Genomic DNA, 52,111 nt, shown 5'->3' with positions numbered 1-52,111 from the left:
GTAGATCTCCTCGTCCGGGGCGAAACGCGCATCACGCCGCTTCTCCTTCCCCTGTTGGCCGCCGCCGTGGCCCATACCGCCCATGCCGCCACCCATACCGCCCATCCCGGCACCCATCGCCGATGCCGGGATGGCACCGGACCCGCCGCCGCGGGCGCCGCCGCCGGGACCAGGTGCGACGGTCTCGGCGCCGACGTTGGGCTGCAACGGCATCGACGGGGCGCCACTGCCCCCACCGGATCCGCCACCGGAGCCACCGCCGCCGGCGCCGGCCGGGGAGATGCCGGGATCGTCGAGCCCCAGGTCGGGCAGGCCCGTCTCGGGCATTCCGGCACCGCCGGGCAGGCCGCCGCCCGGCAGGCCGCCGCCACCGCCGGGTTTGCCTGCGCCTGAGGGAGATCCGCCGCCGGACGGAGAGCCACCCCCGGAGGGCGAACCGCCTCCCGACGGGGAGCCGGCACCGGCCGGATTGCCCTGCGGTTGCCCGGCCGAGGGGTCCATGGACTGCGGTGATACCTGCGGCTGCGCACCGGCAGGCTGGCCGCCGCCGGCGGGTGAGCCGCCTCCGGTGCCGCTGCCCGAGCCTCCTTGCTGCGTCGCACCTCCGGTACCTCGACCGGCCTTCTTCTTGGCGTAGCCGGGGTCGGGCACCGTGGCCGGTGGGAAGTTCGAATGGCCGGCGTACTCCTCCCGCAGGTCGTCGGAACGCTCCTGCAGCTCGACCAGCGCACGCTGAACCTCGGCCATCGCGACACCCTGACCCGCGGGGTGGGCGGCGAGCTCGGCGAGTTGGGCCTTGAGCACCATGTACTGCGCGTAGACGACGGCGTGGTTGGCGAGCGCGACACTGTGCGCGGTCAACACCTGTTCGCCGGCCGCGGCCAGCTGGTCCCAGGCGTTCGCGAGTTCGCCGAGCCAAACCGCGTACTCGTTGAGCTGGGCCATGGCGGCGTCCGCGGCCTCGCCCTCCCAGTTCGTCGGAAACCCGCCGGTGTCGTTGCGTCTTGTCGCCGCGGCGGCGGCCGTCCACTGCGCGATGGCACCCTGCAGGGAGGCGCCGTGGTCGCCGTCGAGCAGATCCTGCTGAGTCTTTTCGACATCGGCGTAGCCGCCTGCGCTGACGGGCACGAACGGCGCCAGCTCCGGCACCGGCGTCACCTGCGTGTCGGGCTCGGGCACGGCGATGGCATCGACCGCTCCTGCCCGCTCGTCGCTGTCGAGCTTGGCCGCGTATTTTTCGTCGACCTTGCGGTACTCGCCTGCCGTGATCCGCAGCATCTCGTTGAGCTTCTGGTTCTGCTGGTCGGCCATCGTCTGGTACCGCGCCAGCGTTTCGGCGTTCGCATTGAGGTTGTCGACGGCGGCCTGCGTGTTCGGCAGGTTGTCGAGCTTCTGGACCTGGGTGTCCACCGGCGGCCATTCGGCTTGGCTGCGCAGCTCGGCCAGCGTGTCGAGCGAATCCGGTAGGACGCGAACTCCCGCGCTCATTACGCACTCTCCAATGCCATCTGGTACCGGCTCTCCTCACGCGGGTTGATCAGCCGGATGGGCAGCTGACTGTGCCGCGGAGTCTCGATGAAGTTGCTGCGCAGCACGACTCGGCCGACACCGGGGTGGGGTCCGAGATAGGTCGTGGAATTCGGCCAGGACACCTTGGCGACCTGCCCTATTCGCCCGTTGACGAAGCCGGCGAACTCGCGGAACTGCGGGCCCAGCGTCACCACCCCGCCGGCGGCCGCCGAACGGATCACGAACTGGGTGAACAGCCGGGCATCGCCCAGGTTGATGCTGACGTCGACATCGTCGAACGGCATGTACACCGGGTAACGGTCCGCGGTCTCACCGATGAGCACACCCGCCGAACCGATGGGCAGCTCGTAATGCCGGTCCGAAACCGGGCTCTCGCCGAGCAGTGCGGCCCGCTGACCACCGAACAGACACGAGAAGCCGCGTGGTGTCGAAGGATTGGCGAGTGTGGTCAGCAGTACCGTCGTCGTCGGCGCTTCCCCGGGCCGGATTCGCACCCGGGTGATGGTGTGATCCGCACGCGCCGACCACCACATGTCGGGACCGCCCGGCGCGACGTAGGCGGCGGTGAACGTGCTGCGGCCCTTGATCGATGACCAGGATTCCCGTTCGAAGCTGATCTCGGTGGCGCGGTCGAAGTCGTCGAAGCTGCGGCCGCAGCGCGCGTCGATTCCGTTGCTGGCCAACTGGTCCGCGATGCGGGTGGCCGAGGCCACAAGATAACGGGCCAGACCGGATACCCCGGTGTCCCGGCGCTGTGCGGGCCGCCGCGTCACTTCGGGATCGGCGCGCAGCACAATCCAGGTACGCCGGTTCGCCGGCGCCGGGTAGGGGCCCACGACCTGTTCGTAGAGTGCCACGAGGCCGGCCGGTGCCGACTTGCCGACCCGGTAACCCGCTGACACCACATCGGCTTCCAGTTCCGGGCAGTGCGCCCTGATCAACTGCTCGACGACGCGGGTGTCGATCACGTCGTCGGTGAAGGCCTCACCGTCGACCAGGACGGTCGGGGTGAACGGTCGGGGGATGAGTTCGATGATCGCGACCAGGAATTCGTCCTGCCAGCGAACCGCGACATGGTCGCCCGGTAACACGGTGGCTCCGACCGCCGGCGCTGAAGGCGGGGCAGGCGGTGTGGCAAGCCGGCGGCGCCAGGAGAACAGTGCCGCGATCCAGCCGGTGAACCGGCGGCCGCGCACGGTCAGCGTGGTGGCGATCGCGAGCAGCACGGCCAGCGTGATGCCGACCCACATGAGGTCGAGCGCGATGAACACCGCGATGGCGGCCGGGATGAGGACCGCCGCCCACAGCAGGTGTCCGGTGGTGAACCGGAACCCGAACTGGCCGAGGAACTCCTTCATCGGCGCCTCATGGCCCGTCGGGTGAGCGCACCGATCCCGAGGACCAGCGCCAGCCCGGCGCCGGTGAGCACCACGATGGTGATCGGGCCGCGGTCGGGCGGTTCGATGATCACCGGCGGCGGTAGCTGCTTGACGCGGTAGGGCGCTGCCTTCGGACCGGCCGGCACATCCCAGGTCAGGGCGGCCACCGGGTCGATGACGCCGGCGCCGACGTAGTTGTCCACACCGCCCCCGGGATGGCGGGCGGTGGCGGTGATCCGATTCATGACCTGGGCCGCCGTCAGGTCGGGGAACCGCTGCTTGAGTAGCGCGGCCAGACCCGAAACATACGCGGCGGCAAAGGAAGTGCCGGCGATCGGGATGGGCCCCTCGGCGCCGTTGAGGGCGTTCACAGGCTCGCCGCCGTAACCGAGCGCGGTGATGTTCTCCGCCGGTGCGGCGGCGTCCACCCAGGGCCCCGACATCGAGAAGGTGCTGGGCTGGCCGGTCTGCCCGATGCCGCCGACGGTGAGCACCAGCGGCGAGTACCAGGCCGGGGACACGATCGTCTGCACCTGTTTCCAGCCGCGGGGATCGTTGGGCGCGTCGGCTTCCGGCGGCGGATTCTGGGAACAGTCCTGGCCGGTGTTACCCGCGGCCACCACCACGATCGCCCCCTTGATGTTCACGGCGAAGTTGATCGCCGCGCCGACGGTGGCCTCATCGATCGGCCGCGTCGACTTGTAGCAGGCGGCCTCGCTGATATTGATGACCTGCGCACCAAGGTTGGCGGCGTGCACGATCGAGCGGGCCAGGCTGCGCAGCGATCCCGCGGTCTGGGTGGTGTTGGGATCATTGGGGTCGCTGCGGGAGCCGACGGGCTGGAAATTATCCGAGGTCTGGCGTAGCGACAGGATCCGCGCCTCCGGGGCCACGCCGACGAACCCGTCGGTGGGCGCCGGCCGGCCGGCGATGATTGCCGCGGTCAGTGTTCCGTGCGCGTCGCAGTCCGACATACCGTTGCCGGCCTTGTCCACGAAGTCGCCGCCCGGTTCGGCCGGCACCCGGGCGGAGCCATTGACGCCGGTGTCGATGACCGCGACGGTGACGCCGGCGCCGGTGGCGAACTTCTGCGCATCGGCGATCCGCAGGTAGTCGTTCGCCCACGGTTTGTCGATGAAGTTCGAGTCCGGGAAGGTGATCGGCGCCGAACACTGGCGACGCTGCTCAGTGGGCTGGTCAGGCCCCGTTTCGTCGGGCGGAACGGCGGCCGCGTCGATGACGGGCGGTTCGATCGCGACGGCCGGCGGCGCCGTCAGCAGGACGAGTGCCGAAGCGGCCAGCAGCGCACCGATGCGTCGCACGGTTGTTCACTCCCCCTTGCAGTCCCCGGATGCGGTCTGTGCTGGCACAACCCGCAGCAAAGTGGAGGCCGCCTACCGGCGGCGCATCCTGTCACGACAGCCTAAATGTGGACTTCCCATCCAGCTTTGCCAGAGTCATTTTACGGGGGTGCAGCTGGGGTTCGTTCCGCTTTCTCGTGGAGGCGAGCGACTACGGGCTTTCCAGGATTCGGTGGGCGACACCTGGGGTGAAGCTGATGTCAGGCGGTGAGAACATCGCCACCAGACGAGCAGAGGAGCCGGCGATGACCAGCTGGAAGGAGTACACCGAAAGCGCTGTGGCGATGAAGGTGACCAAGCACCTGATCGCGGCCAACCGGGTTGTCGACGATTCGGCGCTGCCGCCCGAGATCAACGAGCTTGTCAAGATCCGCGCCAGCCAGATCAACGGCTGCGCCTTCTGCGTCGACATGCACACCAAAGATGCCGCGGCGGCCGGCGAAACCGCGCAACGGCTGAATCTGGTGGCCGCGTGGCGGGAGGCGACCGTCTACTCGGATGCAGAGCGCGCCGCGCTGGAACTCGCCGAGGAGGGCACCCGTATCGCCAACGGCAAGGGCATCTCCGATGACGTGTGGGCGAACGCGCTGCTGAATTTCTCCGAGGACGAGATCGTCGCGCTGGTCTCGCAAATCGTCCTCATCAACGCGTTCAACCGGCTGAACGTCATCTTCGGACGACCGGGCGGTGACTACGTGGTCGGCCAGTTCGGCTGACCCGCATGGGATCAGGCGTCGAGATCCTGGGTCACCAGATCGGCGATGGTAGCCAGTGCCGCGGCGTCCTCCGAGGCGACCGTCACCTGCGCTCCGTTGCCGGCGCCCAGCGTCATGATCATCAGTGCGGAGCCGGCATCCACGGGTTCGCCACCGTCGACGGCGAGGGTCACCTCGACACCGGCGTTGACGACGGCCTCGGCGATGATCGCGGCGGGCCGGGCGTGCAGGCCGATGGACGATCCGACGGTGACGGTCTTCTCGGGCATGTGTTTCTCCTTGGTTGTTGTGGTTGTGGTTGAGGTGGTCAGACGGAGACAGCTTGGCGGGGCTTGATGAACTGCTTGGCGGCGACGACCGCCAGGGCGGAGACAACGGTTCCCGCGGCGAGGGCGACCAGGAACCACAGCAGGTTCCCGATCGCGAAGAACACAAAGATGCCGCCGTGCGGGGCCCGAAGCGTCACGCCGAACGCCATGCACAGCGCGCCGGTGATGGCGCCACCGGCCATCATCGAAGGGATGACGCGCAGCGGGTCGGCCGCAGCGAACGGGATGGCGCCCTCGGAGATGAACGAGGCGCCGAGAAGCCAAGCGGCGCGGCCATTTTCCTTCTCGGGCTCACTGAACAGCGCTGGGCGGATAGTCGTCGCGAGCGCCATGGCCAGCGGCGGGACCATACCGGCCGCCATCACCGTCGCCATCACCTGATAAGACCCGGTGGTCGCGGCCGCGAGGCCGGCGGTGGCGAAGGCGTAGGCCGCCTTGTTGACCGGTCCGCCCAGGTCGAAGCACATCATCAGGCCGAGGATGACGCCGAGCAACACCGCCGAGGTTCCGGTCAGCCCGTTGAGCCAGTCGGTGAGGCTGGTGTTGACCCAGGCCAGCGGCCGGCCGATCAGGAAGAACATGATCAGACCCACGGACAGTGACGCGATCAGCGGGATGATGACGACCGGCATGAGGCCGCGCAACCAACGGGGTACCTCTATGTTGCTGATCCACAGCGCGGTGAAGCCGGCGATCACGCCGCCGACGATGCCGCCGATGAAGCCGCCGCCGACGAACACGGCGAGTGCGCCCGCGGTGAATCCCGGTGCGATACCGGGCCGGTCGGCGATCGCGAAGGATATGTAGCCGGCCAGCGCGGGCACCAGGAAGCTGAAGGCAAGCCCGCCCAGGGTGAACAGGATGGCGCCGAGGTACTGCATCATCCCGCCGTCGGGCAGGTTGGTCAGCGAGTTGTTGAGTGCGATGTCCTGGCCGTTGTCCGCGATCTCGTACCCGCCGAACAGGAATCCCAGCGCGATCAGCAGACCACCGGCCGCGACGAACGGGATCATGTAGCTCACGCCGGTGAGCAGGATCTGTCGGGTACGGGTGCCCCAGCCGACGTTGGAGGAGCCCTCGGTGCCGCTGTCGGCAGTGGCGGAGCCCTCCACCTTGGCTGCCCGCGGATTGTCCGAGGCGGCAACGGCTTCGGCGATCATCGTGTCGGGTTCGTTGATGGCGCGTTTCACGCCGGAGGCGATCACCGGCTTGCCCGCGAACCGGCCGCGGTCCTTGACGCCCACGTCGGTGGCGAAGATGACGGCGTCGGCCGCGGCGATGGTCGAACCGGGCAACGGTGTGCTGCCCGAGGAGCCCTGGGTCTCCACCACGAAGTCGACCCCGGCCCGTTCGGCGGCCAGTTTCAGCGCGTCGGCCGCCATGTAGGTGTGCGCGATCCCGGTGGGACACGCGGTGATCGCCACGATGCGCTTTTTGGCGGCCGGCGCTTCGGGGGCGGCCGGCGCGGCAGCGGGTGCCGCGGCGGGGGCCGGGTTCACCACACCCTCCACCAGGGCGACCAGTTCACCGGCCGTGCTCGCCGAGCGCAGCGATTCCACGAACTCCTTGCGCACCAGCGCGCGGGCCAGGCTGGACAGCAGCTTCATATGCTCGGCGCCGCCGGAATCCGGTGCCGCGATGAGGAACACCAGATCGGCGGGCCCATCCGGAGCCCCGAAGTCCACCTTGGGGGACAGCCGGGCGAATCCGATGGTCGGTGTGTCGACATACGGTGACCGGCAGTGCGGGATGGCGATCCCGCCGGGCAGGCCGGTCGCGGACTGGGCCTCGCGCGCCATGGCGGCGGCGATCAGCCCGTCGGCGTCGGTGGTGCGGCCCGCGCCGGCCAGTAACCCGGCGATGCGGGCGATGACGGCCTGCTTGTCGGAGCCGGCGTCGGCGTCGAGCAGGACCAGGTCGGTGGTGATCACCGGGGGTGAACTGGACATGAAATGGCCTTCTGTTGTCAGGAGTCGGAACGGGACAGCGAAATGGCTTTCACTGGAACGGCTTTGAGATCGATGAGATCGGGTCCCGGCAATGCGGACCCGGGCAGCGATGCCGCGGCGCTGCCGTAGGCGACGGCCATCCGCAGCCGGTCGGGGGCATCCGCCCCGGACAGCGCCGCCCGGACATACCCGGCGAGCGCGGAATCACCGGCGCCGACGGTGCTGCGGGGGGTGATCGGGGGCGAGCCGGCCAGCCAGCTGCCGGACGGGTCGACGAGCACCGCCCCGGCCGCGCCGAGGGTGACCAGGATGGTGCGCGCACCGCGGTCGACCAGCTGGCGGGCCGCGGCAATCACCGGCATCGGATCACCGGCGGCGGCAGCGTCTTCCAGCGCTTGCGCGGAGGTACCGGTCAGTCCGGCGAGTTCCTCGGCGTTGGGTTTGATCAGATCGGGGGCGGCCGTGCCGAAGGAGGCGGCCAGCGCGGCCAGTGGCGCATCCGAGGTGTCCACCGCCACGAGGCAGTTCTTGTCGGCAAGCTGGGCGACCACATCGGCGTACCAGCTGACCGGCACGCCCGGTGGCAGCGATCCGGACATCACGATCCATTCGGCCCGATGTGCCGCTTCCACCACGGTGCGGGTCAGCGCGTCCAGGGCGTCGGCGTCGATTGTCGCTCCCGGCTCGTTGAGTTTGGTTGTGGTGCCGTCATTCTCGGTGATGGCGACGTTGGTGCGAACTGCTCCGCGGATGGGCACGGTGGCGTAGGGGACCCCGCAGGCCCGCAGCGCGGACAGCATGGGGTCGGCGTCGGCCGCGGGCAGCACGGCCAGCGCGTCCAGTCCGGCCAGCCCCAGCGCACGGGCGACGTTGACGCCCTTGCCACCGGGTTCGTCGGTCACCGAACTGATCCGGTGCACCGCACCCCGGGTCAGGGTGCCGGGCAGCGTGACGGTGCGGTCGATGCTGGGATTGGGTGTGACCGTGACGATCATGCGGATGCTCCTGCGCAGGTGACTTCGATGCCGAGGCCGATGAGCTCCTCGCGGGCGGTATGGGCGATCTCGGTATCGGTGATGAGTGCGTCGACACTGGAGATCGGCGCGAAGCTGTGCAGTTCTTCCCGGCCGATCTTGGACGAATCCGCGACGACGACAACGTAATTCGCACACTTGACCATGGCGCGTTTGATCGCGGCCTCCTCGCTGTCGGGGGTGGACAGGCCGTGCCGGACGGTGATGCCGTTGGTGCCGATGAAGGCGATGTCCACCCGGATCTGCTCGAGGGTCTGCAGGGCCTGTTCGCCGACGGTGGCCTGGGTGAGGCCGCGGACCCGGCCGCCGAGCAGTTGCAAGGACACCGACTGCACCGCGGACAGCCGGGCGGCCACCGGTACCGAGTTGGTCACCACCACGAGTTCGCGGTCGGTCGGGATGAGCGCGGCGACCCGGCTGGTGGTGGTGCCGGCGTCCAGCAGCACGCTGGCGCCGCCGACCGGGAAAACATCGGTGGCGGCCGCCGCGATGGCGTCCTTGTGGGCGGACCGGGTGGCGTCGCGTTCCCCGACGTCCTGCTCGACGAGGTGCAGCGCGCGCGCCGGGACGGCACCGCCGTGCACCCGACGCAGGAGACCGGCCTTGTGCAGCACGGCGAGGTCGCGGCGCACCGTCTCGGTGGTGACGTCGTAGGTCTGAGCCAATTCGGTGACCGACGCACGCCCCTGCTGCATCACCAGGGTGGCGATCGCGTTCTGGCGTTCCTCGGCGTACATGGTCTCCGTTCGGGGCTGGCTCACCGGCTCAAATGTTGATATATGTGGTTTTACGCTTGAATCTGTTGACTTGTCAATGCTTTCTTGTAATCTGAATCACATGAGCACTTCATCCGTGAATGAGACACAGGTTCTGACCGGCGTTCCGGTGGTGGCCGGGGTCGCCTATGCCCCGGTGATCCGGCCGGGCGCGCGGCCGACCGCCCCGGTGTCCGCCGCCGATGTGCCCGAGGCGGACCGGCCGGGCGAGGTGGACCGGCTCAAAGCCGCGGCGGCCGCAGTCGCCGAGCGGCTGCGCGACCGGGCGGCCCACGCGACCGGCGTGGCGTCGGAGGTGCTGGCCACCACGGCCGCGCTGGCCCAGGACCGGGCGTGGCTCCTGGACGCCGAGAAGCGGATCAAGGCAGGCAGTCCGGCCCACCATGCCGTGGGTGCGGCCATCGCCAAGATCTCTGATGCGCTGTCCAAGGCCGGTGACCTGATGGCCGAACGCGTGACCGACCTGCGGGATGTCCGTGACCGGGTGCTCGCTCAGCTGGCCGGGCTGCCCGAACCCGGGGTCCCGGTGCCGGATGTCCCCTCGGTGCTGTGCGCCGAGGATCTGGCGCCCGCTGACACCGCGGGCCTGGACCCGACCCTGGTGGTGGCGCTGGCCACCACGCTGGGAGGCCCGACGAGCCACACCGCGATCATCGCCCGACAGCTCGGCATTCCGTGCGTGGTGGCGGTGGACGGGCTGGACGCGGTGCCGGCCGGAGCGCAGGTGATGGTGGACGGTGCCCGCGGCACGGTGACGGTGTCCCCCGACGCCGAGCAGGCGCAGCGCGCCGTCGGCAAGGCACGCGAGGACGCCGCGCGCATCGCGCAGTGGACCGGACCCGGTGCCACCGCCGACGGGCATGCGGTCGCGGTACTGGCCAATGTCCAGGACGGTGCGGCGGCCCGGTCGGCGAGTCAGACGCCGGCCGAAGGCGTGGGGCTCTTCCGTACCGAGCTGTGCTTCCTGAACCGTGACACCGAGCCGACGGTCGAGGAGCAGGCGCGCATCTACGGTGAGGTGCTCACCGCGTTCGAGGGCCGCAAGGTCGTCATCCGCACGCTGGATGCGGGCTCGGACAAACCGTTGAAATTCGCCGGCCATACGGATGAGGCCAACCCGGCGCTGGGGGTGCGCGGCGTGCGCATCTCGTTCGGAAACCCGGGACTGCTGACCCGCCAGCTCGAATCGATCGCCGCGGCAGCGCAGGCCACCGGCAGCGACCCCTGGGTGATGGCGCCGATGATCGCCACCCCGGATGAAGCGAAAAACTTTGCTGCAGAGGCACGTTCCTTCGGGCTGACGCCCGGTGTGATGATCGAGATTCCGGCCGCGGCGCTGCTGGCCAACCATATCCTCGAGCATGTCGACTTCTTGTCGATCGGCACCAACGATCTGGCCCAGTACACGATGGCCGCCGACCGGATGTCGGCCGAACTGGCGACCCTGACCGACCCGTGGCAGCCCGGAGTGCTGGCGCTGGTGGAGCTGACCGCCCGCGCGGGGGCGGCCGTCGGCAAGCCGGTCGGTGTGTGCGGTGAGGCGGCCGCGGACCCGTTGCTGGCCTGCGTGCTGGTGGGGATGGGCGTGACGTCTCTGTCGGCGGCCGCGACCGCGGTGCCCGGCGTGGGCGCCGCGCTGGCCGGAGTCACGCTGGAGCGTTGCCGCGCCGCGGCCCAGGCGGTGGTACACACGGCAAGTGCCGCGGACGCCAGGTCCGCGGCACTCGCAGTGTTGGGGTAGAGCGGGCTAGAACCAGACTTTTCGCCCACCGACCGGACGGCCGACCGCGCCGAGGATCCACAGCACGACGCCGACCACAACGAGAATGGCGCCGATCGTGTAGAGGATCGACAGGCTGGTGAAGTATCCGATCAGCAGGAGGACGATGCCGAGCACAATCATGGTGATTTCCCATCCTTAAGGTGATGCTGTCGCGTTGTCGCTCAGGAAGAATTACCAAAACCGTCAAAATCCAAACCTGCCAGTCTTGATCAGGTCCCCTTCACGTTCAGAATCTGACGCAACGTGTGCTCCACCGCCACCAGATCGGCGGCATCGAGCATCACCTGATCGATGTCCTTGTACGCATCCGGGATCTCATCGACCCACTCCGCGCCGTGCCGGTACTCGATTCCTGCCATCCGATCCGCGAGATCGTCGGCGGTGAACCGCCGCCGCGCCTCGGTCCGGGAGAACCGTCGGCCCGCTCCGTGCGGGGCCGAGCACAGGCTCGCGGCATTTCCCTTGCCGCGCACGATGTACGAGCGGGTGCCCATGCTCCCGGGAATAATCCCGCGCACACCGACGCTCGCGTCGATGGCGCCCTTGCGCGTCAACCACACCGAACGGCCACCGTGTTCCTCGAGTTGGGTGTAGTTGTGATGGGTGTTCACCCGTTCGGCCTCGATCGCGGCTGTGTCGTCGGCGGGGACACCCATCCAATGGGCCAGCGTCTGGCGGAACCGGTCCATCATCTCGGCGCGGTTGTACAGCGCAAAACGCTGGGCCCACTGGAGGTCTCGCAGGTAGGCATCGAACTCGGGGGTGCCCTGCAGGAGGTAGGCGAGGTCGCGGTTGGGAAGGTCGATCTCACGCTGTGCGCACTGTCGCTTCGCCTCGTTGATGTGATGCTGGGCGATTTTGTTGCCGACGCCGCGCGACCCCGAATGCAGGAACATCCACAGCCGGGACGCCTCGTCGACGCACAGTTCGATGAAGTGATTGCCGCCGCCGAGCGAGCCCAGCTGCTCCGGCCACTTCGGTGAGTGCGTCAGGTCGACGCCGTCGGCCTCGGCGCGGGAGCGCAGATCGGTGATCCGCTCCCGGGTGAACGGGTAGCGGTCGGTGCCGCGGTTGTAGTTGCCGGGCGAGAGCGGGATCGCGGATTCAATGGATTCGCGCAGCGCGGCGAGATCGCGGCCCTCGGTGTCGGAGAGCGTGAACACGGTGCGCGCGGCGATCATCCCGCACCCGATGTCGACCCCGACTGCGGCGGGTATCACCGCGTCGATGGTGGGGATCACGGTGCCCACGGCGGACCCCTTGCCGAAGTGCGCATCCGGCATCAACGCCACGTGTGGGTGCACGAACGGCATCGACGCCGTCTGCTTCGCCTGCTCGATCGTGTTGTCGTCGACCAGCGAGGCGAAGTTCAGCAGCTTGTGGCCGCTGATCTGCTGAATGGTCATAGGAGTGATTGTCACTGCGTTGTCCAGCGGTTATCCCGCCCGGAATGAATCGGACCGCGGTCCGGTTAAACATTGCATGCCTGCCATCACAGCCGATACGCTGACCCTGCCCCGCATCGCGGCGGCGTCACCCACCGAGACCGAGCGCCCCGTGCGCTCCATCACCACCGGCCCCCGCGGCTACGAGGGCGAAGGGTTCCCCGTCGTGCGCGCCTTCGCCGGCGTCAGCGCCGCCGACCTGGATCCCTTCGTGCACATGGACCAGATGGGCGAGATCGAATACCAGCCCGGCGAACCGCGCGGCACCGACTGGCACCCGCACCGCGGCTTCGAGACCGTCACCTACATGATCGACGGACGTTTCGCGCACCAGGATTCTCATGGCGGCGGCGGTCTGATCACCGACGGTGCCACCCAGTGGATGACGGCCGGGTCCGGCATCCTGCACATCGAAACCCCGCCGGCCGAACTCGTCGAGAGCGGCGGGCTGTTCCACGGGGTCCAGCTCTGGGTGAACCTGCCGCGCAAGGACAAGTTCGCCTCTCCGCGTTACCAATCCATCGAGGGCGGCGCCGTCGAACTGCTGTCCTCGGAGGACGGCGGCGCACTGGTGCGCGTCATCGCCGGTTCCATCGGCGAGCACGCCGGGCCCGGCCAGACGCACACCCCGATCGCCTTGGCCCATGCCACCATCGAGCCCGGCGCGCGCCTGAACCTGCCCTGGAACCGCCAGTTCAACGCGCTGGTCTACGTGCTGTCGGGGCGGGGCACCGTGGGGCCGGAAGGCCGGCCGATCCAGCAGGGTCAGCTCGCGGTGCTGGGATCCGGTGACCGCATCGACATCGCCGCCGAGCCCACTCAGGACGGCAACCGCCCGGCGCTCGAAGTGCTGCTGCTGGGTGGTCGGCCGATCCGCGAGCCGGTCGTCCAGTACGGGCCGTTCGTCATGAACTCCAAATCGGAGGTGCTGCAGGCGCTGGAGGACTTCAACGCCGGCCGGTTCGGGTCGCTCCCGCCGAACGCGCTCACGCCGCACCGGGCGCGCTGACCGGCTCCTGGGAGTTTGCTGAAAGGTCGATTCAGTGTGACTTCGCAATCATCCCTCGGTAGTGGAGCAGGTGATCTGTGGCACAATTTGACTGTGCCACATATAGCCAGCAGAGGTCCGGGTCGTCCGCCTGCCGCTAAGGCAGCGGAGACCCGGGAGCGCATCCTGCAGGCGGCGCGCGAGGTATTCAGCGAACTCGGTTACGACGCAGCAACATTCCAGGCCATCGCGGTTCGTTCGGATCTGACCCGCCCGGCGATCAATCACTACTTTCAGAGCAAGCATCTGCTGTACCGGGAAGTGGTGGAACACACCAACGCCGTGGTGGTGCGGGCCGGGATCGAAAAAGCCCGCTCCGAGCCCACCCTGCTGAGGCGGCTGTCGGCCTTCTATTCGGTCGCCATGCAGGCCGACAGCAAGGACCGCTCGGTCGCGGCCTTTCTGGTGACCTCGGTGCTGGAGGCGCAGCGCCATCCCGAACTCAGCCAGGACGAACACGATCCGCTGGCGAACTCCCGGGCGTTCGTGCAGTGGGCCGTCACCGATGCCATCCAACGCGGTGAACTGACCACCGACACCGATGTGTCGACCTTGGTCGAGATGCTGGTCGCGGTGATGTGGGGGATGGGTTTCTATGCCGGGTACGTCGGGAGCCATGACGAGACCGCGGCTGTCGTCGCGCAGCTGGAATTGCTGATGGCTAACAAGTTGTGGACGCTGTCGGAGTAACTGCGCGGCGGCGGCAGCGGATAGGCCACCTAACTATTCGGTAGCATCGGGACATGAGCTCACTGCGTACCCACGATGACAGCTGGGACATCGCGTCCAGCGTAGGAACCACCGCCGTGATGGTCGCCGCAGCGCGAGCCGCCGAGACGGCGAGCCCCGATCCGCTGATCAGCGACCCCTACGCGCGCATCCTCGTCGAAKGCGCGGGCGGCGGGGTGTGGGGCCTGATGATGGACGAGGAATGGGTGGCCCGCGCGGTCGACATCGATCCCGAGGGCGCCGCGATCTTCGCGCACATGGGCAGCTACCAGGCCGTGCGGACCCGATTCTTCGACGACTTCTTCACCGCGGCCGGCGGCGCCGGGATCCGCCAGGTGGTGATCCTCGCGTCCGGCCTGGACTCGCGCGCCTACCGGTTGGACTGGCCGGCGGGCACCACCGTCTTCGAGATCGACCAGCCCAAGGTGCTGGAGTACAAGGAATCCGTGCTGACCGAGCACGGCGTGCAGCCGACGTCGACCCGTCGCGAGGTGGCCGTGGACCTGCGCCACGACTGGCCGAAGGCGTTGCGCGAAGCCGGATTTGACGCGGCCGAGCCAACGGCCTGGTTGGCCGAGGGCCTGTTGATGTACCTGCCCGCCGACGCGCAGGACCGGCTGTTCGCTCAGATCACCGAACTGAGCGCCGCGGGCAGCCGGATCGCGGCCGAGACCGCTCCGACGCAAGCCGAGGAACGTCGCCAGCAGATGAAGGAACGGTTCGAGGTCATCAAGGAGAAGTTCGGCATCACCGACAGCCTCGACGTCGGCGAGCTCATGTACAACGACCCGGACCGCGCCGATGTCGCCGAATGGCTTGGCGCCAGCGGGTGGGACAGCACCGCCGTGCAATCGGCCGCCGAGATGCGTCGGCTCGACCGCTGGGCGCTGCCCGACGGCCCCGATGCGCCCGCAGACGACGCGTTCTCCCAGTTTGTGACCGCCACACGACGCTGACTGCGTAATTCGGGTCTTATGGACCGACCGACCGGATGGTTAGGATCAGATTTCCCGGTCTGGAAGGACGCTCCGATGACCACGCACGCAGACGCACCCACCTCACCTGCGGTGGCGGACATCCCGGCGGTCGTCGCCGGGCTCCGCGCGGCATACGCCACCGGTCGCACCCGCGACATCGAGTGGCGTAAACAGCAGCTCCGCGCCCTGGAACGGCTGGTGGTCGACAACGAGTCCGCCATTGCCGAGGCGCTGGCAGCAGACCTGGGGCGCAAACCGTTCGAGGCGTGGCTGGCCGACATCGCCAGCACCGCCGCCGAGGCCCGCGACGCCGCCAAGCATCTCGGTAAGTGGGCCAAGCGCCGGTACCGGCGCCTGGAGCTGTCCCAGCTGCCCGCCCGCGGCTGGGTCGAATACGAGCCCTACGGCACCGTGCTCGTCATCGGCGCCTGGAACTTCCCCTTCGCCCTTACCCTGGGCCCCGCAGTGGGCGCCATCGCCGCGGGCAACACTGTCGCGCTCAAGCCCTCCGAGCTCGCGCCGGCGTCCTCGGCGCTGATGGCCGAGCTGGTGCCGCGCTACCTGGCCCCCGAGGCCGTCGCCGTCATAGAGGGCGACGGATCGGTCAGCCAGCTGCTCATCGACCAGGGATTCGACAAGATCTGCTTCACCGGCGGCACCGAGATCGGACGCAAGGTCTACCAGGCCGCGGCGGCTCATCTGACCCCGGTGACCCTGGAGTTGGGCGGCAAGAGCCCGGTCATCGTGGCCGCCGACGCCGACCTGGACGTCGCCGCCAAGCGCATCGCCTGGACCAAGCTGATCAATTCGGGCCAGATCTGCATCGCACCGGACTACGTACTCGTCGACGCCTCGGTGCGCGACGAACTGGTCGCCAAGGTCAAGGCCGCGGTGCAGGTCTTCGAAGCCGACGCCACCGGCGGCAAGCCGATCGTGAACCGGCGCCACTTCGATCGGCTCGCCGCGGCGGTGGCCGCCACCGAGGGTGAGATCGCGATCGGCGGCGGCACGAACGCCACCGAGTTGGCGATCGAGCCCACCGTCGTGGTCGATCCGTCGTTGGACGAGCCGCTGATGACCGACGAGATCTTCGGTCCGGTCCTGCCCATCGTCACCGTCCAAAACCTGGACGAGGCAATCGCTTTCGTCAATGCGCGACCCAAACCGCTGGCCGCCTACCTGTTCACCAAGGCCAAGGCGACCCGCGAACGGGTGATCCGTGAGGTGCCCGCCGGCGGCATGGTGGTCAACCACCTGATCTTCCACTTCGCGACCACCAAGCTGCCGTTCGGTGGAGTCGGCCCGTCCGGGATGGGCGCGTACCACGGCAGGTACGGGTTCGAGGAGTTCAGCCACCGCAAGTCGGTGCTGACCAAGACCACCCGCCCCGACTTGGGGGCGATGATCTACCCGCCGTATACAGAGAAGGCGTGGAAACTGGCCCGGCGGCTGTTCTAGGCGCCGTATCGACCACACAAGAACTGACCCAACACCGAGAGGAACGTAATGCCCGGAGTGCAGGATCGCGTCGTCGTCATCACCGGAGCCGGCGGTGGCCTTGGCCGCGAGTACGCCCTGACCTTGGCCCGTGAGGGTGCCAGCGTCGTCGTCAACGACCTCGGTGGTTCGCGGGACGGGTCCGGTGCCGGACACAACATGGCCGACGAGGTGGTCGCCGAGATCAAGGCCGCCGGTGGCCGTGCCGTCGCCAACTACGACAGCGTCGCCGAGCCCGAGGGTGCCGAGAACATCATCAAAACCGCCATCGATGAGTTCGGCAAGGTCGACGGCGTGGTGAGCAACGCCGGCATCCTGCGTGACGGCACCTTCCACAAGATGACCTTCGAGCAGTGGGATGCCGTGCTCAAGGTGCATCTCTACGGTGGTTACAACGTCATTCGCGCCGCGTGGCCGCATTTCCGTGAGCAGAGCTTCGGTCGTGTGGTCGTCGCGACCTCCACCAGCGGTCTGTTCGGCAACTTCGGGCAGGCCAACTACGGTGCCGCCAAGCTGGGCCTGGTCGGCCTGATCAACACGCTCGCCCAGGAGGGCGCCAAGTACAACATCAAGACCAACGCCGTCGCGCCGATCGCCGCCACCCGCATGACGCAGGACATCCTGCCGCCCGAGGTGTTCGAGAAGCTGACCCCGGAATACGTTGCGCCCGTGGTGGCGTACCTGATGACCGAGGAACTGCCGGATACCGATTCGGTGTTCATCGTCGGCGGCGGCAAGGTGCAGCGCACCGCACTGTTCCAGAACGAGGGCGTCACCTTCACCGAGGTGCCTTCGGTGGATGACATCGCCGGCAAGTGGGGCGAGATCACCGATCTGTCTGCAGCGCAGGCCGCCAGCTTCAAGCTCGGATGAAAGCGCTTGTCGCACAAGCGCTGACCGGTACCGACGGACTGGCCTACATCGACGTCGACGATCCGGAGTCTGCAGACTCGGTGATCATCGACGTCGGCGCGGCCGGCGTCTGCTTCCCCGACCTGCTGTTACTGCGCGGGGAGTACCAGCTCCGCCTGGAGCCGCCATTCACCCCGGGTATGGAGGTTGCCGGTACCGTCCGGTCGGCTCCAGAAGGGTCGGGTTTTACTGTCGGCCAGCGGGTTTCGGCCATGTCCATGCTCGGCGGCTACGCCGAGCAGGTGGCCGTGGCGCCGTCGAGCGTGGTGCCCACGCCCGACGGTATCGACGATGCGTCGGCCACGGCTCTGCTGGGCAACTACTACACCATGTACTTCGCCCTGCAACGCCGCGCGGCATTGCGGAGCGGGGAGACGGTGTTGGTACTCGGCTCGGCCGGTGGCATCGGGGTGGCGGCCATCCAGATCGCCAAGGCGCTCGGCGCCCGGGTGGTGGCGCTGGTGCACCGGCCCGACGCCCAGGATTTCGTGGCGAGCGTGGGCGCCGACGTGGTGCTGCCGTTGACCGAGGGCTGGAAGCAGACGGTGCTCGATGCCACCGACGGCCGCGGTGTGGATGTGGTGGTCGACCCGGTCGGCGGTGACGCGTTCGACGACGCCATCCGGGTGATGGCCCCCGAGGGGCGGCTCCTCGTCATTGGATTCGCTGCCGGACAAGGTATTCCGACGGTGAAGGTGAACAGGCTGTTGCTGCGCAACGTCAGCGTGGTCGGTGTCGGATGGGGTGAGTTCGTCCGACATTCGCCAGCCGCCCAGGCCGAGGTCGGTGCCGGGCTCGCCGACCTGGTCGCCGCCGGGCTGCGGCCGCCGGCGCCGGTGACCTACCGGCTCGCCGACGGCGCCGAAGGCTTGCAGGCGCTGGCCGAGGGCAAGATCCGGGGCAAGCTCGTTCTGGAGCCGTAGTGGACGGCCCGCGCGCATTGGCGTTCGACGTGTTCGGCACCGTGGTGGACTGGCGGTCAAGCATCATCGCCGAGCTGAATTTCTTCGGCACCCGCCATGGGCTGCAACGAGATTGGGCGTCCTTTGCCGATGCGTGGCGGGCCGGTTACGCGCCGGCCATGGACCGGGTGCGCCGCGGTGAGCTGCCCTGGACACGCATCGACGATCTGCACCGCGAGATCCTGGTCGATCTGCTCGGCGGTGTCCGGGTCGACGAGGCCGAGATCGATGACCTCAACCGGGCCTGGCACCGGCTGACGCCGTGGCCGGATTCGGTGCCCGGCCTACACCGGTTGAAGCAGCGCTTCGTCATCACCACCCTGTCCAACGGCAACCTCTCGCTGCTCACGAACATGGCCAAGAACGCCGGATTGCCGTGGGACTGTGTCATCTCCGCCGAGTTGTTCGGCCATTACAAACCCGACCCCGAGGCTTATCTCGGCTGCGCCCGGCTGCTCGATGTGGCACCCGACGAGCTCATGCTGGTCGCCACCCATCCGAGCGATCTGCGGGCGGCGCGGGCCTGCGGTCTGCGCACCGGCTATGTTGTGCGACCACTCGAGCACGGTCCCGGCCATTCGCTGCCGGAGGTGACCGACGGCGAGTTCGAGGTTGTTGCGCAGGATTTCATCGACCTGGCCCGACAGCTCGGCGCGTAGTCCGTAGATTCAAGGGGTGAGCACCCTGGGGATCGTTCTGGTCGCGCTGGCGATCGCGGTCGGGCTGGCCGGCATCGTGATCCCGATCCTGCCCGGCGGTCTACTGGTCATGGCATCGATCGGGGTGTGGGCGTACGTCGAGGGTTCGACCACGTCCTGGGTGACATTCGGTATCGCGGCAGCGTTCTTCGTCATCGCCGAGGTGATCAAGTACACCTGGCCTGTCCAGCGAATGCGCCGCGCCGAGGTCCGGACATCGGTGCTGGTGATCGGTGCGGTCGCCGGTATCGTCGGCTTCTTCGTCATCCCCGTCATCGGTCTGCTCATCGGATTCGTGCTCGGAGTGTTCGCCGCCGAACTGGCAATGCGACGTGACACCACCCGGGCGTGGGCCTCGACGGTGCACGCACTCAAGGGGGTGGCGCTGTCGGTCGGCGTGGAGTTGACCGGCGCGCTGCTCGCGACCGTGACCTGGGTCGTCGGTGTGCTCGTATCCTCGTGACTTCGGCGTGATTCGCTGCGCCGAGCGTGTCCGATCACGCCGAAATCACGTGGTGAGCTGGGCGCGCAGGCGCGTGAGCTCCTCCTCGGTCACCCCGGAGGCCTCCAGGAAACCGCGCACCGAACCGTAGATGTCGTCGACCTTGCGGCCGGCCGCCTCGAGGTATTCGGCGCGGACACCGAGCACGGCATCGGTGAGCCGGGCTTCGGCGAAGGTCAGCACCTCGGGAGACTCGCCCGCGCGGGCCTTCACCGACTCCATGATGCTGGCCCGCAGCGGGTCGATGGCGTCGTTGCTGCGCAGGAAGTCGGTCAGGATCGCGTCCCGCGGCACCCCGACGGCCTCGAGCACCGTCGAGACGGTGAACCCGGTGCGGTCCTTGCCTGCGAAGCAGTGCGCGATCACCGGTCGACCGTCGGCCAGCAGCGAGATCACCTGGCGCACGGCCACCTGCGCGCCGGTCAGCGACGGGAACTCCTCGTACACCTCGGTCATGTATCGCTTGGCGGACTCGGCGACGTCCTCGCCGTCGGGTGACTCCGACATCACCCGCTGGAAGGTGGTCTCGTGCGGCGCGTCCTGTTCGGAGTCGTCCTCGAAGTGGAACGGCAAGTGGTGCAGGGAAACACCTGCGGGTACCTGGCCGGGGCCGCGGCGTTCCAGTTCGCGGCGCGAGCGCAGATCGGCGACATCGTTGATACCCAGGTTGAGCAGGGTGGTACCACCCTCGTCGGTGAGGCGGCTCAGTTCACTGGACCGGAACAGCAGGCCCGGCCGGATGCCGGCTGACTCGGCAACGTCACGAAAGTTCCAGGCACCCGTCAGTTCCACGGTTTCTACTGTGTCACAGCCGCCGCGAAGGCCGACTTCTCCCTGCCGAGTTCGGCGCGGGCGATGGTGCGCATGTGCACCTCGTCGGGCCCGTCGAACAGGCGCATCGCGCGGTGCCAGCCGTACAGGCGGGCCAGCGGGAAGTCATCGGAGACCCCTGCGCCGCCGTGCACCTGGATGGCCCGGTCGATCACATCGCAGGCGATCTGCGGGGCCACCGACTTGATCTGGGAGACCAGCACATGGGCGGCCTTGTTGCCCTCCTGATCGATGGTCCAGGCGGCCTTCTCACACAGCAGCCGGGCCTGATCGATCTGGTTGCGGGACTTGGCGATCTGCTCGCGCACCACACCCTGCTCGGCCAGCGGCTTGCCGAACGCGATGCGGGTCTGCACGCGGTCGATCATCAACGCCAGCGCCCGCTCGGCGGCACCGAGGGCACGCATGCAGTGATGGATGCGGCCCGGGCCCAGCCGGGCCTGGGCGATCGCGAATCCGCTGCCCTCTTCGTGCAGCAGGTTCTCCACTGGAACGCGCACGTTCTCGAAGTTGATCTCGCAGTGACCGTGCTGGTCCTGCCAGCCGAACACCGGCAACGACCGCTCGATCGACACACCCGGGGTGTCGGCCGGCACCAGGATCATCGACTGCTGCTGATGGGAAGCGGCGTCGGGGTTGGTGCGGCCCAYCACGATCAGCAGCTTGCACCGCGGATCGGCCGCCCCGGTGATCCACCACTTGCGGCCGTTGATCACATAGTCGCCGCCGTCGCGCAGCATGGTGGTCTCGATATTGCGGGCATCACTGGAGGCCACCGCGGGCTCTGTCATCGCGAACGCGCTGCGGATCTCGCCGGCCAGCAACGGCTCCAGCCACTGCTTGCTCTGCGCCTCGGTGGCGAACAGGTGCAGGGTCTCCATGTTCCCGGTGTCGGGCGCGGCGCAGTTGAACACCTCGGGGGCGATCTCCATGCTCCACCCGGTCAGTTCCGCCAGTGACCCGTAGTCCACGTTGGTCAGACCCGACTCCGAGGGCAGGAACAGATTCCACAACCCGGCGGCCTTGGCCTTGGTCTTGAGCTCCTCGACCACCGGAGGGACGGTGTGATCCTTCGGGCCCTTCTCCTCGCGATAGGCGTGGTAGGAGGCCTCTGCCGGGAAGACGTTCTCGACCATGAAGTCGGAAAGCCGCTTGTGGTAATCAGCCGCCTTGGCAGACATCGCGAAGTCCATGACCGCCACGATATGTCACATGGTTAGACAAGTGACACCCTGGGCAGCATGAGCCAACCACGCCCGCCGCTGCCCCCGTTCACCCACGACACCGCCGTGCAGAAGGTGCAGGCCGCCGAAGACGCATGGAACACCCGCGACCCGCATCGGGTCAGCCTCGCGTACACACCCGACTCGGAATGGCGCAACCGCGACTTGCACGTGGTCGGCCGCGATGCCATCGTCGAGTTCCTGACCGCCAAATGGGAACGCGAGCAGGACTACGTCCTGCGCAAGGGTCTGTGGGCCTTTCACGACAACCGGATCGCGGTGCGGTTCCAGTACGAATGGCATGACACGGACGGACAGTGGTTCCGCAGTTACGGCAACGAATTGTGGGAGTTCACCGCGGAAGGTCTGATGGCCCGCCGGGAAGCCAGTATCAACGACGTGGCGATCACCGCGGCGCAGCGCCGGCTGTTCGGTCCGCGACCGGAATCGGAGTACGGGCGGGACTTCCCAGTGTGGTGAGGGCCAGGACGCCGGCCAGCACCGCCAGTCCGATGACGACGCCGGCCACGGCCGTCCAGCCCACCGCATCGAAGGCCAGGCCGCCCAGCCAGCCGACGGCACTGGACCCGGCGTAATAGAACAGGTTGTACAGCGAGGACGCCTGGGTCTTGCTGCCCCCTGCGGCGTAGGCCACCCAGCCGGACGCGATGGCGTGCGCGCCGAAGAAGCCGGCGGTCGCGATCACCAGTCCGACGAGCACCACCGCGATGTGGTCGCTCACGGTGAGGGCGGTGCCGGCGATCATGGTGGCGATCGAACCGAGCAGCACCTTACGGCGGCCGAAGCGGCCGGCCCCGGCGCCGGCCCGGGCGGAGGCGAAGGTGCCTGCCAGATACGCCAGGAACACCAGGCTGACCAGTGTCTGGGGCAGGTGGAACGGTGCGGCGGTCAGTCGGAACCCGAGGAAGTTGTAGATGGCGACGAAGCCGCCCATCAGCAGGAAGGCCTGGCTGTAGAGCACCAGCTGGCGGGGGGAGCGCAGGTTGTCCAGCAGCCGACGGGCCAGGTCGCCCCCCGGGGAGGGCCGGAAACCGCGGGCCGGCGGAGCGAGTCGGACAAAGGCCAGCGCCGACAGCCCGCACAGCGCAGCCACCGCCAGCACACCCACCCGCCAGCCGGCGTATTCGGCGAGCGGGCCGGTGACCAGTCGGCCGACCAACCCGCCGATGGTCGTGCCCGCCACGTAGCTGCCCGCGGCGCGGGCGGCGTTACCGGCGTCGACCTCCTCGGTCAGGTAGGCGATCGCGATGGCGGGCACCCCTCCGAGCATCAGGCCCTCGACGAAACGCCCGGACAACAGCAGTTCCCTGGTCGGCGCCAAGGGCACCAGCAGACCCAGAACCGTTGCCGCCGTGATGGATATCGTCATCGCCTGGACACGGCCGATACGATCGGCCAGCGCGGCCCAGGGAATGACGCCCAGCGCCAGGCCGACGGTCGCGGCCGACACGGTCAGGGCGGCGTCGGCAGCCCCGGTGCCCAGGTCGCGGGCGATGAGCGGCAGCACCGACTGCGGGGAGTACAGCTGCGCGAAGGTCGCGACACCGGCGAAGAACAGCGCGGCCAGCAGGCGCCGGTACTCGGTGGATCCACGCGAATGGCCTTGCCAGTCAACGGGGGTCACCGTGGTAGTCACCCCGACGACGTTAGGAGCCTACCCGTGATGTGTCCAATGCATGAGATTAGGACAATTCATTACGAATATGCATGACGAAATCGGCGAGGCGACGGGCGGTCGGGGCCAGTTCCCGGTCCGGGCTCCAGGTGAGGCCGATCTGCCGCCGGGCCGTCGCCTCGGTCAGCGGCACGTAGACCGCGCCGGGCTCGGCGCGGTCGGGGCGGGGGACGGGTACCACCGCGACCCCGAAACCCGCCGCGACAAGGCCTTCCATCGTCGGGATCTCCATAGCCTCGAACACCACCGACGGGGTGATGCCGGCCTCCACGCACAGGTCGTCGGTCAACTGCCGCAAACCGAATCCCGGTTGCAGTGCCACGAACGGCTCACTGCCGGCCTCGGCAAGCCGGAGCCGGTTGCGGGCGGCGAATCGGTGATCGCGCGGCACCGCCAGGCACAACCGTTCGCCGTAGAGCAGCCGCCACGGGTAACCGGGAGGCCGGGGTGAGGTGATGGCCAGGTCCGTCCGGCCACTCTCCAGGCGATCCAGGATGTCCACCGTCGCGCCCTGGAACAGTTCGAACTGCACGCGCGGCGCCTCGGCGCGGAACCGGCGCAACACCTCGGGCACGAACCCGCCGGCCTGCGAGTGCAGGAATGCCAGCCGTACCGTGCCGGTCTCGGGATCGCGTAACTCCGAGATACGCTCAGTGGCCGAACGCATCTCGCCGACACTGCGCTGGGCGTGCTCCAGCAGGATCCGGCCGTAGCGGTTGAGTTGCAGCCTGCGGTTGAGCCGGTCGAAGAGCGGCGCCCCGACCTGCGCCTCCAATCGAGCCAGCGACCGCGACAGCGTCGGCTGGCTGATGCCCAGTTCGGCCGCCGCATCGGTGACATGCTCGATCTCGGCGAGCGTCACGAACCATTGCAGCTCTTCGATGTTCACCGCCACCGCCACCGCCTCTCCCGCACCGAATCTTGCCACCCGGAGCGGTCCCGCTGTGACAAGCTGCTCACATGCAGGATTCGGCCCACAAGGTGCGTGTGGTGGTCGGTGACGACCACCCGATGTTCCGGGACGGCGTGGTGCGGGCGCTGGCGGCCAGCGGATCGATCGACGTGGTCGCCGAAGCCGACGACGGTGTCGCCGCACTCGAACTGATCCGCACCCACGAACCGGCGGTGGCCCTGCTGGATTATCGGATGCCCGGCATGGACGGCTCCGAGGTGGCCGCCGCCGTCACCCGCGACCGCCTGCCGACGCGGGTGTTGCTCATCTCGGCCCATGACGAGTCGGCCATCGTCTATAAGGCGCTGCAGGACGGTGCCGCCGGGTTCCTGTCCAAGGAGTCCACCCGCAGCGAACTGGTCAGTGCCGTACTGGACTGCGCCCGCGGCCGTGACGTCATCGCCCCCGCGCTGGCGGCCTCGCTCGCCGGCGAGATCCGCCGACGCAACGAGCCCGATGTCCCGAGTCTGTCGGCGCGGGAGGCCGAGGTGCTCGCCATGATCGCGCGCGGCCTGACGATTCCCGCGATGGCCAAGGAGCTCTACCTCGCGCCGTCGACGGTCAAGACCCACGTGCAACGGCTCTACGAGAAGCTCGGCGTCGGCGACCGCGGGGCCGCGGTGGCCGAGGCGATGCGCCGCAAGCTGCTCGACTGAGGTGACGCGCCTCGTCGAGTTCTTCGCCGTCGAACCCGTTCGGGTGTCGGCGGTGCTGCGGCTGCCGCTCATCGCACTGATCGCGGTGCTGGTGTGGATCTGGGAGGTCGACCACTGGCTGCCCGGGCTGTATGCCGTGGTCCTCGGCGGTTACGCGGCCGCCGCGGTGGTGTGGCTGCTCGCCGTGCTCAACGGACCGCTGCCGCGCTGGGCGGACTGGGCGTCGACCGGTGTCGACGTGCTGCTGATCGTGGTGCTGTGCGTCGTCTCGGGCGGCGCCACCGCGGCGCTGCTGCCGGTGTTCTTCCTGTTGCCCATCTCGGTGGCGTTCCAGGACCGGCCCTTGTTGACGGCGATCATCGGGACTGTCACCGCCGGCGCCTATCTGTCGGTGTGGATCGTCTACTCCAAGCGCGACGACCGGATCGGCCTGCCGGACATGGTCTATACGCACTTCGGGTTCCTGCTGTGGCTGGCGGTCGCCACCACCGCGCTGTGCCTGGTGCTGTCCCTGCGGGCCGCCCGGGTTCGGAGCCTGCTGGAGGTGCGCCGCCAGCTGGTCGCCGAGGCGATGCAGGCCGACGAGCGGCAGAATCGGGAAGTGGCGGAGAGCCTGCATGACGGCCCCTTGCAGACCCTGCTGGCGGCGCGGATGGAGGTCGACCTGCTCCGCGATACCCATCCCGACCCCGCGCTGGACATGGTGTACGACGCGCTGCAGGACACCGCCGCGATGCTGCGCTCGACGGTCACCGAACTGCACCCGCAGGTGCTCGCGCAGCTGGGCCTGGCCCCGGCCATCCGGGAATTGCTGCGCCAGTTCGAATCCCGCGGGAACTATGCCGTGTCGGCTGATCTGCAGGACGTCGGGAAGCCGGAATCCCAGACGCTGCTGCACCGGGCCGCCCGAGAGCTGCTCGCCAACATCCACAAGCACGCTCGCGCCACGGAAGTCGAGGTGACCTTGCGGCGCGTGGGCCACCGTGTGGTGTTGGTCGTCTCCGACGACGGCCCTGGGTTCGACCCCGCCGTCATCGCGACGCGCCTGGAGGAGGGCCATATCGGGCTGGGCTCGCTGCTGGCGCGTTTCGAGGCCATGGGTGGCGCACTGGAGATCGACTCGATGTCCGGTCGCGGCACCGTCATCACCGTGATATCGCCGCCGGAGTAAATCCGTCGCGCCGGAAAGCCCTGGGCCAGTACCGTGCCAGAGGTGAAGTTCCGGATCGCCGTGGTGGCCCTCGTCGCAGTCATCGTCGCGGCGCTGGTGAACGCGTTCGTGGTGACCGGTACGACGCGTGCCGCCGAACCGTTCGCCGGGGGCCATGTGCTGCAACTCGATGGCCCCGATGTGAACGTCCGGGAGTACGGGCCGCCCGGTGAGCGAGCCATCGTGCTGCTGCACGGGTATTCGGCCTCCATCGAATGGTGGGAGGAGGTGGCGTCGCGATTGGCGCGTGACCGACGCGTCGTCGCCATCGACCTCGTCGGGCACGGTGGTTCCGAGGCGCCGGGTGATCCGCGGCAATTTCAGGCCGATGGCCAGGCGGCCGTGGTACACAATGCGTTGACGGCCTTGGGTATTCGGCAGGCGGTGATCATCGGTCACTCGATGGGCGGCAGCGTCGCATCGGTGTTTGCGGACCGCTACCCGGAGGTGGTGGAGCGGGTGGTGGTCTCGGATACGCCTGCCGCCGTCGAGCTGGTGTCCATGCCGTTGCTGGGAAAGATGGTGTGCTGGCCGGTGCTCGGACCCGCCATGGATCACTTCCGTGAGGTTCCGGCGATCACCGAGAGTTCGTTGCAGACCGGTTTCGCCGCGGATTACCCGGTGCCGCAGTTCGCCCACCGGTCACTGGAGCGGCTCACTTATAGGGGCGTGTGCGATTCCAAGCAGGGCGCGCCGGTGTCGGTCGCGGACACGTTGACCGGCCTGGGTAAGCCGGTGTTGGTGATCTGGGGTGAGACCGATGCGCTCACGCCGACGGATCCCAATGTCACCCGGTATCTGGCGGCCGGCCTGTCTCCACGCATCATTGCCGGAGCAGGGCACAGCCCGATGGTGGAGAAGCCCGACGAGTTCCTGTCTGCAATAAACGAATTCGTCAGCCAGTGAGCCCGCGTGCGATGACCAACCGCTGAATCTGGTTGGTGCCCTCGAATATCTGCGTGATCTTGGCTTCCCGCATGTACCGCTCGGCGCGGAAGTCGCGGGTGTAGCCGACCCCGCCGAGCACCTGGACGGCATCGGTGGTGACCTTCATGGCGGCGTCCGTGGCGACCAGTTTTGCCACGCTGGCCTGCGCCGAATACGGCATGCCCAGATCCCGGCGCCGCGCGGCATCCAGATACGTGGCGCGGGCGCTGATCACCGCGGCCGCCATGTCGGCCAGCAGGAAACCCAGTCCCTGATGGTCGATGATCTTGCGGCCGAACGTGGTTCGCTCGTTCGCATACCGCGTCGCATCATCGAGGGCGGCCTGGGCGATGCCGACGGCCACTGCCGCGATGCCCAGCCGGCCGGAGTCCAGGGCGGAGAAGGCGATCGAAAGTCCCTGTCCCTCAGTGCCGATCAGCCGGTCGGAGTCGACGCGGGCGTTGTCGTAGAACGCCGCGGTGGTGGGGACTGCGTGCAGGCCCATCTTCTCCTCGGGCTTGCCGAAGGTCAGGCCGTCCAGGTCGCCGGGAACCAGGAAGCAGCTGATCCCCTTCGAGCCTTCACCGGTGCGCGCGAACAGTGTGTAGAAATCCGCGACGCCCCCGTGGGTGATCCAGGATTTCGATCCGTTGAGCACGTAGCCGTCACCGTCGTAGGTCGCGGAGCACCGCAGCGCCGCGGCGTCGGAACCGGCCTGCGGCTCCGAGAGGCTGTACGCGCCGATCTGGTCACCGGAGAGCATTCCGGGCAGCCACTGTTGCTTCTGCTCATCGGTGCCGAAGGCCAGCAGTGGGTGCGAGGACAGACTGTGCACGCTCACCGCGACGGCCACGGCGGCCCAGCGCGCCGCGATCTCCTCGAGGACCTGCAGGTACACCTCGAACGGTTGACCGCCGCCGCCCCATTCCTCGGGCTGCGGCAGGCTCAGCAGTCCGGCCGCGCCGAGTTGCGCGAACACCCCATCGGGATAGGTTTCGGCCTTCTCGTGGGCGTCGACGATCGGGTCGAGGACCTTGTCGGCGATATCGCGGGTCAGCGCGATGAGCTCTTGCGCCTCGTCGGAAGGGAGCAGGCGGTCCACGGGCACAGCAGTCACCTCTCGCAAAACGGTACTCAGACGGATCAAGCAGTATCGTCAGAAAGAGTACTGGATGATCGCGTGCAGTACTATTGCGGTATGTCCGACCTGTTGGAGGGTGGTTTCGCCACACGTCGGCAAACCAAGCTGTTCGATGATCTGCTGGCGTTGTTCTTGGACGAAGGGTTCAGCCATCTGACCCTCGATGACTTGGCGTCCCGGTTACGGTGCTCGAAATCCACGCTGTATGCGCTGGCCGCTAGCAAGGACGAGTTGGTCAGGCGCGTGACGGTGCATTTCTTCAAGCGCGCGACCGTGGCCGTCGAAGCGGCCATGGCGCAGACCGAGAATCTCGAAGAACGTGTCTCGGCCTACCTCACCGCGGTCGGCCGGGAGCTGGCCATCGCGTCCGACGTATTCATGGCCGACCTGAATGCCTTCGCCCCGGCCCGCGACGTCTACGAAGCCAACACCGCCGCGGCCGCGACACGGGTCCGGGAACTGATCGAGGACGGTGTCGGCGCAGGAACATTCCGCGCGGTGAACGCCTCCTTCGCCGCCGACCTCATCGCGACGATGATGGTCCGCATCCAGCAGCGTGGCGTCGCCACCGCGACCGGTCTGAGCGATGCCGAGGCCTACACCGAGTTGGCGACGCTGCTCACTTACGGTCTGCGAACCTAGCCTCGCGTGGCGGTTCCGGCGGAATCTGGGGCCCTCTCCAGGCGCCATACGAACGCGTGCCAGGAATTGTCGGTGGTCGAATGTATGTTCGAAGAATGAAGGCGACGGCGGAGGCGGCGACGGCACTGGACGCCGTACGCGAGCAGCTGCGCGCCGAACGCACCGCGGTGGCCGCGAAGATACTGGCCGCGGGCGCGTTCGCGGTCGCCCGGATGGCGGAGCTGGGCAATGCGTTCGAGGACCTGATCGTCGATGACTGGGAGCTGGTCGCCGCCGAACTCGGCGCCGAACTCGGGCTCAGCCGCGGCCGCGCTTGCACCATGATCACCCAGGGCCGCACCCTGCTCACTCACCTGCCCCGCTTCGCCGAGGTCTTCGCCACCGGCGTGGTGGATCTGCGGGTGCTGCGGATCATCCTGCACCGCACCGGGCTGATCACCGACCCCGACATAATGTCCGTCATCGACGCCCTGCTCGCCAAGGCGGCGCCTTCGTGGAACGGGCTCTCCGATGACCGCGTCTCCGAGCTCGTCGATTGGATGGTCATCGACGTCGATCCCGATGCGGTGCGCCGGGCCCGGGAATCCCGGCGTGCCCGCAGCATCACGGTGGAGCCGTGCGGTGGCGGGCTGGTCGAGATCTACGGCCGCCTCGATGCCACCGCCGGTGCGGTGTTCGATCAGCGCCTCGATGAGCTGGCCCGCACGGTGTGCCCGGATGATCCACGCACTGTCGCCGAACGCCGCGCCGATGCTGTCGAGCCGCTCGCCCTGGGCGCGACCAGCTTGCCGTGCTTGTGCGGGCAGCAGGAATGTCCGGCCGCCGGCAACGAGGCACCCCACGGACACATCGTCCTCCACCTGCACGGCGACCGGGACACTGTCGAGGGCAGATCGGACCGTCCCGCGCTACTGCCCGGCTATGGACCTGTCCCCGCCGAACAGGTCCGCGAGATGAGACCGCGCGCCACCGTCCGGGCCGTGCCTACGGCAGCCGATCTGGGGGCCGAGCGCGGCTACCAACCGTCTCGCGCGCTCACCGAGTTCATCGGCTGTCGGGATCTGACCTGCCGCTGGCCCGGGTGCAATGTCCCGGTCGCGCGCTGCGATATCGACCATACGACCCCGTGGCCCTACGGTCCGACGCATCCGTCGAACACGAAGTTGTACTGCCGAATTCACCACTTGATCAAGACTTTTCACAGCGGACCGGGTGGCTGGAACGACCAGCAGCACGCCGATGGCACGATCACGATCACGGCCCCCAACGGCCGGGTGTACACCACCACACCAGGCGGGACGCTGTTCTTCCCGCAGATCGCGCAGTCGACCGCAGCCCTCGTGTTGCCACCGGCCCCACCTCCCAGCGCGCACCGAGAATTCGCCACTCCCAAGCGAAAACGCACCCGGGCGCAGAACCGGGCCTACCGAATAGCCCACGAACGCGGGCTCAACCGCGCCCACTACGAAGCCAACCCACCGCCCTTTTAGGTGTGCGGTTGACGGGTGACACTAGCCGCCGACCGGCCCCGTTGCCGCATCCTGCCCGCCCGCGCTGATGACCAGAGCGGCCATCACCAGGGCAATACCCGCCGCCTCTGCGACCGCCGGAACCTGGTGCAACACCGCAGCGCCGACCACGGCCGCCGTCGCCGGAAGCAAGGCCAGCAGCAGCGCGAACCGCGCCCGGCCCACCCGGGTGAGCACCACCTGATCGAACGCGTACGGCACCGCCGTGGACAGCACGCCGACGCCGAGACCGAACAGCCAGGTTCGGGGTTCGGTGAACACGGTCGGGTCATCGAGCAGTTGGCCGCTCAACAGCGGAGCCGCCAGCACGGCCGCGGCCACCGCCATCCCGACCGCCAGCGAGTCCAGTCCGGCGCCCGCGTCGGCGACGCGCTTACCGAGCAGGATGTAGCCGGCCCACAGCGCGGCGGCGACGAGCGCGAAGACGATGCCCAGTGTGTCGGCGCCGGTCTGGACCCCGGCCAGTAGGGCGACGCCCGCCGCCACCATCGCCACCGCGAGGATGTCGCGCGGCCGTCGCGACCCGAACGTCGCGACCGCCACCGGACCCAGGAACTCGATGGCCACCGCGGTGCCCAGCGGGATCCGGGCGATCGCTTCGAAGAAGGCGACGTTCATCCCGACCGTCACGATGCCGAACCCGCCGGCGACCGCGATGCCGCGTCGCGTCCAGGTCCGCCGCCACGGTCGGCGCCAGGCGAGGAGCACCAGCGCGGCCGCGGTCGCACGCAGCCAGGCGACCGCCGCAGGGTCGGTCGTCTCGAACAGGAAGACCCCGATCGCGGCCCCGATGTACTGCGAGATGGCGCCGACGATGAAGAACGCGGGCACCGACCAGGCGGGCAGCCGCGTCACGGGGTCACAGTGCGGCGTTGATCGCGTCCACCCGGTCCTTGGCGTCGCCGAAGAGCATCTGGGTGTTGTCCCGGAAGAACAGCGGGTTTTGCACGCCGGCGTAGCCCGAGGCCATGGAGCGTTTGAACACGATGACGTTGTCGGCGTTCCACACCGTGAGCACCGGCATGCCGGCGATCGGGCTGGAGGGGTCTTCGGAGGCGGCCGGGTTGACGGTGTCGTTGGCGCCGATGACCAGCACGACGGTGGTGCCGTCGAAGTCGTCGTTGATTTCGTCCATTTCCAGGACGATGTCGTAGGGCACCTTGGCCTCGGCCAGCAGCACGTTCATGTGGCCGGGCAGCCGGCCGGCGACGGGGTGGATGCCGAAGCGGACGTTGATACCGCGCTCGCGCAGCTTGCGGGTCAGATCGGCCACGCCGTACTGGGCCTGGGCCACCGCCATGCCGTAGCCGGGGGTGATGATGACCGAGCTGGCTGAGGACAGCAGTTCGGCGGCGGCGTCGGCGTTGATCTCGCGGTGCTCGCCGTAGTCCTTGTCCTGGGCGGGGCCGGCCTCGATGCCGAAGCCTCCGGCGATGACGGAGATGAAGGACCGGTTCATGGCCTTGCACATGATGTAGGACAGGTAGGCACCCGAGGAGCCGACCAGCGCGCCGGTGATGATCAGCAGGTCGTTGGACAGCAGGAAGCCCGAGGCCGCCGCGGCCCAGCCCGAGTAGCTGTTGAGCATCGAGACCACCACGGGCATGTCGCCGCCGCCGATGGAGGCAACCAGGTGCCAGCCCAGCAGCAGCGCCAGCACGGTGACGACGACGAGCAGCCACAGGTGCGGGTCGATGACGAACCACACGGTGAGGGCGATGAAGACGACGAGCGCGCCCACGTTGAGGAAGTTCTTGCCCGGCAGCATCAACGGTGTGGACTTGATCCGGGCCGACAGCTTGAGGTTCGCCACGATCGAGCCGGTGAACGTCACCGCACCGATGAAGACGCCGACGAACACCTCGGCGGAGTGGATGCCCAGCAGGCCTTCGCCGGCGAGGACGGCCGCCTCGGCGCCGCCGGGATCGGCTTCGACGTGCAGGTAGCCGTTCCAGCCCACCAGCACCGCGGCCAGACCGACGAAGCTGTGCAGCAGCGCGATGAGTTCGGGCATGCCGGTCATCTCGACCACCCGGGCGCGCCACAGACCGATCGCGGCACCGATCGCCATGGCCCCGACCAGCAGCCCGAGCCCGAGCGGCTCGATGTGGCGGTTCAGCGCGAGCGCGACGGTCGCGACCAGCGCCACGGCCATGCCGGCCATGCCGAAGGTGTTGCCCGCCTTCGACGTTTCGTGCTTGGACAGCCCGGCCAGCGCGAGGATGAACAGCAGGGCCGCGACGACGTAGGCCGAGGTGGCGGCAGTCTCTACCGTGAGCATGGAATCCATTTCCATTCGGATCAGATGAGTCGAGGAAGGGGCGCAGGGCTAGCTGCGGGAGAACATCAGCTTCTAGAGAACATTGCGAGCATGCGACGCGTCACCGCGAACCCGCCGAACACGTTGATGCTGGCCAGCAGGATCGCCACGGTCGCGAGCACCGTGATCGGGGTGTTCCCGTGACCGATCTGCAGCAGGGCGCCGACGACGATGATCCCGGAGATCGCGTTGGTCACCGACATCAGCGGAGTGTGCAGCGCATGGTGCACGTGGCCGATCACGTAGTACCCGATGACGATCGCCAGGGCGAAGACTGTCAGGTGCACCTGCAGCGCGGCGGGGGAGAGTGCGATCAGCGCGAACAGCACCGCGGCCGCAGCGAACGTGATGCCCAACCGGCGCCCGGCCGTCATCGGCTCCTTGGCCTTGGGGGCCTGGACCGGGGCGGCCGCGGCAGCAGACGCCGGGGCCGCCGAGACCTGCACCGGTGGCGGGGGCCAGGTGGTCTGGCCGTCGCGCACGACGGTCACCGAACGCTGCACGACGTCGTCGAAGTTCAGCGTGAGCAGGCCGTCCTTCTCCGGGGTGAGCAACTTGAGCAGGTTCACCAGGTTGGTGCCGTAGAGCTGAGAAGCCGTTGCCGGTAGCCGCCCGGCCAGATCGGTGTAGCCGATGATCGTCACGCCGTTGTCGGTGAGGATCGCCTGATCCTTCACCGTGCCCTCGACGTTGCCGCCGTTGGCCGCGGCCATGTCGACGATCACGCTGCCCGGCTTCATCGAGGCCACCATGTCGGCGGTGATGATGCGGGGCGCCGGCCGGCCGGGGATCAGTGCGGTGGTGATGATGATGTCGACGTCGGCCGCCTGCTCGGCGTAGAGCGCGGCCTCGCGGACCTTGTAGTCCTCGCCCATCTCCTTGGCGTAGCCGGTGGCCGAGACCTCGGCCACCTCCTTGTCGACGTATAGATACTCCCCGCCCAGTGACTTGACCTGGTCGGCGACCTCGGGTCGCGGGTCGGTGGCCCGCACGATGGCGCCCATGCTGCCCGCGGCGCCGATCGCGGCCAGACCGGCCACCCCGGCGCCCACGACGAGCACCTTGGCCGGGGGGACCTTGCCCGCGGCGGTGACCTGACCGGTGAAGAACCGCCCGAACGCGTGCGCGGCCTCCACGACGGCGCGGTAGCCGGCGATGTTGGCCATCGAGGACAGCACGTCCAGGGACTGGGCGCGCGAGATGCGCGGTACCGCGTCCATGGCCAGCACGGTGATGGGGCGGGTCGAGAGCTTCTCGAGGAGTTCGGGGCGCAGGGCCGGAGAGATCAGGCTGACCAGCGTCGCGCCATCCTTGACCGCGGCGATCTCGGCGTCATCGGGTGCGTTGACCTTCAGTACGACATCGGCGGTCCAGGGTGAGCCGATGCTGGCGCCGGCCTGCTCATAGGCGGCGTCCGAGAAGCTCGAGGCGACCCCGGCGCCGGATTCGACGACGACGGAGTAGCCGAGCTTGAGGATCTGGCCGACGGTCTGCGGCGTGGCGGCAACACGAGTCTCACCTGCTTGAGACTCGCGCGGTATCCCGATGATCATCCGAAGAGTCTCGCATCCACGCCGCGATTGTGCGCATGCCCCTCTGGCGGTGAGCGGTCCGCTTAACCCGCCCAACGTGACGAAATGCGCGATCTCCGGTCGATGGATCGCGCATTTGCGCACTGTCGAGGTCGCGCTGAGTCAGGCGAGGAGCTGGTCGAAGTGGAGTGCCTAGAGCCAGTCGCGGCGCTTGAACATCACGTACAGGATCATCACCAGCGCGACGATCAGCGCCGAGCTGGTGAGGAAGCCCCCGACGGTCTCCAGTCCCGGATAGAGGACGTTCTGGCCGTAGAACCCGGTGATCGCGGTCGGCACCGCGATGATCGCGGCCCACCCGGTGAGCTTCTTCATCACGGTGTTCAGCCGGGCGTCCTGCAACGACAGATTCGTCTCGAACACGGTGGTGACCATGTCGCGGAGCGATTCCGTCCATTCCGAGGCGCGCAGCACGTGGTCGTACAGGTCGGCGTAGAGCGGGTCGAGCTCGGGTGAGGTCTTGGCGTCGAGCCGGCGGTGCTGGATGGTGCTGACCACCTCGCGTACCGGCAACACCACCCGGCGCAGGTCCACCAGATCCTTGCGGACCCGGAAGGTCCGCCGCTGCAGGCCATGTGGCGGCCCGTCGTCGGAGAACAGTTCATCTTCCAGTGATTCGATGGCGTCATCGAGGGCCTGGACGGCATCGAAATGTCCGTCCACCACCACGTCGAGTAGGCCGTGCACCAGCGAGCCGACCCCGTGGGACTGCCCGCCGAGTTCGTCGAAGCGGCGGGACACCTCGCCGATATCGAAGGCGGGATCCTCACCGCCGATGGTCGGCAGCCGGACGGTGATGAGTCCGCGGGGCAGTACGAAGGCCGAGATGCGGTGCTTGACCAGCATGGAATCGCTGTCGCCGTCGGTATCGCGGACGTCCAGCGCGTACACCGTGAAGAACGTATGTGATTGGTAGACAGCGGCTTTGGTGCGTTCCTTCGGTGCGGTCGCGTCCTCGACGGCCCAGATGTTGAGGCGCAGCTCGTGCGCCAGTGCCAGCAGGGCGTCGTGGTCCGGGTCGTAGATATCGGCCCATACCAGTTGGTCCTCGGAGGCCAGGCAGTCCGAGATCGCATCGAAGGTGAACTCGTCGTCGCGCGGTTCGCCATTCCGCCACAACCGGCCTGTCACTTGCGTCACGCCCGCCATCATTCCTCGTCGGAGAGTTTCGGCACGCGGACTGCGGGGAATGCACGTAATTGCCGGGCGCGTCGATAAATGCGGCGCGTCCATCCTCCGAAGGAGTCGAGATGTCTGACAACAACACCCTCTGGATCATTGTGGCGGCGGTGGTGGCCTTGGTGGTCGTCGTCGGCCTGATCCTGCTGGCCCGCAACAAACGCACTCAGAGCAGGCGCGATGAGGCCCAGCGGTTGCGCACCGAACTCGAATCCGAGCGTGAGCAGGTGGCCAAGCGGCAGGCGCTGGCCGACGAGACCGATGCCCGGGCGCGTGCGGCGGCGGCCGAAGCGGAGGCCAAGGCTGCCGAGGCCCGCAGGCTCAGCGAGCGGGCATCCTCTCATCAGGAGACGGCCGCGACCCATCTTGAGGATCTCGACGAGCGCAGCAAACACATCGACAAGCTCGACCCCGACGTGAAGAACCATCGCCGCGACGGTGACGACGCCCCCGATCGTCAGGTGATCACCGATCCGCCGCGGCGCGTCGAGAACCCCCGCTAGTGGAAACGCAGGCCGCATCTCGTTTGCGCTGCGAACGTGCATCGACATGGGACGGATTGATCCGCACCGCCGCCGGTGACCCCACCATGTACTCCATGGAATTCGTGGTCGAACGCGGTAAGGCCCGCTGCCCGCGTTGTGTCGCGGTGGCCGAGTACTCCTTCGTCGAGCTGGGGCCGAATCTGCTTCGCTACGAGGTGAATTGCGTCGGCTGCGGGGAGGCCTATCGCGAGAAACTCGGTCCGGTGGCCCCGGCAGCCGGGGTGCTCGCCACGGTCGACGATTGGCTGCCCGCCATACCCGAGCCGAGCGTGCCACTGCGCGCGCGCATGGACGGTTGGGTCGGAAACGTCCGCAGCCGGGCCGCGACGCTGTCCGCCTCGACCACCTCGGCCTTGGCGTCGCTTCGGGCGCGCCGACAGACTGAAACCGTGGTGGAGCCCGTCGCCTAGGTGGATCGGTACGCTCGGCGGGCGTGAGGGACGCGCCGCTGGACGGTCTGCTGGAACGAGCGGGCGGTATCCGCGGACTGGTCTATTCGGCGCTGCCGGTCACCACCTACGCGGTGACCGCCGCGGCGCTCGGACGCATCCCCGCGGTCGTCGCGGCGCTGACGGTCGCCGCCCTGGTGCTGGCCTGGCAACTGGCGCACCGGGAATCGTTGCGGCCGGCACTGTGGGGATTCGCCGGCGTGGCGCTATGCACCGGACTGGCCTTGGTCACCGGGCAAGCCAAGGACTTCTATCTGCCCGGTATCTGGATCGCCCTGGTGATGGCCATCCTGTTCACCGCATCCATCGCGATCCGGCGCCCCCTGGTCGGAGTCGTGTGGGCATGGGCGACCGGACGCGACGGCGCGTGGCGACGGGTACCGCGGGTACGACTGGCCTTCGACATCGTCACCGCGGTGATGGCCGCCGTGTCGTGGTCGCGCTTTCTGGTGCAGAACCACCTGTACGACAGTGACCAGGCCGAACTGCTGGCGGCGGCGCGGCTGGCCATGGGCTGGCCGCTGTTCCTGGTCACCACCACGCTGATGGTGCTGGCGGTCCGGTACGCCATCCGCGCGTTGCCGCGACCCGCCGCGGGATAAAACTCACCGCGATTCCAGATCTTCCCGGTCGTTCACCCCGCGGTTCTAATACGCGGGTGAACAAGTCGCTGTCCGCCGACCCTTGCTGTTGCCGCTGAGGCCAAACGCCCCAGCGCATTTCTTCCAACAGTTCTCACAGCGAGAGAAAGTCGGCCAGCAGTGTCTGTCTTCGTTGATATCGTGCCCGACGAGCCGAAAGTCGATCCGTCGCGCTCGGCCGCACCCTCCCAGCGGTGGAAGGGCCTGCTCACCAAGGCGGGGCTGCCGCTGCTCTCGGTCCTGGTGTTCTTCGCCGTCTGGCAGACCGTCGCGACCCTGGGCATCTGGAACGAGACCTTCGTGCCCTACCCCAGCACCGTGTGGCGCGCGTTCGTCGATGTCTCCACCACCCATGACGGCACCCGCGGCTACGCCGGCTACCTGCTCTACGAGCACCTCTACATGACGCTGCGCCGGGTCTTCGCCGGTGTCGTGATCGGTGTGGTGCTCGGTGTCCTGCTCGGCCTGTTGATGGGGTCGGTCGGCTGGCTGCGCAGCGTGCTGGAGCCGTGGCTGACGTTCCTGCGGGCGCTGCCGCCGCTGGCCTACTTCTTCCTCCTGGTGATCTGGCTCGGCATCGATGAGGCCCCGAAGATCACCCTGCTGGCGCTGGCTGCGCTGCCGCCCGCCGCGGTGGCCACCACCGCGGCCGTCGTCGCCGCGCCCGTGGGTCTGCAGGAAGCGGCCCGGGCGCTGGGCGCCACCCGGATTCAGGTGATCCGCGATGTGGTGGTGCCCTCGGCGCTGCCGGAGACCTTCACCGGCATCCGGCTGGCGGTCGGCATGGCCTACTCCTCGGTGGTCGCCGCCGAACTGTTCAACGGCATCCCCGGTATCGGCGGATTGGTCAAGGACGCAAGCAATTACAACAACACCCCGGTTGTGCTGGTCGGTATTTTCGCCATCGGTTTTTCGGGCCTGATCATCGACGGTCTACTTCGCGCCGCCGAACGGCGCGCCGTCCCCTGGAGAGGAAAAATCTAGATGAAGTTCAAAGCCCTACTGGCAGTTGCCGCCAGCGCTCTCGCGCTGGCCGGTTGCGCGGTGGACAACTCCGGAAGCGACTCCGACAAGGAGACCATCCGCATCGGCTACCAGTCCTTCCCCAGCGGCGACCTGATCGTCAAGAACAACAAGTGGCTCGAAGAGGCACTGCCCGACTTCAACATCAAGTGGATCAAGTTCGACTCCGGCGCCGACGTGAACACCGCGTTCATCGCCAAGGAACTCGACTTCGGTGCGCTGGGTTCCAGCCCGGTGGCACGCGGCCTGTCCGCCCCGCTGAACATCCCCTACAAGGTGGCATTCGTCCTCGACGTCGCCGGCGACAACGAGGCGCTGGTGGTGCGCAACGCCGCGAACGTCAACACCATCCCCGAGCTGAAGGGCAAGCGGATCGCCACCCCGTTCGCGTCGACGGCCCACTACAGCCTGCTCGCGGCGCTCTCGCAGAACGGCTTGACGCCCAATGACGTTCAGCTGATCGACCTGCAGCCCCAGGCGATCCTGGCGGCGTGGGACCGCGGTGACATCGACGCCGCCTACACCTGGCTGCCCACCCTGGACGACCTGCGCAAGTCCGGCAAGGACCTGATCACCAGCCRCCAGCTGGCCAAGGACGGTAAGCCGACGCTGGACCTCGGCGCGGTGCGCACCGAGTTCGCCGACGCGCACCCCGAGGTCGTCGACATCTGGCGCCAGCAGGAAGCGCGGGCCCTCGACGTCATCAAAGATGACCCGGAAGCCGCCGCCAAGGCCATCGCCGCCGAGGTCGGTCTGACACCGGAAGACCTTGCCGGACAGCTCAAGCAGGGCGTCTACCTGACGCCGGCCGAGGTCGCCTCCCCCGAGTGGCTCGGGTCGGACGGCAAGCCCGGCAACATCGCGGCCAACCTGCAGAGCGCCTCGGAGTTCCTCGCCGAGCAGAAGCAGATCCCGGAGGCGGCGCCGCTGACGACGTTCCAGGACGCCATCTACACCAAGGGTCTTCCCGATGCCCTCAAACAGTGACATCGCCACCCGCGGCGGTCTGCGGATCGCGAACGTCGCGCACCGCTACGGTGACGTCACCGCGCTGGGACCGGTCGATCTCGATGTCGAGCCGGGCGCGTTCCTGGTGCTGGTCGGCGCGTCGGGCTGCGGTAAGAGCACGCTGCTACGGCTGATCGCCGGCTTCGAGGAACCCACCGCGGGTGAGGTGCGCGTCGAAGGTGCCTCGCCCACACCGGGTGTCACCTCGGGCGTGGTGTTCCAGCAGCCGCGGCTGTTCCCCTGGCGCACCGTCGGCGGCAACGTCGACCTGGCTCTCAAATACGCGAAGGTGCCCCGCGAGCGGCGCGCCGAGCGGCGCGATCAGCTCTTGGAGCGCGTCGGGCTGGAGGGCACCGGTGACCGCAAGATCTGGGAGATCAGCGGTGGGCAGCAGCAGCGCGTCGCGATCGCGCGGGCACTGGCGGCCGAGACCCCGCTGTTCCTGCTCGACGAACCGTTCGCCGCACTGGACGCGCTGACCCGCGAACGGCTGCAGGACGACGTGCGTCAGGTCAGCGCCGAGTCGGGGCGCACCACGGTGTTCGTCACCCACAGCGCCGACGAGGCCGCCTTCCTGGGATCGCGGATCGTGGTGCTGACCCGCCGGCCCGGCAAGGTCGCACTCGACCTGCCCTCGGAGCTGCCGCGCTCCGGGATAGAGGCCGACGAGCTGCGCAAGTCACCGGAGTTCCTGAAGCTGCGCAACGAGGTCAGCGACGCGGTGAAGGCGGCCGCGGCCTAACCTGAATTGCCGATTTCTACGCCAGGGTTGCAATCCGCGATCGAGAACAACCCTGGCGTCGAAAACGAGATGGCCCCGAATGCAGAAAAGCACCCGTCACGCCAAGGCGTGCGGGTGCTTCTGTGTCGGACGGTCTAGACCGGCGGGTAGGCCGGGGGCGGGTAGACGCCGCGAAGACCCCAAGCCAGCCAGCTGAAGAAGAACTCGCCTTCATCGCTGATGTCGTAATCAGGATTCGGATCCATCAGTACCTCCCAGGCACGGCCGCTTTCTCAGGAGTTTAGACCTAACCGCACATGTCGGGACACCGTAACCGTCTTAATGCCTAGACTGGCCAACCAGTTGATTGGTAATCCCGGGTCACCCCGGTCTGCAGATAGTGAGTAGTCATGTCCACCGAGTCGGCACCCAACGGATCGTCCCGCCGCGACGAGTTGCTGGCGGTCGCCGCCAAGCTGTTCGCCGCCCGTGGGTACCACGGCACCCGGATGGACGATGTGGCCGACGCGGTCGGCCTCAACAAGGCCACTGTCTACCACTACTACGCCAGCAAGTCGCTGATCCTCTGGGACATCTACAAACGCACCGCCGACTTCACCGTCGACGCCCTGCACGATGATCCCACTGCCACGGCCCGGGAGACGATCTACCACTTCACCCGGCGGCTGCTCACCGGCATCGCCAACGATCTGGAGGCCGCCGCCGTCTACTTCCAGGAGGGCCCCTATATCTCGGAGTGGTTCACCGAGGAGCAGGTCGCCTACATCCGCAAGGCCGAGTCCACCGTCTACGAGCATGTCCGCGATGTCATCGACCGCGGCATCGCCAGCGGCGAGTTCTACGACTGCGACTCGCATGTATTGGCGCTCGGCTACATCGGCATGACGCTCGGCGCCTACCGCTGGCTGCGCCCGCACGGCCGCCGCACCGCCCAGGAGATCGCGGTGGAGTTCAGCACCGCGCTGCTGCGGGGGCTGATCCGCGACGAGACGATCCGCAACGAACAGCCCCTGGGCGGTGCCCAGAAATGACCGGCCTGTTTTCCCTCGACGGCAAGGTCGCCGTGGTCACCGGTGGCGGCCGCGGTATCGGCGTGATGATCGCCCGCGGCCTGCTGCAGGCGGGCGCGGCCAAGGTCTACCTGGCGGCCCGCAAGGAAGCCGAACTGGAATCGGTGGTCGCCGAGCTGTCACCGCTGGGCGCCGTCGAGGGGATCCCCGCCGACCTGGGCACCGCCGAGGGTGTGCAGACCCTCGCCGACGCCGTGGCGGCCCGTGAGGACGCCGTCCACGTGCTGTTCAACAACGCCGGCGCGGCCTGGGGCGCGCCGTTCGGCGAGTTCCCGGAATCAGGCTTCGACAAGGTCTTCGACGTCAACGTCAAGGGCGTCTTCCTGCTGACCCGGGCGCTGGTGCCGCTGCTGGAGGCCGCCGCCACCGAGGAGGACCCGGCGCGGGTGATCAACACCGGCAGCATCGACGGGTTCTTCGTGCCGGAGATCGGCCGCGACAACTTCTCCTACAGCGCCAGCAAGGCCGCCGTGCACATGCTGACCCGGCACCTGTCCGGGGAGCTGGCGCCCAAGATCCTGGTCAACGCGATCGCGCCCGGGCTCTTCCCGTCGAAGATGACCAAGGTGCTGATGTCCGCCGGGGAAGAGGCCGTCGGCGCGGCGCTGCCGTTGAAGCGGGTGGGTCAGCCCGATGACATGGCCGGCATCGCCGTGTTCCTGGCCAGCCGGGCCAGCAGCTACATCACCGGGACCATCATTCCGGTGGACGGCGGGCTCAGCACCATCCGCTGAGGCGGGCAGTTTTCACCGCGATGTGTGAACCGCGTCGCAGGCGGGTAGTCCGGTGTACATGTGTTCACCGAAGACTGTCCCAAGGGGCGTGCCATGGTGCTGAATCTGCGTGGACTGACCCGATGGAGTGAAGCGCCCGCGCGCGACGTGGCCACCGCCACCACGCCGAAGATCAACATGATCCGTGGCCTGGCAGCGCGCATGACGACCCCGCTGCTGCCCGACGACTACCTGAAGATGCTCAACCCGCTGTGGACCGCCCGCGAACTGCGCGGCGAGGTGGTGGATGTGCGCAGGGAAACCGAGGACTCCGCCACGGTGATCATCAAGCCGGGGTGGGGATTCGCGGCCGATTACCAGCCCGGCCAGTACGTCGGGATCGGTCTGCGGATCAACGGCCGGTGGCACTGGCGGTCCTACTCGCTGACCTCGGTCCCCAAGCGTGACAACAAGCTCATCTCGATCACCGTCAAGGCCACGCCGGAGGGTTTCCTGTCGACGCACCTGGTGAACGGCGTGGAGTCCGGAACGATCGTTCGCCTGGCGGCGCCGAAGGGCGACTTCGCGATGCCCGACCCGCCACCGGCCAAAGCGCTGTTCGTCACCGCGGGCAGCGGTATCACGCCCGTGATGGCGATGTTGCGGTCGATCGCGGCGCGCGGCCAGTCCGCCGACATCGTGCACGTGCACTCCGCCCCGTCCGCGGGCGACGTGATCTTTCACGACGAGTTGCAGGAGTTGCACGACGGCYGGACGGATTATCGGCTGCACCTGCAGCTGACCGACGAGGCGGGACACCTCGATTTCGGCGACCTCGAACACATCGTCCCGGACTGGAAGGAACGGCCCACCTGGGCGTGCGGCCCGCCCGCGATGCTCGACACGATCGAAAAGGTGTGGACCGAGGCCGGCGTGCCCGAGGACCAACTGCACATGGAGCGCTTCGTCATCGCCCGAACCGACAAGGGCGGTGAGGGTGGCACCGTGACGTTCGCCCTGTCGGACAAGACCGTCGAAGTCGACGGTGCCACCTCGCTGCTGGAAGCCGGCGAGAAGGTGGGTATCCAGATGCCGTTCGGCTGCCGGATGGGTATCTGCCAAACCTGCGTGTTGCCCTTGGAATCCGGCCACGTCCGGGACTTCCGGTCCGGAACCGAGCACGGCGAGGGCGACCGCATTCAGACCTGTATCTCGGCAGTGTCCGGCAACTGCACCATCAACGTCTAGGAGGCTCAGCATGGCCATCACCGATATCAAGGAATACGCACACCTGACGCCCGAGGACGTCGCCGAACTCGAACGCGAGCTGGACGCGATCCGGACCGACATCGAGGAATCCCGTGGCGAACGCGACGCGCGCTACATCCGCAGGGCCATCCAGCTGCAGCGCGGACTGGCCGTGGGCGGGCGTATCGCACTGTTCAAGAGCCGCAACAAGTTCGCCTGGGTGGCGGGAACGGGCATGCTCGCCGCGGCCAAGATCATCGAGAACATGGAACTCGGGCACAACATCACCCACGGTCAGTGGGACTGGATGAACGATCCGGAGATCCACTCCACGGAATGGGAGTGGGACACCACGTCACCGACAGTGCACTGGAAGAAGTCGCACAACTACATTCACCACAAGTACACCAACGTCGTCGGCCTCGATGACGATATCGGTTACGGCATCATGCGTCTGACCCGCGATCAACGCTGGGAGAAGTGGATGATCGGCAACCCGGTCTACAACTTCCTGCTGGGCACCCTTTTCGAGTGGGGCGTCGCCCTGCACGGTGTCGAGACGACCAAGTGGCGCAAGGGTGAGAAGACCATGGGCGAGATGCGCAAGGACCTGCGCATCATCGGCAAGAAGGTCGGCAAGCAGGTCGGCAAGGACTACATCGTCTTTCCGGCCCTGGCCGGACGGAACTGGAAGCACACCCTGGGCGCCAACGCGGTGGCCAATCTCATTCGTAACTACTGGTCCTACATGGTCATCTTCTGCGGCCACTTCCCCGACGGCGCAGAGAAATTCACCAAGGAGGAGTTCGAGCAGGAGACCCACGCCGAGTGGTACCTGCGGCAGATGCTCGGATCGGCCAACTTCCATGCCGGCCCGATCATGGCTTTCATGAGCGGCAACCTCTGCTACCAGATCGAGCACCACCTGTTCCCCGACCTGCCGAGCAACCGGTACGCCGAGATCGCCCAGCGCGTACAGGCGCTGTGCGAAAAGTACGATCTGCCGTACACAACGGGTTCGCTTGTGCGGCAATACAGCCAGTCGTGGTGGACGATCGCCAAGTTGGCGCTGCCGAACCGGTTCCTCAAGGCGACCGCCGATGACGCGCCGGAGACCAACTCGGAACTCAAGTTCCGGATCCGCGGCGGCGTGCGCGATACCTTCGGCGTGGACCCGAGCACCGGTAAGCGTCGCGGGCTACGCACCGCGATCCGCGAGCTCAAGTCCGGGGAGATCGCCGTCGCCTAGCCGTTGGCCAGCACGCTGAACCAGCCCCACGCCAGGAAAACGAACACCAGGAGAAAGACGGTGTCGCCGAACATGGCGGGCCACTCGCTGCGCCGGAACCGGGTGGTGGCCGCGCCTGCCATGAACAGCGCCAGCCCGCAGGCCGCGATCGGGGTGAGCACCGGCGCGATTCCGGTCGCCGCGGGCAGCACCACGCCGGCCGCGCCGATCAGCTTGATCGCCGCGATTGCGGTGAGGTGTCCGTCGCCGAAATCGTCGACCCACTGCTGGCTGGCGGCCAGGGCACGGTAGCGCTGCCGCGACATCAGCAGCAGGCTCGCACCGCCGGCGCTGTAGGCGAGCGCGGCGATGATCGTGACGGTCCACAGTGTTGCGTTCATGAAATTCCTCATCTCGTGGTTACGTCGGTGGGCGCCGACTCGTCATCTCTGTGACGGATCCACGCGACGAGAGGTAACCGATGACGGCCGAGACACAACTGGCGCAGCACTTCCAGGCGCAGCGTCCGCGGCTGCTCGCGGTCGCCCACCGCGTGCTGGGGTCGCGATCGGAGGCCGAGGACGCCGTGCAGGAGGCATGGCTGCGGCTGTCCCGTCAGGACGTGAGTGCGATCGACAACATCGCGGGCTGGCTGACGACCGTCGTCGGCCGCATCTGTGTCGACATGTTGCGGTCGCGCAGCAGCCGTCCCGAAGTGCCCATTGCCGAGCTCGTCGTGACCGAGGATGCCGACACCCCGGAGGACGCCGCGGTGCTCGCGGACTCGGTCGGCTTGGCGATGCTGGTGGTGCTGGGATCGCTGCGCCCCGATGAACGCCTCGCGTTCGTACTGCACGACATGTTCGCGGTCCCGTTCGCCGAGATCGGGCAGATCCTCGACAAGTCGGCCGATGCGGCCAAGATGGCGGCCAGCCGGGCCCGCCGCAAGGTGCAGGACGTGCCGGCGCCCACCGGGGAGCATCGCCGCAAAGAGGAACAGCGCGCCGTCGTCGACGCGTTCCTGGCCGCCGCCCGCGACGGTGACTTCGAGACGCTGCTGCGCGTGCTCGATCCCGAGGTGCACTGGCAGCGTCACACCGTCGCCGGCGTGATCAGCGGGACCGGGGCCGCGGCCGTCATCGATGCGGTGCGCCGCGGTCAGGGCTCCCAGGTCCTGGCGCGGCGGGTGTCGGTCAACGGCGAACCCGGCATCCTGGCGTGGGGCCGGTCCGGGCGGCCGCTGAGCGTGATGGCCTGCACGGTCGACGGCGGCCGCCTGGTCGGGATCGTGTCGATCATCGACCCCGCCCGACTGGCCAAGATGTCGCTGCCCGCCCCGGAACCCGAGGACTAACCTGGCGGCATGAAGTCGACCATCTTGTCCCGCCGTGACCTGGACTTCCTGCTGTACGAATGGCTGCGGGTGGAGGAGTTGACGGAGCGGCCGCGGTTCGCCGAGCACTCCCGGGAAACCTTCGACGGCGTGCTGGATCTGTGCGAGCAGTTGGCGGAACGCTATTTCGCCCCGCACAACAAACTCAGCGACGCCCACGAACCCCAGTTCGACGGCACCACGGTCACCGTCATCCCCGAGGTGAAGGCGGCCATCGAGGCCTTCGCCAAGGCCGACCTGATGGGTATGAGCTTCGACGCCGAGCTCGGTGGGGCCCAACTGCCGGCGACCGTCGCGCAGGCGGGCTTCGCATGGATCTCGGCGGCCAACACCAGCACCTCCGGGTACCTGATGCTGACCATCGCCAACGCGAACCTGATCGCCAAGTTCGGCAGCCCCGAACAGATCGAGACCTTCGTCGAGCCGATGCTGGCGGGCCGGTACACCGGGACCATGGCGCTCTCGGAAACCCAGGCCGGCTCCTCACTGGCCGATATCACCACCCGCGCCGAACCCCAGGACGACGGCAGCTACCGGCTGTCCGGCACCAAAATGTGGATTTCCGGTGCCGAGCACGAGCTTTCGGAGAACATCATCAACCTGGTGCTGGCCAAGATCCCGGGCGGGCCGGCGGGCACCAAGGGCATCTCGCTGTTCATCGTGCCGAAGTTCCTGCCCGACGGCACCCGCAACGGTGTCGCGATCTCCGGGCTCAATCACAAGATGGGCCAACGCGGTATCACCAACACCGTGCTCAACTTCGACGGTGCGGTCGGCCATCTGGTCGGGGAGCCGCACCGCGGTCTGGCCTACATGTTCCACATGATGAACGAGGCCCGGCTCGGCGTCGGGATGGGTGCCGTCTCGCTCGGCTACACCGGTTACCTCAAATCCCTGGAGTACGCCCGGGAACGGCCGCAGGGCAGGCTGATCAAGGATCCGGCCAGCCCGCAGGTCCCGATCATCGAGCACGCCGATGTCAAGCGGATGTTGTTGGCGCAGAAGGCTTATGTCGAGGGTGCACTCGGCCTGGCGCTGTACTGCGCGCGGCTGGCCGACGAAGAGAACACCGCGCTGCTGGACATCCTGACGCCGATCGCCAAGAGCTGGCCGTCGCAGTGGTGCCTGGAGGCCAACAGCCTGGCAATCCAGGTGCTCGGCGGCTACGGCTACACCCGCGAGTACGACGTCGAGCAGCATTACCGGGACAACCGGCTCAACCCGATCCACGAGGGCACCCACGGGATCCAGAGCCTGGACCTGTTGGGCCGCAAGGTGACCCAGAACGACGGTGCCAGCCTGGCGGCGCTGTCCGAGCGGATCTCCGCGACCATCGCCGCGGCCGGCGACGATCCGCTGGCCGCGCAACTGGACGCCTCCTGGCAACGTCTGGTGACGGTGACCGCAGGCATGTTCGCCTCGGGCGACATCCAGGCCGCGATGGCCAACAGTGCGATCTACCTGGAGGCCTTCGGGCATATCGTCATCGCCTGGATCTGGCTGGAGCAGTACCTGGCCGCCGGCGGACAGGACGGCGACTTCTACCAGGGCAAGCGCCAGGCGGCCCGGTTCTTCTTCCGCTACGAACTGCCCAAGACCGCGGCTCAGCTGGATTTGCTGGAAAATCTGGACCGCACCACGCTGGAGATGCAGGACAACTGGTTCTGAGATCGCCCCGTTCTTCCCTGCGGTAACTGCGCGGCATGTAATCTTTCTGACGTCACCGTCACCGTCAACACAGCGGCAGTGGCCGGGGGATTTCGACAATCAGGGGAGTGTCCATGGCGTTCAAACGCGCCCGATTCCGTCCAGCGGCCGCGCTGGCGCTCGCGGCCGTCGTGCTCGCGGCGTGCAGCGGCGGGAACGAGTCCGTGAACGCCGACGACGCCGCTGGCAGCTGGCCGTCAGGCGCCGTCGACATGTATGTCGGCTACGCCGTCGGCGGATCCAGTGATCTGATCAGCCGGGCGGTCGCCGACGGCCTCGCCGGTGACGGCGCGGCTCCGTTCCGGATCGTCAACCGGGAGGGCGGTAACGGCGCCATCGCCGCGGCGGAGGTCGCCGCTGCCCCGGCCGACGGGTCCGTGATCTCCATCCAGAATGCGTCGCTGTACGCCATCACCCCGCTCGCGGTGGCCCCCGATGAGGCCGCCGACATCGAGAACTTCGACGTGGTCTACGGGATCTCCCGGGACCATTACGTCGTGGTGGCCAACCCCGCCAGTGGATTCCGCTCGATTCAGGACATTCCGCGCGTGAACCAGGCCATCAAATACGGCACCACGGGTGTCGGCACCGGCGCCCAACTGTCGGCCGTGCTGCTGTTCAAGAACGCCGAGGTGCCGGCGGAGCCGGTGCCGTTCGACAGCGGAGCGCCGGCGTTGGCCGCGGTGGTCGCCGGTGAGGTCGACATCGCCGTCATCCACGTCGGCGAGGCGATCGAGAACATCCGGTCCGGGAAGCTGGTGCCGCTGGCCGTTTTCGGCCCGGACCGCAACAGCTACCTGCCCGATGTGCCCACCGCCCAGGAACAAGGTGTGGACGCCGAGGTGACGCAGTACCGGTTCATGACGGTGCCCAAAGGAACGCCGAAGTTCGTCCGGAATGCGCTGGTCGACGGTCTCAAGGCGACGTTCGACACCGAGGCCTACCGGAAGTTCAACGAAGAGAACAGCTTCACCCCGATGGAGATCCCCGGCGACGAGGTGCTCGCGCAGCTCAACGAGGACAAGCAGCGCTACGCCGAATTGGTCCAGCAGAACGGCATCGATCTGCACGACCTCGGGCCGAAACCGGCTCCGTGAGGTAGCACCGTCGATTCACTATCGGCATGAAGCGATACCAATTATGCCTTGGACAGGTATCGCGGAGCTTCCTAAGTTTAGGTGACGGCCGCCACACCTGTGACGGACTGAGACCTGAACAACAGGAGGTGCCCGATGGCGATCGAAGCCGCCCGCCTACGCCCCCGAGCCGTGCTGGCCGCCGCAGCCGCCACTGGCCTGCTGCTCACCGCCTGCGGCGGAGTGCAGACCAGTACCGGAAGTGGATCCGGTGACGGCTGGCCGTCCGGCACCGTCGAGATGTACGTCGGCGCCTCCGCCGGTGGTTCCAGCGACCTCATCAGCCGGGCGGTGTCGAAGGGTCTCAGCGATGACCTCGGCGCCTCGTTCCCGGTCATCAACCGCGAAGGCGCCAACGGTGCGCTGGCCGCGGCAGAGGTGGCGAACGCACCCGCGGATGGCTCGAAGATCGCGATCCAGAATGCGTCGCTGTACACCATCACCCCGCTCGCGGTGAGTCCCGACGAAGTCACCAATATCGACGACTTCGACGTCGTCTACGGGATCTCCCGCGACGACTACGTCCTGGTCACCAGCCCCGCCAGCGGATTCAAGACGATCCAGGACATGCAGAACGCCAACCGCACGGTCCGGTACGGCACCACCGGCGTGGGCACCGGCGCCCAGCTGTCGGCCGCGCTGCTGTTCAAGAGCAGCGATGTGCCGTCGGCGGCCGTCCCGTTCGACGGTGGAGCGCCGGCGCTGGCCGCGGTGCTGGGCAACCAGGTCGAGGTCGCCTCCATCCAGGTGGGCGAGGCGATCGAGAACATCCAGTCCGGGAAACTGGTGCCGCTGGCGGTGTTCGGCCCCGACCGGATCAGTTACCTCCCCGAGGTGCCGACCGCGAAGGAACAGGGCCTGGACGTCGAGGTGACGCAGTACCGGTTCATGACGGTCCCCAAGGGCACCCCGCAGGAGGCCAAGGACAAGCTCGTGGAGGGTCTGAAGGCGACGTTCGCCACCGAGGACTACAAGAAGTTCAACGAGCAGAACAGTCTCACGCCGATGGAGCTGCCCGGTGAAGACGTGCTGACCCAGCTCAACGAGGACAAGCAGCGCTACGCCGAGTTGGTCCAGCAGTACGACATCAATCTGCGGGACGCGGGCTGATGACCGCCGTGGGTGAGCCGCAGACGCCGCACACACCGCACGCACACGACCTCCTCGCCGAGATCGAGGCTGAGGTTGCGCACGAGCTGCAGGAAGAACGGCCGCCCGCGGGTGGACCCGGCTACCAGATCGCGGGTGCACTGACCGGTCTGGTGGTCGGCGTGGCCGGCGCCGTACTGGCGTACGGCTACGGGCTGGGGTCGCTGCGCGAGCCCGGCCCCGGGCTGTGGCCGTTCGTGGTCAGCGTGCTGATCGCGGGACTGTCGGTGCTGTTGCTGGTGGTCGGGCGCCGCCTCGATGATGCCGAGAAGTTCACCCGCAGCAGTCTTCTGGTGGCCATCGGCGCCGTCACCTTCGCCGCCTTCGGTCTGCTGATGCCGTTGACGGGCTTCGAGATCCCCGCGGTGGTGCTGTGTGTGATCTGGCTGCGTTTCCTGGGCGGTGAAAGCTGGCGCAGCACCGCGGTGATCAGCGTTGCCACCACGGCGGTGTTCTATGTCCTGTTCATCTACGGGCTGCGGATTCCGCTCCCGCACCTGATTTCCTTCTGAGCGAAGCCGAAAAGCCATGGACTTCAACGCATTCCTCGACGGTTTCGCCCTGGTGGCCGAACCGCAGAACCTGCTGTACTGCCTGATGGGCGTGCTCATCGGCATGATCATCGGTGTGCTGCCCGGCCTCGGCCCCGCCGCCACCATCGCGATTCTGCTGCCGATCACCTACACCATCGACCCGGTGGCTGCGATCATCATGCTGGCCGGCATCTACTACGGCGCCCAATACGGCGGCACCATCACCTCGGTGCTGCTGCGGCTCCCCGGCGAAGCGTCCTCAGTGGTCACCGTGTTCGACGGATTCGCGCTCGCCAAACAGGGCAAGGCCGGCACCGCGTTGGGTATCGCGGCCATCGGATCCTTTGTCGGCGCGACGATCTCGATCATCGGGCTGACGCTGCTGGCCCCCGTGGTGGCCGAGATCGCCCTCGACTTCGGCCCGCCCGAGTACGCGGCCCTGGCGCTGCTCGGCGTGCTCCTGGTCGCCACCATCGGCAGCGGCAACAAGCTCAAGGCGCTGATCGCCGGGGCGGTGGGCCTGCTGCTCGCGACGGTGGGCCGCGACAGTTTCAGCGGTGCCTCCCGCTTCACCTTCGACAGCCTGCAACTGGCCGACGGTATCGATTTCGTGGTCGTCGCGATGGGCCTGTTCGGCGTCGGGGAGATCCTCTACAACCTGGAGCAGCGCCACGGTAAGACGCACGTGCCGGCCAAGGTCGGCAATGTGTGGCCGTCGCGCAAGGACCTGCGGCAGTCCTCGGGCGCGATCGGACGCGGTTCGATCATCGGTTTCGTCCTGGGTGTGCTGCCCGGCGGCGGTGCCACACTGTCGTCGATCGTGGCCTACGCCACCGAGAAACGACGCTCCAAGACCCCCGAGCGGTTCGGCCGCGGGGCCATCGAGGGCGTCGCCGCACCGGAAACCGCCAACAACGCGGCCGCCACCTCGTCGTTCATCCCGCTGCTCACCATCGGCCTGCCCGCCAACGCGTCGATGGCGATGCTGTTCGGCGCGCTGCTGATCCTGGGTATCTCGCCGGGACCGCAACTCGTCGACGAGCATCCCGACGTGTTCTGGGGTGTCATCAACTCGATGTACATCGGCAACATCCTGCTGCTGATCCTGTCGATTCCGTTGGTGGGCCTGTTCGTCCGGATCCTGCGGGTGCGCCCGGCGATCCTGGCGCCGATCACCGCGCTCATCACCATCCTGGGTGTCTACACGATCAACAACTCGACCTTCGACATCTTCGTGATGCTGGCCTTCGGCATCGTCGGCTACCTGATGAAGAAGGCCGGTTTCGATCCCGGCCCCATGGTGCTGGCGTTCGTGCTGGGCACCATCATCGAGGCCAGTACCCGGCGCTCCCTGCTGATCTTCGACGGCGACCCGACCGGATTCATCACCCGACCGATCTCGGGTGGCATCCTGGCGGTCTTCCTGCTGCTGGTGCTGCTCCCGGTGATCCAGTACGTGCGCCACCGGCGTGCCGCGGCCTCTGCGCCCGCCAAGGTGGATGACGCCGAAACCGTTGTGCGCTAGTTGGTTGTCGGTGGTGGTGGTTCGTAGGGGGTGTACCACCACCATTGCGCGCGTTCCCCGAGTGGTCCGGGACATGGCGGGACGTCGGGCGGGGCCTTGGTGGGTGGTCGGGCCAGTGATCGGTTGGTGAGTGGCTCGCCGTCACTGTCGGTGACGGTGAGTTGTTCTGCGGATCCGGTGAGGGTGATGCCGCCTTTGTGGTGCATGCGGTGGTGGAACGGGCACAGCAGGACCAGGTTGGACAGCTCGGTCGGGCCGCCGTTTTCCCAGTGCACCAGGTGATGGGCGTGCAGACCTCGGGTGGCGCCGCAGCCGGGGACGACGCAGGTCTGGTCGCGGTGCTCCAGGGCGCGGCGTAGCCGGCGGCTGATGGTGCGGGTGGACCGGCCCACCCCGATGGGTCGGCCGTGGCGTTCGAACCACACCTCACACGTCGCATCACAGAGCAGATATCGCCGGTCGTCTGCTGTCAGCGC

53 protein-coding genes are annotated in these 52,111 nt (G+C 67.8%); 32 read left to right on the top strand and 21 right to left on the bottom strand.

The features are described from left to right. From AC1DTF_RS18080 to mycP, 3 genes are all read right to left on the bottom strand, one after another. Nucleotides 1-1,488, bottom strand: a 1,488-nt coding sequence (locus tag AC1DTF_RS18080) for a PPE domain-containing protein (RefSeq protein ID WP_477475056.1), incomplete at its 3' end; no start/stop codon positions are given. Next, nucleotides 1,488-2,888, bottom strand: coding sequence for a type VII secretion protein EccE (gene eccE, locus AC1DTF_RS18075; RefSeq protein WP_057169100.1), 1,401 nt, complete (start codon nucleotides 2,886-2,888; stop codon nucleotides 1,488-1,490). The genes AC1DTF_RS18080 and eccE, both read right to left, overlap by 1 nt. Beyond that, nucleotides 2,885-4,231, bottom strand: coding sequence for a type VII secretion-associated serine protease mycosin (mycP, locus tag AC1DTF_RS18070; protein ID WP_057169099.1), 1,347 nt, complete (start codon nucleotides 4,229-4,231; stop codon nucleotides 2,885-2,887). The genes eccE and mycP overlap by 4 nt, the downstream gene beginning before the upstream one ends. 284 nt (nucleotides 4,232-4,515) lie before the next feature. On the opposite strand from mycP, the gene AC1DTF_RS18065 reads away from it, so the two are divergent. Then, complete coding sequence (locus tag AC1DTF_RS18065) at nucleotides 4,516-4,986, top strand: carboxymuconolactone decarboxylase family protein (RefSeq protein ID WP_477475055.1); 471 nt, start codon at nucleotides 4,516-4,518, stop codon at nucleotides 4,984-4,986. A gap of 11 nt (nucleotides 4,987-4,997) precedes the next feature. Here the strand turns inward: AC1DTF_RS18065 and AC1DTF_RS18060 are convergent, their stop codons facing one another. The 4 genes from AC1DTF_RS18060 to AC1DTF_RS18045 are packed head-to-tail and all read right to left on the bottom strand — an operon-like array spanning nucleotide 4,998 to nucleotide 9,035. After that, nucleotides 4,998-5,255, bottom strand: coding sequence for an HPr family phosphocarrier protein (locus tag AC1DTF_RS18060; protein WP_057169097.1), 258 nt, complete (start codon nucleotides 5,253-5,255; stop codon nucleotides 4,998-5,000). A gap of 38 nt (nucleotides 5,256-5,293) precedes the next feature. Further along, entirely contained in the window at nucleotides 5,294-7,264 is a 1,971-nt protein-coding gene (locus AC1DTF_RS18055; RefSeq protein ID WP_477475054.1) for a PTS fructose transporter subunit IIABC, read from the bottom strand. 17 nt (nucleotides 7,265-7,281) lie between these two features. After that, entirely contained in the window at nucleotides 7,282-8,259 is a 978-nt protein-coding gene (pfkB, locus tag AC1DTF_RS18050; RefSeq protein WP_477475053.1) for a 1-phosphofructokinase, read from the bottom strand. Next, a complete protein-coding gene (locus AC1DTF_RS18045; protein ID WP_477475058.1) occupies nucleotides 8,256-9,035 on the bottom strand; it encodes a DeoR/GlpR family DNA-binding transcription regulator in 780 nt (259 codons plus the stop codon). Before AC1DTF_RS18045 ends, pfkB begins: the two co-directional genes overlap by 4 nt. A 100-nt stretch (nucleotides 9,036-9,135) precedes the next feature. On the opposite strand from AC1DTF_RS18045, the gene AC1DTF_RS18040 reads away from it, so the two are divergent. After that, nucleotides 9,136-10,815 carry a phosphoenolpyruvate--protein phosphotransferase gene (locus AC1DTF_RS18040; protein WP_477475052.1) on the top strand — a complete coding sequence of 560 codons (1,680 nt, stop codon included), beginning with the start codon at nucleotides 9,136-9,138 and terminating at the stop codon, nucleotides 10,813-10,815. Nucleotides 10,816-10,821: 6 nt separating this feature from the next. On the opposite strand, the gene AC1DTF_RS18035 is transcribed toward AC1DTF_RS18040, so the two are convergent. Together AC1DTF_RS18035 and AC1DTF_RS18030 are read right to left on the bottom strand one after the other, a co-directional pair. Continuing rightward, nucleotides 10,822-10,977: a hypothetical protein gene (locus AC1DTF_RS18035; RefSeq protein ID WP_105363062.1), complete on the bottom strand. Its 156-nt coding sequence runs from the start codon at nucleotides 10,975-10,977 to the stop codon at nucleotides 10,822-10,824. Nucleotides 10,978-11,066: 89 nt separating this feature from the next. Beyond that, the gene (locus tag AC1DTF_RS18030; protein ID WP_477475051.1) at nucleotides 11,067-12,263 is read right to left on the bottom strand and encodes an RtcB family protein; all 1,197 of its coding nucleotides are present in this window, start codon (nucleotides 12,261-12,263) and stop codon (nucleotides 11,067-11,069) included. A 76-nt stretch (nucleotides 12,264-12,339) separates the two neighbouring features. Here AC1DTF_RS18030 and AC1DTF_RS18025 point away from each other — a divergent pair, with 76 nt between their 5' ends. The 8 genes from AC1DTF_RS18025 (at nucleotide 12,340) to AC1DTF_RS17990 (ending at nucleotide 19,588) form a co-directional block, all read left to right on the top strand. Then, a complete protein-coding gene (locus tag AC1DTF_RS18025; RefSeq protein WP_477475050.1) occupies nucleotides 12,340-13,311 on the top strand; it encodes a pirin family protein in 972 nt (323 codons plus the stop codon). Nucleotides 13,312-13,404: 93 nt separating this feature from the next. Then, nucleotides 13,405-14,040 (top strand): TetR/AcrR family transcriptional regulator, encoded by a 636-nt coding sequence (locus AC1DTF_RS18020; protein ID WP_057169091.1) that lies wholly within the window; start codon nucleotides 13,405-13,407, stop codon nucleotides 14,038-14,040. A gap of 53 nt (nucleotides 14,041-14,093) precedes the next feature. After that, the gene (locus AC1DTF_RS18015) at nucleotides 14,094-15,035 is read left to right on the top strand and encodes a class I SAM-dependent methyltransferase (protein WP_477475049.1); all 942 of its coding nucleotides are present in this window, start codon (nucleotides 14,094-14,096) and stop codon (nucleotides 15,033-15,035) included. Between the two features lie 75 nt (nucleotides 15,036-15,110). Further along, nucleotides 15,111-16,514 carry an aldehyde dehydrogenase family protein gene (locus tag AC1DTF_RS18010; RefSeq protein ID WP_477475048.1) on the top strand — a complete coding sequence of 468 codons (1,404 nt, stop codon included), beginning with the start codon at nucleotides 15,111-15,113 and terminating at the stop codon, nucleotides 16,512-16,514. A 48-nt stretch (nucleotides 16,515-16,562) separates the two neighbouring features. Further along, nucleotides 16,563-17,426, top strand: a complete 864-nt coding sequence (locus AC1DTF_RS18005; protein ID WP_057169088.1) for an SDR family oxidoreductase — start codon at nucleotides 16,563-16,565, stop codon at nucleotides 17,424-17,426. Further along, nucleotides 17,423-18,388: an NADPH:quinone oxidoreductase family protein gene (locus AC1DTF_RS18000; protein ID WP_477475047.1), complete on the top strand. Its 966-nt coding sequence runs from the start codon at nucleotides 17,423-17,425 to the stop codon at nucleotides 18,386-18,388. Before AC1DTF_RS18005 ends, AC1DTF_RS18000 begins: the two co-directional genes overlap by 4 nt. Next, nucleotides 18,388-19,086, top strand: coding sequence for a haloacid dehalogenase type II (locus AC1DTF_RS17995; RefSeq protein ID WP_477475046.1), 699 nt, complete (start codon nucleotides 18,388-18,390; stop codon nucleotides 19,084-19,086). The genes AC1DTF_RS18000 and AC1DTF_RS17995 overlap by 1 nt, the downstream gene beginning before the upstream one ends. Before the next feature lie 16 nt (nucleotides 19,087-19,102). Further along, nucleotides 19,103-19,588, top strand: coding sequence for a DUF456 domain-containing protein (locus AC1DTF_RS17990; protein ID WP_477475045.1), 486 nt, complete (start codon nucleotides 19,103-19,105; stop codon nucleotides 19,586-19,588). Between the two features lie 45 nt (nucleotides 19,589-19,633). Here the strand turns inward: AC1DTF_RS17990 and AC1DTF_RS17985 are convergent, their stop codons facing one another. Both AC1DTF_RS17985 and AC1DTF_RS17980 read right to left on the bottom strand, forming a co-directional pair. Next, the gene (locus AC1DTF_RS17985; RefSeq protein WP_477475044.1) at nucleotides 19,634-20,419 is read right to left on the bottom strand and encodes a tyrosine-protein phosphatase; all 786 of its coding nucleotides are present in this window, start codon (nucleotides 20,417-20,419) and stop codon (nucleotides 19,634-19,636) included. 5 nt (nucleotides 20,420-20,424) lie between these two features. Continuing rightward, nucleotides 20,425-21,639, bottom strand: a complete 1,215-nt coding sequence (locus AC1DTF_RS17980) for an acyl-CoA dehydrogenase family protein (protein WP_477475057.1) — start codon at nucleotides 21,637-21,639, stop codon at nucleotides 20,425-20,427. A gap of 60 nt (nucleotides 21,640-21,699) precedes the next feature. On the opposite strand from AC1DTF_RS17980, the gene AC1DTF_RS17975 reads away from it, so the two are divergent. Continuing rightward, nucleotides 21,700-22,161, top strand: a complete 462-nt coding sequence (locus AC1DTF_RS17975) for a nuclear transport factor 2 family protein (RefSeq protein ID WP_477475043.1) — start codon at nucleotides 21,700-21,702, stop codon at nucleotides 22,159-22,161. Here AC1DTF_RS17975 and AC1DTF_RS17970 read toward each other — a convergent pair. Further along, nucleotides 22,088-23,338: an MFS transporter gene (locus AC1DTF_RS17970; protein ID WP_235571408.1), complete on the bottom strand. Its 1,251-nt coding sequence runs from the start codon at nucleotides 23,336-23,338 to the stop codon at nucleotides 22,088-22,090. The two genes, AC1DTF_RS17975 and AC1DTF_RS17970, sit on opposite strands and share 74 nt — an antisense overlap. A 46-nt stretch (nucleotides 23,339-23,384) precedes the next feature. Continuing rightward, nucleotides 23,385-24,305, bottom strand: a complete 921-nt coding sequence (locus AC1DTF_RS17965; protein ID WP_477475042.1) for a LysR family transcriptional regulator — start codon at nucleotides 24,303-24,305, stop codon at nucleotides 23,385-23,387. A gap of 32 nt (nucleotides 24,306-24,337) precedes the next feature. On the opposite strand from AC1DTF_RS17965, the gene AC1DTF_RS17960 reads away from it, so the two are divergent. The 3 genes from AC1DTF_RS17960 to AC1DTF_RS17950 are packed head-to-tail and all read left to right on the top strand — an operon-like array spanning nucleotide 24,338 to nucleotide 27,101. Beyond that, nucleotides 24,338-24,985: a response regulator gene (locus tag AC1DTF_RS17960; RefSeq protein WP_057169081.1), complete on the top strand. Its 648-nt coding sequence runs from the start codon at nucleotides 24,338-24,340 to the stop codon at nucleotides 24,983-24,985. 1 nt (nucleotide 24,986) lies between these two features. Next, on the top strand, nucleotides 24,987-26,156 hold the full coding sequence (locus AC1DTF_RS17955; protein WP_477475041.1) for a sensor histidine kinase: 1,170 nt from the start codon (nucleotides 24,987-24,989) through the stop codon (nucleotides 26,154-26,156). 42 nt (nucleotides 26,157-26,198) lie between these two features. Next, entirely contained in the window at nucleotides 26,199-27,101 is a 903-nt protein-coding gene (locus AC1DTF_RS17950; RefSeq protein ID WP_477475040.1) for an alpha/beta fold hydrolase, read from the top strand. Here the strand turns inward: AC1DTF_RS17950 and AC1DTF_RS17945 are convergent. Next, nucleotides 27,091-28,230 (bottom strand): acyl-CoA dehydrogenase family protein, encoded by a 1,140-nt coding sequence (locus tag AC1DTF_RS17945; protein WP_477475039.1) that lies wholly within the window; start codon nucleotides 28,228-28,230, stop codon nucleotides 27,091-27,093. The two genes, AC1DTF_RS17950 and AC1DTF_RS17945, sit on opposite strands and share 11 nt — an antisense overlap. Nucleotides 28,231-28,320: 90 nt before the next feature. Between AC1DTF_RS17945 and AC1DTF_RS17940 the strand changes: the two genes are divergently transcribed. Together AC1DTF_RS17940 and AC1DTF_RS17935 are read left to right on the top strand one after the other, a co-directional pair. Continuing rightward, nucleotides 28,321-28,905, top strand: a complete 585-nt coding sequence (locus AC1DTF_RS17940; protein ID WP_477475038.1) for a TetR/AcrR family transcriptional regulator — start codon at nucleotides 28,321-28,323, stop codon at nucleotides 28,903-28,905. Between the two features lie 95 nt (nucleotides 28,906-29,000). Then, entirely contained in the window at nucleotides 29,001-30,395 is a 1,395-nt protein-coding gene (locus tag AC1DTF_RS17935; protein ID WP_477475037.1) for an HNH endonuclease signature motif containing protein, read from the top strand. Nucleotides 30,396-30,416: 21 nt separating this feature from the next. On the opposite strand, the gene AC1DTF_RS17930 is transcribed toward AC1DTF_RS17935, so the two are convergent. The 4 genes from AC1DTF_RS17930 to AC1DTF_RS17915 all read right to left on the bottom strand — a co-directional run bounded on the left by AC1DTF_RS17930 (nucleotide 30,417) and on the right by AC1DTF_RS17915 (nucleotide 35,486). After that, nucleotides 30,417-31,289: an EamA family transporter gene (locus AC1DTF_RS17930; protein WP_477475036.1), complete on the bottom strand. Its 873-nt coding sequence runs from the start codon at nucleotides 31,287-31,289 to the stop codon at nucleotides 30,417-30,419. Nucleotides 31,290-31,293: 4 nt separating this feature from the next. After that, nucleotides 31,294-32,715, bottom strand: a complete 1,422-nt coding sequence (gene pntB / locus AC1DTF_RS17925; RefSeq protein ID WP_477475035.1) for a Re/Si-specific NAD(P)(+) transhydrogenase subunit beta — start codon at nucleotides 32,713-32,715, stop codon at nucleotides 31,294-31,296. Between the two features lie 65 nt (nucleotides 32,716-32,780). Beyond that, nucleotides 32,781-34,307, bottom strand: coding sequence for a Re/Si-specific NAD(P)(+) transhydrogenase subunit alpha (locus AC1DTF_RS17920; RefSeq protein ID WP_477475034.1), 1,527 nt, complete (start codon nucleotides 34,305-34,307; stop codon nucleotides 32,781-32,783). Between the two features lie 171 nt (nucleotides 34,308-34,478). Continuing rightward, complete coding sequence (locus tag AC1DTF_RS17915) at nucleotides 34,479-35,486, bottom strand: magnesium transporter CorA family protein (RefSeq protein ID WP_082614357.1); 1,008 nt, start codon at nucleotides 35,484-35,486, stop codon at nucleotides 34,479-34,481. Between the two features lie 110 nt (nucleotides 35,487-35,596). Between AC1DTF_RS17915 and AC1DTF_RS17910 the strand changes: the two genes are divergently transcribed. The 6 genes from AC1DTF_RS17910 (at nucleotide 35,597) to AC1DTF_RS17885 (ending at nucleotide 39,933) form a co-directional block, all read left to right on the top strand. Further along, the gene (locus AC1DTF_RS17910; RefSeq protein WP_057169074.1) at nucleotides 35,597-36,028 is read left to right on the top strand and encodes a hypothetical protein; all 432 of its coding nucleotides are present in this window, start codon (nucleotides 35,597-35,599) and stop codon (nucleotides 36,026-36,028) included. 95 nt (nucleotides 36,029-36,123) lie between these two features. Continuing rightward, entirely contained in the window at nucleotides 36,124-36,480 is a 357-nt protein-coding gene (locus AC1DTF_RS17905) for a hypothetical protein (protein WP_477475033.1), read from the top strand. Nucleotides 36,481-36,503: 23 nt separating this feature from the next. Continuing rightward, nucleotides 36,504-37,121: a DUF3159 domain-containing protein gene (locus AC1DTF_RS17900; protein WP_477475032.1), complete on the top strand. Its 618-nt coding sequence runs from the start codon at nucleotides 36,504-36,506 to the stop codon at nucleotides 37,119-37,121. A gap of 159 nt (nucleotides 37,122-37,280) precedes the next feature. Continuing rightward, the gene (locus tag AC1DTF_RS17895; protein ID WP_477475031.1) at nucleotides 37,281-38,144 is read left to right on the top strand and encodes an ABC transporter permease; all 864 of its coding nucleotides are present in this window, start codon (nucleotides 37,281-37,283) and stop codon (nucleotides 38,142-38,144) included. Continuing rightward, nucleotides 38,145-39,170 carry a taurine ABC transporter substrate-binding protein gene (locus AC1DTF_RS17890; RefSeq protein ID WP_477475030.1) on the top strand — a complete coding sequence of 342 codons (1,026 nt, stop codon included), beginning with the start codon at nucleotides 38,145-38,147 and terminating at the stop codon, nucleotides 39,168-39,170. Beyond that, complete coding sequence (locus AC1DTF_RS17885) at nucleotides 39,154-39,933, top strand: ABC transporter ATP-binding protein (RefSeq protein WP_477475029.1); 780 nt, start codon at nucleotides 39,154-39,156, stop codon at nucleotides 39,931-39,933. Before AC1DTF_RS17890 ends, AC1DTF_RS17885 begins: the two co-directional genes overlap by 17 nt. A gap of 134 nt (nucleotides 39,934-40,067) precedes the next feature. Here AC1DTF_RS17885 and AC1DTF_RS17880 read toward each other — a convergent pair whose 3' ends face one another. Beyond that, nucleotides 40,068-40,181: a hypothetical protein gene (locus tag AC1DTF_RS17880; protein ID WP_200962227.1), complete on the bottom strand. Its 114-nt coding sequence runs from the start codon at nucleotides 40,179-40,181 to the stop codon at nucleotides 40,068-40,070. Nucleotides 40,182-40,322: 141 nt separating this feature from the next. Between AC1DTF_RS17880 and AC1DTF_RS17875 the strand changes: the two genes are divergently transcribed. From AC1DTF_RS17875 to AC1DTF_RS17860, 4 genes are all read left to right on the top strand, one after another. Beyond that, nucleotides 40,323-40,964: a TetR/AcrR family transcriptional regulator gene (locus AC1DTF_RS17875; RefSeq protein ID WP_057169066.1), complete on the top strand. Its 642-nt coding sequence runs from the start codon at nucleotides 40,323-40,325 to the stop codon at nucleotides 40,962-40,964. Then, a complete protein-coding gene (locus AC1DTF_RS17870) occupies nucleotides 40,961-41,737 on the top strand; it encodes an SDR family oxidoreductase (protein ID WP_477475028.1) in 777 nt (258 codons plus the stop codon). The genes AC1DTF_RS17875 and AC1DTF_RS17870 overlap by 4 nt, the downstream gene beginning before the upstream one ends. Before the next feature lie 93 nt (nucleotides 41,738-41,830). Further along, the gene (locus tag AC1DTF_RS17865; protein ID WP_477475027.1) at nucleotides 41,831-42,964 is read left to right on the top strand and encodes a ferredoxin reductase; all 1,134 of its coding nucleotides are present in this window, start codon (nucleotides 41,831-41,833) and stop codon (nucleotides 42,962-42,964) included. A 10-nt stretch (nucleotides 42,965-42,974) separates the two neighbouring features. Beyond that, nucleotides 42,975-44,213 (top strand): fatty acid desaturase family protein, encoded by a 1,239-nt coding sequence (locus tag AC1DTF_RS17860; RefSeq protein ID WP_477475026.1) that lies wholly within the window; start codon nucleotides 42,975-42,977, stop codon nucleotides 44,211-44,213. On the opposite strand, the gene AC1DTF_RS17855 is transcribed toward AC1DTF_RS17860, so the two are convergent. Next, on the bottom strand, nucleotides 44,210-44,593 hold the full coding sequence (locus tag AC1DTF_RS17855) for a DoxX family protein (RefSeq protein WP_477475025.1): 384 nt from the start codon (nucleotides 44,591-44,593) through the stop codon (nucleotides 44,210-44,212). The genes AC1DTF_RS17860 and AC1DTF_RS17855 overlap by 4 nt on opposite strands. Nucleotides 44,594-44,673: 80 nt before the next feature. Here AC1DTF_RS17855 and AC1DTF_RS17850 point away from each other — a divergent pair, with 80 nt between their 5' ends. From AC1DTF_RS17850 to AC1DTF_RS17825, 6 genes are all read left to right on the top strand, one after another. After that, nucleotides 44,674-45,546, top strand: a complete 873-nt coding sequence (locus AC1DTF_RS17850) for a sigma-70 family RNA polymerase sigma factor (RefSeq protein WP_477475024.1) — start codon at nucleotides 44,674-44,676, stop codon at nucleotides 45,544-45,546. Nucleotides 45,547-45,555: 9 nt separating this feature from the next. Continuing rightward, nucleotides 45,556-47,253 (top strand): acyl-CoA dehydrogenase, encoded by a 1,698-nt coding sequence (locus AC1DTF_RS17845; RefSeq protein WP_477475023.1) that lies wholly within the window; start codon nucleotides 45,556-45,558, stop codon nucleotides 47,251-47,253. Between the two features lie 113 nt (nucleotides 47,254-47,366). Continuing rightward, nucleotides 47,367-48,389, top strand: a complete 1,023-nt coding sequence (locus tag AC1DTF_RS17840) for a tripartite tricarboxylate transporter substrate binding protein (protein ID WP_477475022.1) — start codon at nucleotides 47,367-47,369, stop codon at nucleotides 48,387-48,389. A 135-nt stretch (nucleotides 48,390-48,524) separates the two neighbouring features. Further along, on the top strand, nucleotides 48,525-49,538 hold the full coding sequence (locus tag AC1DTF_RS17835) for a tripartite tricarboxylate transporter substrate binding protein (RefSeq protein WP_477475021.1): 1,014 nt from the start codon (nucleotides 48,525-48,527) through the stop codon (nucleotides 49,536-49,538). Continuing rightward, entirely contained in the window at nucleotides 49,538-50,089 is a 552-nt protein-coding gene (locus AC1DTF_RS17830; RefSeq protein ID WP_082614324.1) for a tripartite tricarboxylate transporter TctB family protein, read from the top strand. Before AC1DTF_RS17835 ends, AC1DTF_RS17830 begins: the two co-directional genes overlap by 1 nt. A 16-nt stretch (nucleotides 50,090-50,105) precedes the next feature. Beyond that, complete coding sequence (locus AC1DTF_RS17825; protein WP_477475020.1) at nucleotides 50,106-51,635, top strand: tripartite tricarboxylate transporter permease; 1,530 nt, start codon at nucleotides 50,106-50,108, stop codon at nucleotides 51,633-51,635. Here the strand turns inward: AC1DTF_RS17825 and AC1DTF_RS17820 are convergent. Further along, nucleotides 51,632-52,111 (bottom strand): HNH endonuclease signature motif containing protein (locus AC1DTF_RS17820; protein WP_477475019.1); only part of this gene is annotated, 480 nt, incomplete at its 5' end. The genes AC1DTF_RS17825 and AC1DTF_RS17820 overlap by 4 nt on opposite strands.

The sequence above is a fragment of the Mycobacterium sp. P4_H6 genome, assembly GCF_056400845.1.
The sequence above is the reverse complement of the archived record's forward strand: the minus strand, read 5'-3'. Positions and strand labels throughout refer to the sequence as shown.

Excerpts from the sequence above, each read along its gene's own strand:
- AC1DTF_RS17920 (WP_477475034.1), bottom strand. The coding sequence starts at position 34,307 with ATGATCATCGGGATACCGCGCGAGTCTCAAGCAGGTGAGACTCGTGTT.
- AC1DTF_RS18065 (WP_477475055.1), top strand. The coding sequence starts at position 4,516 with ATGACCAGCTGGAAGGAGTACACCGAAAGCGCTGTGGCGATGAAGGTG.
- AC1DTF_RS18025 (WP_477475050.1), top strand. The coding sequence starts at position 12,340 with ATGCCTGCCATCACAGCCGATACGCTGACCCTGCCCCGCATCGCGGCG.
- pntB (WP_477475035.1), bottom strand. The coding sequence starts at position 32,715 with ATGCTCACGGTAGAGACTGCCGCCACCTCGGCCTACGTCGTCGCGGCC.
- AC1DTF_RS17960 (WP_057169081.1), top strand. The coding sequence starts at position 24,338 with ATGCAGGATTCGGCCCACAAGGTGCGTGTGGTGGTCGGTGACGACCAC.
- AC1DTF_RS17870 (WP_477475028.1), top strand. The coding sequence starts at position 40,961 with ATGACCGGCCTGTTTTCCCTCGACGGCAAGGTCGCCGTGGTCACCGGT.
- AC1DTF_RS17830 (WP_082614324.1), top strand. The coding sequence starts at position 49,538 with ATGACCGCCGTGGGTGAGCCGCAGACGCCGCACACACCGCACGCACAC.
- AC1DTF_RS18010 (WP_477475048.1), top strand. The coding sequence starts at position 15,111 with ATGACCACGCACGCAGACGCACCCACCTCACCTGCGGTGGCGGACATC.
- AC1DTF_RS18000 (WP_477475047.1), top strand. The coding sequence starts at position 17,423 with ATGAAAGCGCTTGTCGCACAAGCGCTGACCGGTACCGACGGACTGGCC.
- AC1DTF_RS18045 (WP_477475058.1), bottom strand. The coding sequence starts at position 9,035 with ATGTACGCCGAGGAACGCCAGAACGCGATCGCCACCCTGGTGATGCAG.
- AC1DTF_RS17835 (WP_477475021.1), top strand. The coding sequence starts at position 48,525 with ATGGCGATCGAAGCCGCCCGCCTACGCCCCCGAGCCGTGCTGGCCGCC.
- AC1DTF_RS18040 (WP_477475052.1), top strand. The coding sequence starts at position 9,136 with ATGAGCACTTCATCCGTGAATGAGACACAGGTTCTGACCGGCGTTCCG.
- AC1DTF_RS18060 (WP_057169097.1), bottom strand. The coding sequence starts at position 5,255 with ATGCCCGAGAAGACCGTCACCGTCGGATCGTCCATCGGCCTGCACGCC.
- AC1DTF_RS18035 (WP_105363062.1), bottom strand. The coding sequence starts at position 10,977 with ATGATTGTGCTCGGCATCGTCCTCCTGCTGATCGGATACTTCACCAGC.
- AC1DTF_RS17845 (WP_477475023.1), top strand. The coding sequence starts at position 45,556 with ATGAAGTCGACCATCTTGTCCCGCCGTGACCTGGACTTCCTGCTGTAC.
- AC1DTF_RS17840 (WP_477475022.1), top strand. The coding sequence starts at position 47,367 with ATGGCGTTCAAACGCGCCCGATTCCGTCCAGCGGCCGCGCTGGCGCTC.
- AC1DTF_RS17935 (WP_477475037.1), top strand. The coding sequence starts at position 29,001 with ATGAAGGCGACGGCGGAGGCGGCGACGGCACTGGACGCCGTACGCGAG.
- AC1DTF_RS17975 (WP_477475043.1), top strand. The coding sequence starts at position 21,700 with ATGAGCCAACCACGCCCGCCGCTGCCCCCGTTCACCCACGACACCGCC.
- AC1DTF_RS17860 (WP_477475026.1), top strand. The coding sequence starts at position 42,975 with ATGGCCATCACCGATATCAAGGAATACGCACACCTGACGCCCGAGGAC.
- AC1DTF_RS17855 (WP_477475025.1), bottom strand. The coding sequence starts at position 44,593 with ATGAACGCAACACTGTGGACCGTCACGATCATCGCCGCGCTCGCCTAC.
- AC1DTF_RS17885 (WP_477475029.1), top strand. The coding sequence starts at position 39,154 with ATGCCCTCAAACAGTGACATCGCCACCCGCGGCGGTCTGCGGATCGCG.
- AC1DTF_RS17875 (WP_057169066.1), top strand. The coding sequence starts at position 40,323 with ATGTCCACCGAGTCGGCACCCAACGGATCGTCCCGCCGCGACGAGTTG.
- eccE (WP_057169100.1), bottom strand. The coding sequence starts at position 2,888 with ATGAAGGAGTTCCTCGGCCAGTTCGGGTTCCGGTTCACCACCGGACAC.
- AC1DTF_RS17910 (WP_057169074.1), top strand. The coding sequence starts at position 35,597 with ATGTCTGACAACAACACCCTCTGGATCATTGTGGCGGCGGTGGTGGCC.
- AC1DTF_RS18030 (WP_477475051.1), bottom strand. The coding sequence starts at position 12,263 with ATGACCATTCAGCAGATCAGCGGCCACAAGCTGCTGAACTTCGCCTCG.
- AC1DTF_RS17825 (WP_477475020.1), top strand. The coding sequence starts at position 50,106 with ATGGACTTCAACGCATTCCTCGACGGTTTCGCCCTGGTGGCCGAACCG.
- AC1DTF_RS17940 (WP_477475038.1), top strand. The coding sequence starts at position 28,321 with ATGTCCGACCTGTTGGAGGGTGGTTTCGCCACACGTCGGCAAACCAAG.
- AC1DTF_RS18055 (WP_477475054.1), bottom strand. The coding sequence starts at position 7,264 with ATGTCCAGTTCACCCCCGGTGATCACCACCGACCTGGTCCTGCTCGAC.
- AC1DTF_RS17905 (WP_477475033.1), top strand. The coding sequence starts at position 36,124 with ATGGAATTCGTGGTCGAACGCGGTAAGGCCCGCTGCCCGCGTTGTGTC.
- pfkB (WP_477475053.1), bottom strand. The coding sequence starts at position 8,259 with ATGATCGTCACGGTCACACCCAATCCCAGCATCGACCGCACCGTCACG.
- AC1DTF_RS17850 (WP_477475024.1), top strand. The coding sequence starts at position 44,674 with ATGACGGCCGAGACACAACTGGCGCAGCACTTCCAGGCGCAGCGTCCG.
- AC1DTF_RS18005 (WP_057169088.1), top strand. The coding sequence starts at position 16,563 with ATGCCCGGAGTGCAGGATCGCGTCGTCGTCATCACCGGAGCCGGCGGT.